Here is a 56,619-nt window from a genome sequence, read left to right as displayed (position 1 = left end):
GACCCGGCGTTCGCGGCACCGGCGGGAACCACCCTGGACGAGCCGCGGACCGCTCACACCCCTGCCCACCCGGATGAACCGGCGTTCGCGGCACCGGAGGGAACCACCGCGCCCGGGCCACAGGCCCCTCACACCCCCGCCCACCTGCACGAACCACAGCCCGGCCACCACCCCACCACCCCGGACAGGCCGTCGACCGGCTATGACCCCGCCGACCTGGAGTGGTGGCGCGGGTATCTCGACCCCCTGCCGCCCACCCCCGCCCTGCCCACGGACCGGCCGCGCGGGCGTCGGGTCGCCGGGCGGGGTGCGGCCGAGGAGGTCTCCTGGGACGCGCCCCGGGCGGGCCGGCTCCGGGAGTGGAGCGGGCGACAGGGGGTGACCCTGTTCGCGACGCTGCTCACCGCCTGGCAGCTGGTGCTGCGGGAGCGGTCCGGGCAGGACGAGTTCGTGGTCGGATCGACCTTCGGGAGGCGCCGCCCCGGCACCGAGCACACCGTCGGCTTCCACGTCGCCGTACTCCCGCTGAAGGCGTCGCTCACCGACGCGACCGGGCTGCGGGACGCCGTACGGGCCACCCGGGACGCGCTGTTCGCCGCCGACGCGCACCAACACGTGGATGTGGACGCCCTGTTGGCCGCCGTCAACCCCGACCCGGGCCACCCGCGCCCCCTGGTGACGGTGTCGGCGGACCTGGACGGCGCGCCCCTGTCCCGGCTCCGGCTCCCCGGACTCACCACGGAGCAGATCCCCGGCGGCACCGAATCCGCCCCGCTGGAACTGGCGTTGGCGGCCCTGGACACCCGCGACGGGCTACGGCTGCGGATCCGCTACGACGCCGATCTGTACGACGCGTCGACCGTACGGGGGCTGCTGGCGGACCTGGACCGGGTACTGGAGGCCATGGCGGGCGGACGGGCCGTGACGGTGGCGGACACCGGACCCGCCGCCACCCCGACAGTGAGCGACCCGGGCACGCCCACCGCGACGGCGAGCGATGTGCAGGCCGCCTCCGCGACGGCGAGCCATCCGGTGGCGCCCACCCCGCGGGAGGCCGAGACCCTGCGTGCCCTGTGGTCCTCCGTCCTCGGTACCGACGACGTCTCCGACACCGCCGACTTCTTCGACCTGGGCGGCAGTTCGATCGCCGCGATCCGGTTGCACAACCGGGTGCGGGACGCCCTCGGTGCCGAGTTCTCACTGGCGGACTTCTTCGCCGAACCGACGCTGGGCGCGCTGATCCGGTCGCTGACGGGGAGCGGGGCCGCCGGACTCACCGAAGTCACCGGAGTCACCGGAGTCACCGAGAACGTCGTGGACCGTGCCCCCGTCACCGACCAGCAGGCCCGGATGCTGGCCGCCCAGCCCGCCCTGCCCCGGCCGCAGGTCTACAACGTGCCGACGCGCATCCGCCTCACCGGACCCGTCGACACGGACGCCCTGCGCACGGCCCTGACCGAGCTGGTGCGGCGCCACCACTCACTGCGCACCCGATACGCCCAGGACGGCGGGGGCGCCTGGTGGCAGGAGGTCGTGGACGTCGCCCCGCCGCCCCTGCGGATCGTCGACTACAGCCGGCTCCCCGCCGAACGGGCCGCGCAGCGCGCGGACCAGGCCTGCCGGACGGCGGCCGACGAGCCCTTCGACCTGACGCGCCCGACCCTGCCCCGGCTGCGGCTGCTGCGGGTCGCGCCGGACGAGTGGGTGCTGATGTTCGTGGTGCACCACATCTGCACCGACGGCTGGTCCCACGGCGTACTCCTCGCCGAGCTGGCCGCCCTGTACACCGCCGCCGCGACCGGCACCTCCCCCGCCCTGTCCGCGCCCTCGGCCCAGCCCGCCGACCACGCCCGCCGTCAGCTCGAACGCCGGGGCGGGACCGAACGGACCCGGCGGGCCGCGCACTTCGTCGACCACCTCACCGGCGTACCCACCCGCCTCGAGGTGCCCACGGACCGGCCCCGCTCCGGACACCTCAGCGGCGACGGCGACACCGTCCGCGCCCACGCCCCGGCCGAACTGCGGGGCAGGGTCGAGAGGTTCGCCGCGGCCCACCGGGTGACGCCGTTCGCCGTGGCGGCCGCCGCGCTCGGCGTCACCGTGGCCCGGCTCTCGGGACAGCGGGACCTGCTGGTGGGGGTGCCGTACGCCAACCGGGACGGCAGCGACACCGAGACGCTGGTGTCGCTGGTCTCCACGAACATGCCGGTGCGGATACGGGTCGGGTCCGAGGAGACGTGCGCCGAACTGGTCGTCCGCACCGGGGCCGAGACGCTGGCCGCCATGGCGAACGTGCTGCCGACGGCCGAGGTGTGGCAGGCGCTGCGGGAGGCGGGCGTACGCGAGGTGCCCGAGGTGGTGTCGTGTCTGCTGGCCTTCCAGAACACCGACGACGTGGAGATCGAGATCCCCGGACTGGGGGTGGAGGTGGACGACGTGGCGCCACCGGCGGCGCGCACGGAGCTGACGTTCGGGCTGGCGCCGCGCCGCGATCCGGCGCTGGGCTACCGGGCCTATGTCGAATACTCGGCGGACCTGTGGGACAGGAAGTCGGCGGAGCGAATCCTCGACTCCTACCTGTCCGTCCTCGACGACCTGTGCACCGACCCCGGCCGCACGGTCGGCGAGTTGCTCGCCCCCACCACCTCCGGAGAGGCATAAGCGCATGACCAAGGCCATCGATCCCCTGCACAACGAAGACCTGCTCGCCTTCCTGGAAGCCGCCTCCTCGCCCTATCACGCGGTGGCGCAGACCGTGCAGCGCCTGGAGAAGGCCGGCTTCGAAGAGCTGCGGGAGACCGAGGAGTGGACCGGTCACAGCGGTGGCCGGTTCGTCGTCAGGGGCGGCGCGCTGCTCGCCTGGTACGTCCCCGAGGGGGCGCCCGCGCACACACCGTTCCGGATCATCGGCGCGCACACCGACTCCCCCAACCTGCGGGTGAAGCCGACCCCGGACACCGGCTCGGCCGGCTGGCGCCAGGTCGCCGTGGAGATCTACGGCGGGGTCCCGCTGAACACCTGGCTCGACCGCGACCTCGGTGTCTCCGGCCGGCTGACCCTGCGCGACGGCACGGCGAAGCTGGTCAAGATCGACGAACCTCTGTTGCGGGTACCGCAGTTGGCGATCCACCTCGACCGTACGGTGAACGAGGGCCTCGCCCTCGACCGGCAGCGCCAGCTCCAGCCCGTGTGGGCGCTGGGCCGGCCGGAGCCGGGTGCGCTGCTGAGCCGGATCGCGGCCGGCGCCGGGCTCGACCCGGGTGAGGTGCTCGGCTGGGACCTGATGCTGCACGATGTGCAGAAACCCGGACTGCTGGGCGCCGACCGGGAGTTCCTGGTCTCGGCGCGGCTGGACAACCTCGTCTCCGTCCACGCGGGCGCCGCCACGCTGGCCACCGTCGCACAGTCCTGGCCGGCGGCCGCCGAACGCATCCCGGTCCTCGCCGCGTTCGACCACGAGGAGGTCGGCTCCGGCTCCGAGACCGGGGCGCAGGGCCCGCTCCTGGAACGCGTCCTGGGCCGGGTGGTGACCGCGCGGGGCGGGGACGCCGAGGACTGGGCGCGGGCACTGGCGGGCACGATCTGTGCCTCGGCCGACATGTCGCACGCGGTGCACCCCAACTACAGCGAGCGGCACGACCCGGACAACCATCCGCTGCCCAACGGCGGCCCGGTGATCAAGGTCAACGTCAATCAGCGGTACGCCACCGACGGCACCGGCTTTGCCGCGTTCGCCGCCGCCGCGGACCGCGCCGAGGTGCCCTGGCAGCGGTTCGTGTCCAACAACGCCATGCCCTGCGGTACGTCGATCGGGCCGCTCACCGCGGCCCGGCTGGGCGTGACGACGGTGGACGTGGGCGTGCCCGGACTGTCCATGCACTCCTCGCGCGAGCTGTGCGGGGCGGACGACCCCGGGTATCTGACCCGGGCGCTGACGGAGTTCGTCTCGGCGGGCTGAGCCGACCGACAAGAGGGCGGGCAGAAGGTGTCATCGAGGAATGTGACCCTGGCGGGGGCCGACCCCGAGCGGGCCGTACTGCGGGTGCTGATCGTGCCGCACGCCGGGGCGGGCGGGGCGAGCGGGCAGCCGTTCGCCGCGCACGCGCCGGACGACTGGCTGGTGGCGACGGCCCGGCTGCCCGGGCGTGAGTCCCGCGTCCGGGAGACCGGGGGCGACCTCGACGCCCTCACCGCGGATGTCACCGCCACGATCCGGGACCTGCCGGGCTCGGCTCCCCTGCTCGTGCTCGGTGTCTGCTCGGGCGCCGTGATCGCGCTGGAGGCGCTGCGGCGTTCGGGGTCCGCCGGCGTCGCGGGCCTCGTCGTGGTGTCCCAGTGGGCGGTGAACGAGAAGCCCGACCCCGGCCGCCGTCCGCTGCGCGACGTCGACCCCGGCCGCGACCGTGCCGAAGTCCTGGACATCCTGCGGGACTTCGGCGGCGTCCCGGACACGCTGGCCGCGAACGAGGAGATGCTCGGCCTGCTGCTGCCGGCGATCGTGGCGGACATCAGGGCCGTAGAGGACTACGTCTGCGAACCCTTCGACCCCGGTGTCCCCCTCCTGACCGTCTTCGGCGACGAGGACGAGCTCTGCTCGGAGGAACGCACCGACGGCTGGTCCCTCTTCGGCCCCCACACCCGCACCGTCTGGCTACCGGGCCACCACCTACTACTCGTGGACGAGCCGCAGGCACTGGCCACGACGGTGGCGGAGAACCTCGACCACTGGGGTCTCGTATGACGCGTGTGACGAGTACGGCGGGTATGGCGGGCGCGACGGGTTCGGCGGGCGCGGCGGGCGCGGCCGTCGGCGTGGATGTCGCTGGTGGCGTGCACCGGGTTGATGCGTTGTTGTTGGAGCGTCTGGGGCGGGACCCGGGGCGGACCGCGCTGGTCTGTGCCGACGGCGCGGTGGTGAGTGCCGGGGAGTTGCGGGAGCGGGTGCTGGCGGTGGCGGCGGCGCTGGGGGCCCGGGGGCTGGGGCCCGGCGACCGGGTCGCGGTCTATCACGAGCGGTCGGTCGAGTTCGTGGCCGCGGTGCTGGGCGTGGCCTGCGCGGGGGCCGCGCACGCGGCGTTCGACGTGGCCGATCCGCCCGCCCGCACGCTCGGCATGCTGGAGGACTGCGCGCCGCGCGCGGTACTGACGAGCCGGGCCCTGCGCGACCGCCTCGACGGCTGCGGGGTCCCGATGCTCACGAGCGACGACCACCGCGAGGGTCGGGCGGCACCGGTGAGCGGGTCTCCGGACGACCCCGTCGCGCTGATCTTCACGTCCGGCTCGACCGGCCGCCCCAAGGCGTCCCTGATCAGCCACCGCGCCCTGGTCTCCCGCATGAACGCGCTGCAGACCACGCACCCCATGACCGAGGACGACCGGCTCGTCCACCACACCACGTGCACCTTCGACATGTATCTCGCGGAGATCTACTGGCCGTTGCTCTGCGGCGCCACGCTCGTGCTCTCCGCCCCCGGCGGACAGCGCGACGCCGACCACCTGGCGGCGCTGATCCGCGACCACCGCGTCACGACGATGTACTTCGGGGTGTCGCTGCTGGAACTGTTCCTGCTGGCCCGCGACGAGACCGAGCGCTACGACGGTCTGCGCCAGGTCCTGACCGGCGGCGAGCCGCTCCCCGCCGACCTGGTGCACCGCTTCCACGCCCGCTCCACCGCCTCCCTGACCAACCTCTACGGCCCCAGCGAGTGCACGATCCACTGCACCGCCTGGGTGTGCCCGCGCGACCCCGCCCTCGACAAGGTCCTCATCGGCTCCGCCGTCCCGGACACCGAGCTGTGGGTCCTCGACGACGACGGCCGCCCGGTGCCCGAGGGCGAACCCGGCGAGCTGTACATCGGCGGCGCGGGCCTGGCCCTCGGCTATCTCGACCGGCCCGAACTGACCGCGGAACGCTTCCTCCGGTCGCCCCCCGTGGCACCGGGCCGGCGGCTCTACCGCTCCGGCGACCTCGTACGGGCCCGGCCCGGCGGCGCGTTGGAGTTCCTCGGCCGGGTCGACCGGCAGGTGAAGGTCCGCGGTGTCCGTATCGAGCTGGGCGAGATCGAGTCGACGGCCCGGCGCTGCGCGGGGGTGCGTCAGGCGGTCGTGGTGGCGCACGGCACGGGCCTGGAGAAGGCGCTGGCCGCGTTCGTGGTGCCCGAGGTGCCGTCCGCGCCTGCCGCCGAACTGACGGCGTCGGTCCGCGAGTCCCTGCGCGGCTGGCTTCCGCCCACGATGGTCCCGGCGACGGTCGACCTCCTTGACGCCCTCCCGTTCACGCCGAACGGCAAGGTGGACCGCCTGCTGCTGGAGTCCCGGGCGGCCCGCACCACACCGTCGCGCCCGGCGCCCGCGGCGGACACGGGGATCGAGGAGCTGGGAGTCGAGGAGCTGGGAGTGGAGGACCTGGTGGCCGCTGTCTGGTGCGAGGCCCTCGGGCTGGACTCCGTGAAGCCCGACGACGACTTCTTCGACCTGGGCGGGAACTCGTACAAGGTGGTCGAGACCGTCACCCGGCTCAGGGAGCGGCTGGGCGCGGAGATCCCGCTGGCGGCCCTGCTGGAGGAGCCGACCGTACGGGGGTTCGCCGAGGAGATACGGCGGGTCACGGGGCGGGCGTGACGCTCGGGCTCAGGGTGTGGTCGGCCGTTCCCTGAGCCGGGTCGTCACCCACGCCCCGACCAGGGCCACCGCCGCCATCGGCAGGAACACCGCGGCGAACGCGGCCGGGTGGGAGCCGGTGGCCTCCGTCGCCGTATGACTCACCGTGCCACCGCCCAGGGCCGCGAACGCGGCACCGCCCGTCGCCAGCAGGACGACGTTGGACAGGGCGTCGGAGATCTGCAGGGAGGCGGAGTTGGTGCCCGCCTGGGACGGGGCGGAGAGCTGGAGCAGCAGCACACTCGTGGAGGCGATCACCAGGCCCATGCCGAAGCAGCCGAGCCCCCAGACCACGGCCAGCGTCCAGACGGGCACCGCGGCGATCAGCACGCTCGGTGCGGCGGCGATCGAGGCGGCGACCAGGACCATGCCCAGCATCATCAGGCGCTGGCGGTAGGGCTCGACCCGTGGCCGGGACTGCACCCACGAGCCCAGCGCCCAGGTGACGCCGCCCGCGGCGAGGGAGAACCCGGCGAGCGTCGGGGAGAGCCCTCGCTGGGTGACCAGCATCAGCGGTACGAAGGACTCGGCGGCGATGAAGGAGCCCGCGGCGACCCCGCGCAGCAGCACCACGGAGGGCAGTCCGCGCGCCGCTCGGTAGGTCCCGCGCGGGAGCAGCCCGAGCACGGCCGGCACCAGCAGCGCGGCGCCGGCGACGCCGGGGACGAGGGAGAGCCAGCGGAGGTCCTGGGCGGCGTACTGGAGGAGTCCGGCGCCGAGCGAGATGGCGAGGGCGAGCCGGATACGGCGGCGGTCGAAGGCGGCGCTCCCGTCGGATCCGGCCATGGGCCCGGAGGCTCTGCGCCGTATCTGCGGCAGGGCGAGCGCCAGCGGGAACACGACCAGCACCGGAATCCCGACGAACACCCAGCGCCAGCCGAGGTGTTCGGTCACCGCGCCCGAGGCGAGCGGCCCGACGATCGACGGCACGATCCAGCCCGCCGCGAAGGCCGCCATGATCGCCGGCCGCAGCCGCTCGGGATAGGCCCGCCCGACGACGACGTAGAGGGCGACGATCACCAGCCCTCCGCCCAGGCCCTGCACGGCCCGCCCGAGGATGAACAGCCACATGGCGCCCGCGGTCCCGGACAGCATCAGCCCCGCGGCGAACGCCCCGATCCCGCCGGTCAACGCCCCGAGCGGACCGCGCCGGTCGGACCACTGTCCGGCGAGCACCATCCCGAACAGGCTCGTCGTGAAGTACCCGGAGAACGCGAACGCGTAGAGCGAGACCCCGTCCAGCTCCCGCGCCGCGACCGGCATCGCCGTCCCCACGGCGGTCGCCTCGAACGCGATCAGCAGCACCACGGACACGATCCCGATGCTGAGCGCCCGATAGGACCGGCTCAGCACCCCCTCCTCGACGACAGGGGCCAGGTCGGGGGCGGTGTCCGCGGCATCGGTGCCGCGCGGTTCGAGGGCTGTCATGGTCGCCAGCGTAAGGGCCACGACCCGGTTTGACCCCTGTCGGGAGTCGCTCCGACCCCGGGACCTTGGTCGTACGACCACCGACGGACTGCCCCGTTCATGAACGGCGTGTGGCAGTCCCGTTGCAGCCCCCGTGATTCCCTTGAGCCCGCCCTCTCGCCCGCCATACGGTCTACTCATCGATCACGGCCGTGTGCCCGAGTGGTTCAGGGACTCGCCTGCACTGCATCCATCAGCGAGCGCCGCTCGCGGGGAGTCACGCGGGTTCGATTCCCGCCACGGCCTCCTCCCCGAGAGCACGTTTCCCCGCCGCGATCAGCCGCGCAATGCTGAGCGGCACACACAGCTCGGCATCCGACGGCATAGGCACCGCCCAATACGAGACGTGCGTCTGCGGGTCGAACTCCACGATGTCCACTCTTGGCACGCCCAGGTAGGTGCCGCGCCCCAGGCAGTCCACACCCAGCGGACGCCATTCCTCAGCCGCGTCCCTCCACGTCAAGGGCATGCTTTTGGGAACCAGCGCGTAGTACCGCGGTCCGCGCGGATCACAGATGACGGGTCCTCCGTCGAGAGCCTCATCGAGGAAGGCGTCCACGTCGGCCAACTCGCGGCAGCGGGCCGCAGCATGCACAAGGTGCGCCGGAAGTCGGACGGCCGAGTACAGAACGCCCAGAGGCAAGAGGGCCACCCTGCTCTCGGTCCACTCCTGACGAGCCTGGGCAGGCATCGGATGTGCCAGCAACAGCCAGTGGGCGATCACTTCACCCGCGGCTGCGTCAGCCAAGCGGGTATTCATCTGCATATTGGCGTCCACGCCTGCACCGTCCTCATTACGCTCGGATTCCAGGTGACTACTCGGACGGTACGCAGCTGCGACCACGGCTCGTAGTGACTGCCAGTACAGGTAGGAGCACCCCGTCGAGCGGAAATGGGGGGTACATGACGTCACGTTCAAAGCCTTCTCTGACCGGCGGTCGGGGTTCGCCTTCCAAACCCCGTGGCGGGGTCGTCTCCGGCTACGTCTTCAGGATCGTGCGCGAGCAGTTGGGGCTCACTCAGGAAGCCCTCGCCGAACAACTCCGCGTATCGCCGGACACCATCGCGGGCTGGGAATCGGGAAGACGCCCGCTGACTGCCGTACCCGTCGGACAGATGCTGGTGCATCGACACCTGCTGATGCAGCTCGGCGCCGCTCCCCCACTGCTGCAGGCTCTTGAGCGGGCGATGGAAGCCGACGTGCTCCTGCATAGCGCCCTGGACGAGGAAACCCCTGTGGAGGCAAGCCCGTTGGGCGCCTGGGTAATGCAACGCGACCTCGTCGAAGTCCTAGCGTGGCCGTTCAATGGCGTGGCGCCGCAGCCGATCCGTGCCCTTTCCCAACCACCGCGACCACGACGCGGCCCCGTGCCGGCAGCCCCGGAACTCTCGGTGGACGACCGCCGTCGATTCTTCACGCGGATGCGCCACACTGCCGAACAGGCCCACAGCGAGCAGCAGTTCCTGCTTCGCCGCCAGGCCCTGTACCTGGCGGGCTACGACCATCACTCGGACACCCCGGGATGGCTTGCCCACCAACAGAAAACCGAGCGGCCGACCAACTGGCTCACGAAATGGCTCAACGCCCGCTCCGTGGCGGCTGTCGCCGCCCGCCAAGGGGACCACGACCGGATGAGTCACTTCATCGACGTCGCACTGGCGGACGACGCAGGTGAGGTAGCGAATCTCAACTACTGGGCCTACTGGATCGGCGAGACCAACCACCTGGAACTCTCCGACGACTTCATTGCTGCCCCCGCACCCGGCCCCTGGCCGGGCGACAAGCTGCTCGCCCATCTCGTCCAGGGCCTGTCGCCGCAACATGGATTCGTCGACCTGACCATCCATTCACTGTGGTCCCTCCTCACCGCCCGCCCGCACCTGCTGCAGCGAGGAGCAGCCACTCGCGCTCTTCGCGAACGGCTCTCAGTGATGTTGGATGGCCGAGAGCTGACCACTCGCGCCCGCCGCGAGCTTGAGAGCATCAGCTATGCGATCCGCCTCGCCGAGGCGTGAGAGGAGTCCGAGCGTGGCAGACGAGCTGGCCCAGGTGGCACGCTTCCTGTATGAAGCGGGGACGCTCAAGCAGTCCAGGCGCACCGGCTGGTGGATGGCCGGCGTGCGGGACCCGGAGAGTGTGGCGGAGCACGCCTGGCGCACCTCGCTGATCGCGTCGATCATCGCCAAGCTGGAGGGCGCCGATCCGGCACGCGCCGCGTTCCTGGCGGTCTGGCACGACTCCCAGGAAACCAGGACAGGAGACGTCAACCACCTCGCCAAGAAGTACGCCGACAAGGCCGACGCTCGGGCAGTCACCGCCGACCAGGTGACGGGCATGCCCGAAAGTCTCGCCTCCACCGTGAGAGACCTGATCGCAGAGTACGAGGACCGCGAGTCCGCCGAAGCGATCTGCGCCAGCGATGCGGACAAGCTGGAGTGCATGCTCCAGGGCATCGAGTACAAGTCCCAGGGCTACGAGCTCGCCCAACGCTGGATCGACAACAGCCGCGCCCGCCTCGTCACGAAGACCGCCAACGAACTCGCCGACCAGCTACTGGACATGGACCCCCTGGACTGGCTCCGAACAGTCCTGGGCGAACAGCCCAGCTGAGCCACCCGCGAGCCCAACCGAGGGCCCGTTTCATGAACGGCGTGTGGCAGTCCCATTGCAGCTCCCGCGATTCCCTTGAGCCACCCCCTCCCACCGCCATACGGTCGTCTCACCCAGTCCGGGACGGAGTCCACGCCTCCGACCCGAACCCGGCCGTGTGCCCGAGTGGTTTAGGGACTCGCCTGCAAAGCGAGTTACGTGGGTTCGATTCCCGCCACGGCCTCCACCTGCCTGATCAGCTGAAACGTAAGGGCGGCACCCCTCAAAGGGGTGCCGCCCTTCGCCGCACGTCTCACTTTCCGTCTCAGTTGGCCAGGCCAGCCGCACCGACAGCGCGGAGAGGTCACTATGGCCCGCCTGTCTCGCTGACTGCATGCGTGGGTACTGCCCTGACTAGCAGAGACATCGCGCATTCCTCGGGGGGATCATGGACGTGCCATTGTCTGCCATCGTGAGTTCCGGGATCGGGGGTGCAGCGGTCGCGCTCATTACTCACCTCACGAATCGTCCGAGAGTACGGGCCGAAGCACGCAAACTTGATGCGGAAGCAGAACGAACCAAAGCTGAGACGGCGAAACTGCTTGCCGAAGTAACCACACCTCCTGATTCGAATGCCATAACAGACCGTCCCCAGGGCTGGCATGTCACAGGAAGCCATCCGGAGGATTACAGTTACGGCCTCGATACCCAGTTACATCAGTCAGGAACCGCCAGCGCGTTTATCCGCGCACAGGCGAGCCCGCGCGGGTTCGGAGCTTACGTGCAGACTGTTCGCGCCGCGAACTACGTCGGGAAACGCATTCGGCTATCAGCAGTGATGCGCACAAAGGATGTGGCCCAACACGCGGCTATTTGGTTGCGGGTCGACGCCCAAGGTAATCAACTCGCTTTCGAGAACACTCAATCTGATACCCGAATGCTAAGCGGAACCAGCGGATGGGTACGGCGGGAAATTGTGCTTGATGTACCTCTTGAAGGAGAGGACATTCTCTACGGCGCCTTCCTGACCGGCAGTGGATGCGTCTGGATCGACTCCTTCACCTTTGAGATCGTGGACACCGACATCCCCCTGACAGGAGAGGTAGACCCTCCCCTCACACGACCGATTAATCTTGACTTCAGTCAAGGACTGGCCTGATGCAATTCTCAGGCGACACCGGTTCAACTAGGGAAACGCGCGAGCGGCACTCCGTGGAGTGCCGCTCTACTTCAGGCGACCGTCTTATCTCGCCGGCAGCGCCACACTCGCCGCTCCTCCGTCGTCATCGTCCGGCTGTTCGACGTCGGGTCTCCAGATCAGGCCATCCACCTGCCGTGCGATGTCAGTCCGCACGGCGTCCACCATGTGCTGATAGCGAGCGGCCATGGCTGTGGTCGACCACCCCATGAGGCCCATGACAGCCCGCTCGGGGACACCGAGGATGAGTAGGACCGTGGCCGCCGTGTGACGTGCGTCGTGCAGTCGCCCGTCCCGCACCTTCGCCTCAGTCAGAAGTACCTTCCACTCGGCCCAATCTCGCCGGTGTGACGGGCTACGGCCCTGTTCGTCGGGGAACACCAGGCCGTTCTCCTCCCATCGCTTCCCGGCTGCTTCTCGCTCGGCTTCCTGCGCCTTCAAGTGCGCCCGGAGTAGGTCAACGAGCTGTTCGGGGAGTCCGACCGACCGACGGCCGGCGCGTGACTTGGTGACGGACACCTCCGGGTTGATCCGTCGCTTCTGTGGGCAGTACCCGGCGGCCTTGCGTCCGCAGGACTCAGAGCACCCGTGGGCGTACTGCGGGCGGTGGCGACTACGGCGGACTACGAGGAATCCGCCGTCAAGGTCCACGTCCTCCCACTGCAACCCCAGCACCTCCCCCTGACGCAGACCGAGCGCAAGGGCTACGGCCCACCGTGCGGAGTTGCGGTGCTGGCCAGCGGCCTTCAACAGCCGCTGCACCTCTTGGACGGTGTACGGCTCTACCTCGTGATCCCCCGTCTTCGGAGCCTTGGCCAACAGCACCGGGTTCTTGCCGAGATGGCCGCGGCGCACAGCCTCGTTGAGCGCGGCGCGGAACGTCCGGTGGACCTGGTGAGCGGTCGCGGGCTTGCTCCCGTTGACCTGCATCTTGGCGTAGAACACCTCGATGTGCTCGGGCTTCAGTCTGTCGAGACGGTGAGCGCCCAAGCCGGGAATGAGGTGCTTCCGGACGGCCACGCCGTACCCGACCATCGTGTTGTCGTTCACGGCGAGGGGCGCGACGTTCTCAATCCAGTGGGTCAGCCACGCCTTGACCGTCCATGCCTTGCCGGGCTTCCGCACGGTCTTGGCGTCTCGCTGCTTCTCCAGCTCTCGGACAGCCTCCGCTACCTCGGTCTTGGTCTTGCGTTCGACATGGCGGCGGTCCGGCGTGCCGTCGTCGCGGACGCCCACGGTGACGCGGCCGTGCCATTTGCCGTCCTTGCCGAAGTAGATCGAGCTTCGGCCGTTCGGCTGTCGGGTGCGCTTCTTGTTTTCTGCCACAGGCAAGCTCCTGTTTCTTGCGTGTCGGGATGGAGACCGGGGCGGCGGGCTGTCCTGTCCGGGAGTGCCGCCGCCCCGAGTCGTCGTCAAGCGGCGCGTGGGGCGTTTCGGAGGCTGGCCACGTAGGCGGCCGGTGCGTCGACGGGGACGCGGCGCAGACCACCGACCATGACGGATTCGAGTGCACCGGTACGGATGAGTGCGAAGCAGGTCGTGCGGCCGATGCGGAGTCGGCGGGCGGCCTCTTCGACCTTGAGGAGTACGAGAGTCGGGTCGTCGTCGGTGGGGACGGCGAGGGTGTCTTGTTCGTCCAAGGCTCACTCCGGTGGGGATGAGTGCATGGGTAGGTGCCGCCACAGAAACCACGAAATACACAGAAACCCGCGATCATGGGATTGACCTGCACTGATGCGGGGCGCCGCTGACTGCCACAGAATTCGACGAAGGTTCCACAGAAATAGGGGGGCCGGTCCGGCGCGGCGGGTCGGGCTTATTTCTGTGGCTTCTCTGCGAGATTCTGTGACGGAGCGCCCCGAGCCCCCTGAACGTACTGTCCTTGCAGGTCAGGGGACTTGCGTCGGGTATTTCTGTGATTCTGTGGTTTCTGTGGGCGGCTTCAGGTGGTGGGATCGGTCAGCCAGGGGTGGACCCAGTAGCGGGGCGAGGGCGGTCGTCCGCGTCCGCCGGTACGCACGATGGGTTGGGCTCGCACGTAGCCGTGGTCTTCCAGCAGGGTCAGCGTCGGATCCAGGTCCGCGGCGGTGGGGCACTCCGAGCGAGAGAGCTTGACCATCAGGTCGCGTTTGCTGACCTCGCTCCACCGGTGTGTGCGCAGAATTTCCAGGACGCTGTGAGCGCGGGCGGTGGTGTTGTCGGCTCCCATGGCGTCGAACGCCGCGAGGGCGTGGGCGGTGTAGTACTCCCCCAGTTGGATCGCCGCGTGCATGGTGTCGGCGGTGACGGGGTGGGCGTAGCCGCTGCCGCCGTGGCCGGCGAGGTGCAGCAGCGCGGCCATGCGGGCGGTCGCCCCGGCGAGCTTTCCGGCCCAGTTGGAGATGTGGCCCAGCGTGCCGCCGCGTGCCTTGAGCTTTGGTTCGATGCGCTTCTGATAGGCGATCAGGGCCGCGTCCGCCTCGGGAGAGAGCTGGATGACGGCCGGGTCGGTCCACTCCGCCAACGACAGCGTCAAGTCGATGACCTTCGCGGAGTAGGCGGCGGACGTCTCTTCCGGTACCGGGTCGGTGATGATCTCGCGGTCGCCGACCGTGGACACCGGCAGGGAGTACAGGAAGCGGGCCAGCAGTCCGCGTCCCTCAAACCCCTTCACCTTGCCGATGTCCCGCAGCACGTCCGGCTGGACGGCGAGGCCGATGGTCAGGGCGGGGGCGTCGATGTACTCGCGGCGGGTCTGCCGGTTCACCCTCAGCCGGTCCCCGGCATGCCCCTTGAGGAAGACCTCCATGTTGGGGGCGCCGGAGTAGCGGCCGGCGATGATGTCGAAGATGCCGCCCTCCGCGCTCATCACCGACAGCCGTCCACCCTGCTCGGCCATGAGCGAGGTGACCGTCTCGGGTGTCGAGTCGTCCGCCAACAGCACCGGTTCGGCGGGCACGGTGAGCGTGTCGGCGGTCTGCGCGAGGCCGACGGCGGTGGCCACGATCTCGTCGCGCTTGTCGCCGTCGGCGGACGCGGCCTTGGCGGCGGCTTTGTCGGCTGCTTCCTTGGCCAGCCGTGCGGTCAGCTCCGCTTCCACGATCACGGGCTTCATCGCGGCCTTGAGCTGCTTCTCGGCCTCGTAGAGGGGGTTGGTGAGCAGGGAGAAGACGGCTGACTTGCGGTTGGCGGGCGGGAGCGCGACCACGGTGAACAGGTTGGTGGGCTCTCGCCAGTTGCCGCGCACGTGGACCACCGAGCGGCCGCCGGCCGCCGTGGCGAGCACGGCGAGCGCGATCGATCCGGCGAGGTCGACCGGGGTCTGTGTCTCCTCCGCGACCGCGGCCACGAACTCCCCCAGCCAGGCGGGCAGGACGTGGGCGGGGAACGGTGGACGCTCGCGGCGGCCGGTGAGGGGAATGGGGTCCTCCCACGCCTCCGGGGCCGTGTCGTCCTCGCCGGGAGGGTCGTGCAGGGTGGGCAGTCCGGCCCACAGGTCGGGGCTGTCCACAGGCTGTGGAGTCATGAGGCGGCCCTCCCTTCGGCGGTGGTGTGGGGGCAAATGCCGTCGATGACGCGGGCGGTCAGCCGGATGACGGCGGCGTGGCCGCGGGCGCGTTCGTGGTGTCCGCAGGCACAGAGCCAGTCCGCGACCGGGATGCCCTCGCGCTGGATCTGAAGACCCGGGATGATGCCGGTGACGGTGACCGTCTGCGGGTCAGTACCAACGGCAGAAAGGACGCCCTTGCGGGCGGCGACCTTCGGTTCGCCCACGCGCGGCCGCGGCAGGCCCTGTCCGGCGCCCTGAGGATCGTTCGCGGGGGTTCGGGATGGTTTATTCATGCCGCGCGCTCCACAGCCGCCTCAAGGCCGTTGGTGACCGCGCGGCGAGCGTAGGCCTCCGGGACACCCACTAAGACGGCGGCCGTCACGATCTCCTCGCCGATCGCGGCGAGTCCGCACGGCCCCGGGCAGCCGGTGTGCTGCGCGGCGAGGAACCGGGCGACGCCGAACGCCTGTGATCCGGCGCCCGATTCGATGCGGGCCCGAACCATGGCGAGGCCGCGTTCCAGACCGGTGCGGACGTAGCGCTCGGTATGGCGGCACCCGGTGGCCACCTCTCGCGACCACGTGGCGCGCGCCGGGACAGAAGAGGCCACCTCCCCCGGGGCGGGGGTGGTGTCTTCCTTCACCACCAAGGTGCGCACGGCCTCCGGGAGAAGGGCCATGCGTCCGGTGCCGGGCCCGAGCCAACGGGCGTACTGCATGAGGGACTTGATGTCCACACCGGGCCGGACCGCGTTCGCCGACGGCATGGCGCCCCGGTAGAGCCAGTGTTCGCCCCGCGTCGTCGGCACGGTCCGGGTGGCGGGCAGAGTCACGCGGGCCCACGCGAGGGCCGCCGCGTTGTCCAGGTCGACGACGGTCAGCCCGGCCCCGCCCGGGTGGTAGGCGACCGCCACCGCCTCACGCCACACCGGCGCCCACGCCAGCGAGGTGAGAACGTGCGGGTTGGTGGTGGCGGCGGCCCACGCGTGGCACGGCGCCGGGCACCGGCAGGGTCCCGCCGTCTTCATGTTGGGCCGTCCGCCGCACGCGTTCGTCTTGCAGGTCCGACAGTTGCCGAACGGAACCTTGCCCGCCCGCAGGGGCAGGACCGGGAAGCCGGCCGCCGCGAGGGCGAGAGCAGCGTTCAGAGGTTCGGGCGTCGTGCTCATGCCGCCGCCCCCAAAGTCGTGATGGCTGCGAGATAGGCGTGACCGATGAACTCGGTGTAGGCGGGCGGGATGGCCTCCGTCAGTTCCTCACGGACGTCGGTCCACGTGATGCCCATGGCCGACTGGAGTTCCGGGACGGTCGGCTTGCCGCCGCCGTTGCCGTACGCGGCGACGTAGGGGCCGTCGTAGAAGCGGCCGTGGCGGTAGCCGCGTACGCGGCCCCGGTGTGGGACGTGTGGCGGTTGCGCGGCCGGCCATCCGCCCAGTTCGAAGTTGCGGTGGCGGATGACCCCAAGCTCGAACATCTCCCCACACAGGGTCAAGTCCTTGCGGATCTCTGCTTGCCCGTTGGGTTGCTCGATGACGTACGGAAGGCCCGTCGCATCGAGAAGTTCGCGGGTCGGTGCCACCAGGTCGACGTGGGCGCCGCCCCATCCCCGGGACTGGTTGGTGCCCACGGTCAACGTGCACTTGCCCTGGCACGGCGGGGAGGCGTGGACGAACGCGTACCGATGGATCTCGTCCGTGGCGATCAGGTGGGCGAGGTAGGTGAGGGCGTCGCCGTGGTGGTACGGGAAGGGGTAGTTGGGGCGGTGGGCGATGTCGCATCCGTCCACGTCGAATCCGGCGCGGTGGTAGCCCACGGCGGCGCCGCCGGCGCACGAGAAGAGGTCCAGCAGACGCGGCCGGAGGTGGGCTCGCAGGATGGGCATGGGTTGGGCCATGCTGTAGGTCTCCTGTTCTGCTTTGTCGGGATCTGGAGACCGTGGGCGGTGGGCTGTCCTTGTCCGGGAGGCCACCGCCCACGGGCGTTGCTACTGGTTCTTGGCCCAGTGGGCGTACTGCTGCCGGACGTAGTGGCGGGGGTCGCAGATGACTGCCGCCTCATCCATGCTCATCAGCCGCTCGGCCGCGTCGTCCGCCACTTCAGCCGCGTCGCCTCCCACGTCTTGGAGGGCGATGCGGTCCAGGAGCGCCGCCTTGCGGAGCCAGAATTCACGCGGCAATCGGGTCCCGAACGGCTTCTTGGCGGCTTGCTCGGCAGTCCAGCCGATCTCGCTAACGATGCTCGGGGCGAGCGCGTAGGCGGTCTCGGGCTCCGGCCATGGTCCGGCGTTGCTGCGATGGTCGGCGGTGACGTACAACCGCAGCCGCTTGGTGTCACGGGTGGGGAACTGGCGTACCGGACCGACGGTGAACGCCTCGGACAGGGCCTGTTGAACGCGGTCGCCGTCGTCGGGGTCGCACACGACGCGGATCTCGAACATGACTCAGTCCTCCTTGGTGAGAGCGGCGGAAGGCAGCGCGGGCAGTCCCGCGCGTTCCAGGGCGGCGGGGTCGAAGCCGGGCAGGGTGGCGCGGGTGACGAGTGCCTGTGCGAGGGATTCGGCGTAGGCGGCGCCACTACGGGCCACTTCGATCTGCGTGGTGGAACGGAGGGTTTCGACGCGCTCGATGTGGGCGTACTCCTCGCGCCGCTCACTGGTCTGCCGCTCGTATGCGACCGTCTCGCGGCGGTCGGTACGCCAGTAGCGGGCGGCCAGGCCGTAGGCGCCGGCGGTGGCCAACGACCACAGCAGTAGCGGCAGCGGCAGGCCGTCGGCGTATCCGGCCACGCCCGCGAAGGCGAGGGCGCCGGAGGCGGCGAACGCGGTGCCGACAAGGACGTTGTCGCCGGTGGTGTTGCCCGCGACCACGCCCGCGGCCGCGGCCCCGAGCGACAGGGCGGTCATGAGGACGGCGTTGCCGAGAGAGTGTTCGGCGCCGTGGGCGTTCCAGATGCGGGCCAGGATCAGCACGGTGGAGGTGGCGAGCGCGGGCACGGCCTTGGGCAGCGCGGCGGCCACCCGGTGGGTGGCAACGGTGGTGTCGTGCATGGGAGTTCCCTTCTCAGCCGAGTTGGGACAGGAAGCGGACGAAGGAGGCCACGAGGTCGCGGATGGGGCCGTAGGCGCCGGTCCCGGCGGTGAAGAAGCCGAACAGGAACAGCAGCACCGCGCCGCCCGCGTTGGCGGCCCGGGTCTTGACGGCGACGACGGAGGCGATGCCGAACAGCAGCACGGCGGAAATGGTCAGAGTCATCGCGAACCCTCCGGACGCGGGGTGTCGGTGCCGGCGCGGTAGATGCGGGCGAAGCGGTTGTAGAGCCGGCGGCCGACGCGTATGCGCTTGCCGGTGGCGTGGCAGCGGCGGCAGTCCTTGCCGCGCTTGAGCCGTCCCTTGCGGTCGGCCTTGAGCTTGTGGCCCATGCCGTGGCACTTGCGGCAGTCGCCGAACGGCGAGGCCGCACACACCGCGACATAACAGAGCGTGACGCCGATGAGCAGGGTGATAGCGAGCAGGACAAGGGGCATGGAGGGCCCTCCGGGCGGGTTTTCGGGGGTTTCCGCAGGTGGGCCGCTATCCGCTAGCGGCCTGATCAGAGCGGGTTTGGGGCGCTAGCGGGGCCGCTAACGTTAGCGGGGTGTGCCGCTAGCGCTAGCGGCCCCGAAGGGTCAGCCCGCGTCCCGATTTCCGTCACGCTCCGCAATCGCCGCGACGATGTGGGAGCGGTCGATACCACGCCGGTTGACGACCTTGCCCTTAACCCGGCGCCCCACCTGGATCGTGGACACGCCATGCGGCTTCAACGCTGCGGCCAGACCCTCGGGGTCCCAGCCGTCGTAGACCTCGGGCCGCAGTTCGGCGAGCCGGGCGACGACGGTCTCGGACCACACCTTGGGCTCGTCGGCCGGGACGACGGCGAGGATGTCGCGCAGCAGGTCATACGCGCTGGACGTGTCCGGCTCCGGCTCTTCGCCGAGCGCGTAGCCGGACAGCGTGCCGGCCATCTCGCGCGCCTTGCGGGCACGGGCACCGATGGCCTCGGCAGCCGGAGCGTCCACGTAGACCGAGCCGACGATCCGGGCGTCGGAGCCTTCACCCACGAAGTAGTGAATGCCCTTGTCTCCCCAGCTGAACATGGTGGCGCGCACGCCCCGCTTGTAGGCGGACGTACCCAGCACCATGTCGTTCTCCAGCTGGCCCATGACCTTCAGGCAGAACCGGGCCGACGCGTTCGCACTGATGCCGGTGGGCAGCGCCTTGGCGTCCGGCCGCTGCGTGGCGAGCAGCAGCACGATCCCGGTGGCCGGGCCGCGCTTGACCAGGTCGGTGCAGATCTCTTCGAGCTCCTTGCCGTACTTGTCATGCTCGAACCAAACCTGGCACTCATCCACCCCGACCACGATCGGATGCAGACCCAGCGACGCCTTGTTCGCCAGCTCGGACGTCACCTTCGACTCCGGGCAGACATCCCGAGGCAGCGAGCGGATCATCTTCGCCCGGCGCCGCAGTTCCTCACGCAGCGCGCGCAGGTCCCGCACCGCATACTCGATGTCCTCCTCCTCATCCCCCGCACGGTGGCAGTGGGAGACGGCGCTGCCGACCGGGTCCAGGTCGCCGGTGCCCTTGAGGTCGTAGGTGTGCAGCTCAGCCCGCGGGTCCAACGCGGCAATGAGCAGCAGCAGACGCAGCAAAAACGTCTTGCCCATGCGCGGGATCGCACCGATCACGGCCGCGATGTACATGAGCGTGATCTCAACCCAGCGTCCGCGCTGGTCAGTGCCGAACGCGACCGGCTTGAACAGGTCCACGCTGCCCGACTTCAGCAGCGGCCACGCGGGCTTCTTAGCCTTGGACATGTCCTGATCCCCGACCCACAGCACGAGGTGCCCGGTGTGCTCGTTCGGTACCGCCTCCGGCCACACACAGCCCAGCGGACGGCGCAGACCAGACGCGAGCCGCTCGCGCCGCTCGATGATGTCCGTGACCGTCACGCCGAAGGGCAAGTCGCCCTCCGCGCGCCAGCCGGGGCCGTCGCGGGTGATCGGGGCCGTGAACTCGAACCCGTCCCGGCCCTTGGACTGTGCCTGGTTGATGGCGGGGATGCCGAGCGAGCCGAGCGCACGCAGCACGATGTCACTGGTGAGCTTGACCGCCGTGGGCAGTTCCACCGCGCGGTGGATGACCGGGGCGTCCGCCTTGCGGCCGGCGGCCCCCAGCGCCATCACGACCGCGCCGACCGACAGGGCCTGAAGCCAGTCGGGGGCGAGGACATAGATGGCCAGTGCGGAGCCGAGTCCGATGAACAGGGCGAGCACGGCGACCAGGGTGCGCAGGCGGACCCGTCCGTCGCGCTGCCTTGAGAGCTTCAGGTACTCGGCAGCGTCCTCGCGCCGCACCGCGGCGAGGCGGACCGGCTCGCCCTCGCGATCGGCCACCCACCGCACGGTGCCCCCGACGAACCGGGCGGCCCCGGTCGGCGCCTGAAGCGTCAGGCGGGCGGCATAGACCGGGGAGCGCAGCGCGTGATAGCCGAGCGAGTGCGCGTAGTGCCGGGCCACCCACGCCGCAGCGGTCCGCAGCTCCGCGGTGGAGCGCAGCCACTCGGGGACCACCGCGCGGCGCCGGGCGGACGCCAGCCGACCGAGATAGCCCGGACCGGTCGCGGCCGGGGCCGACTGGTCGACCATCACGCGCGCGGTCGGGTCGCCCGACTCGGCACCCGACCGACCGGGGCCGGAGTCGGCCGACCGGTCGGCGTCGGGTCGGGCACTCGGGTCGGCCGACTCGCTGCGGGCTGAGCGTGCCTTGTCGAGGTCGACCACCTCGCCCCCGGAATCGGGGCGAGAGTCGGCGGCCAACTCGGCTTCCAGCCGGTCGAAGAGTTCGTTGTCGTCGTCGGGGTGCTTCACTGAAGGTTCCTTCCGAACAGTTGGCGGGAGGGTGGGCCCGGTCGTCGCTGTAGGAGGTGGGCGGCCGGGCCCGTCGGCTTACATGCCGGGCGCGAGTGCGCTGCCGGCGGGGAATTCGAAGACCGTGACCAGGACGTCAAGGCCGGGGTCGTCGACGTAGGCGACGCGGGTGTAGATGACGGTGAGCGGGGTGCCGTCGCGGCCGAAGGTCGGATAGGCGCGGACGTCGTGTCCCCACGCCCGGCGTCGGCTGACCGTGAAGCGGGCATGCGACGCCGGGATCACGCCGTGCACGCCGAAGTTGCGGCCCGACAGGCACACGAACCGCGCCGAGTCGTCCGGGAGCGGCCGATCGAGCGAGCCAGCCGACCTGCGGAACAGATGAGTGATCCGTTTCAGGCGCATCGCCGAACGCCTCCTTCCAGGGGAGCTCACCACCAGCGCGACTTCGGCTTGGGCACGATGTAGGGGTGGCCGTTGCGCATGTGGTCAACACACTGCGCGCAGTCCTCGCGCGGCTTCAGGTGGCGGTGTGCGCGCCGGTCGTGGGCGTGCTGCCAGCACTGCGGGCACTCGCCCGGAGGTGTCTCCGTGCCGGCCATGGTCACCACCAACTCGACGACTTCTTGGCGGCCTTGGCGGTGGCGAAGTCGTTCGCGATGCGCTGCCGCTCGTTCTGCAGCGCGGTCAGTTCCGCGGTGAGTCGGTTCATGACCGACTGCGTCAGCATTTCCAGCTTGCGTTCCGCCCGGGCGGGGCTCTTGCCCCGCGCCACCTTCAGCGAGCCTCCGGCGAGGGCGGCCATGATCTGACGGCGCTCCGAGCCGGTCAGCGGCCACCACTCCTGCCGGCGAACGGCCTCGATCTTGCGCTGTACGAGCAGGATTTCGCGGTCCACGCGGCGGGTGTTGGGCTTGCCCATGGTCAGCCCCTCCTCGGGTAGGTGTGGCCGGCGGGCGGGTAGACGGGCACGGCCTTGTCGGTGAGCAGGCCTTCCATGACGACGGACTCGAAGTCCGCGTGCAGCTCGGTGGGCGGGTCGCAGTCGAAGGCGACGTCCGCGCGGTCGAGCAGGCGTTCCGTGCGGGCGGCGTCGTCGTTGTGGGACTCGTGTCGGATACGCATCAGGCCCCCTTGCTCGGCATGCCGTGATCGGCGGGGTGGGTGGTGTCGGGGTAGGCGCACAGCAGGCAGCAGCCGAGCGAGGTCGGCAGGCAGTAGCTGTAGACGACCCGGCACTTGGGGCAGGTGCGGCGGGCCAGCATCGCCAGCGCGAGTGCTCCGCAGCGCCGCGAGGTCATCGGGCGGACCGGCTTGGCCAACTCGATGCGGTACAGGTAGGCGACCTGCACCCCGCCCTTGCGGCCCCGGTGATGGCGCATCACCTGCGCGGCGACCGGCTGACCGCCCGGCCGCAGGCCGCGGGCGCGCAGCTGACGGCGGGTGGCGTAGCCGTCCGGGGCGAACTTCCAGGGGAACGTGGGCACTCCGAACCGGGCGCCGGAGGGGTCGTAGCACTTGGCGTAGGCGGCCATCACGCGGCCACCCCCTCGGTCTCGTCACCGGACGCGGTGGCGTCGGGGACGTTGACGGGGTGCAAGGCGCGGCCGTCGGCCCGCTCAGCGAGCAGGGCATCCCGCACCTGCCGGGCCGGAGCCGCCCCGCAGTGCAGAGCCTTGCGCAGCGCTTCGGCGTTGATCTGACTGTCCGGCCAGTCGGCCGTGACCGTGCGCGCCTCCGCCAGCAATTCGGCCGGCGTGCGCTGCGCCGGGGCCGCCTTCTTCTTGACCGGCCGCTTGCGTGCGGGCCTGGCCACCTCGGGCTTCGACTCCTCCGGGTCACTCGGGGCTTGCGGTTCGGGGGTAACCGGCACCGTGACGGGGGCGAGCTCGCCCATGCGCAACATCACGCGCTCACGCCGCGGGGTCTCACGCCGCCACCTGCGGCCGTAGCGCTCGCGCAACTCCGCGCGGGCCAACTGCCGTTCCTTCTCCCGCGCCAGCGCCTCCGCGTAGGAGGTGATCTCCCACAGCGTCATGCGCCGCCACAACGCGAAGGTGGAGGGGAAGGCGAGCAGCCAGCGCGAGAACCGGATCTTCTCCATCCGGCGGCCAGTCACCGCGCCGATACGCACGGCGTAGACGTGCGCGCCGATCTCGGAGAACACCACCCACAACAGCGGCATCGTGCCGTGCGCCACCTTCGCCCACACACCATGTCCGGCGGCGACGTTCAGCCCGCACGTGATCAGGGTCAGTGCCCACGGCACGAACCGCACCCACGCCAGCGCCATATCCATGCGGATCAACAGCAGGTTGGCCACGGTGAACACCGGGATAGCCACGTCGATACCGACCGGCAGCATCCACGGCGAGGCGAAACCCCAGCGCAGCGCGGCAGCCGACACAGCGTCGAAGGAAGAGATCAGACCGAGCGCGCCGACGCCGGCCGCAGCGAGTGCGCCGATACCGGCAATCCCCATCTCCGGGCGGGTCAGCGGCGGCACGGCCGGATGTTCCACGGCGGCGACGGTGTCGGCGGTGGCCATCACTGCTCACCTGCCTCGGACGCCCGCAACTGCGCGTCCATCAGCTCTGCCTGCACGTCGGTGACCTGGCCGTCGAGGATGCGCTGATAGACAGCCTCGCTCTCCAGGAACATACGGTCCTCGAAGTTCGTGCCCTCACTCATGCCGCCGCCCCCCTCCGGGAAGCCCGGCGCCCGGCCGGGCGGGCGAGGGGAACGACGTTGACCAACTCCGGCTTCAGTTCGATGAGTTCGGCCGCGATGCGGGAGACGTCGTCGGCGAGGTGCGGGGTGTCGGCGAGGATGTCGCGGGCCGCGTCGAGACGGGCCGCGCGCTCCTCCTCGCTCTCCCCCTCAACCCCGAGCCACAGCTCAACCGGGGTACCGAGCGCCAGTTCCACGAACTCATCGGTGGACACGGCCTGGTGATGGCCGATGTAGGTACGCATGGTGGATCTCTCCTCTTGCTGGTGTCGGGAATGGGAGGCGGGGCGGTCGGCTGTCCTTGTCCGGGAGGGCGACCGCCCCGTCACGAGGGCCAACCGCACAGAAAGCGGCAGGCCAAGCACCCCGGGCGAGATCCGATCTCGCGCCCTCACGGCGAAATGCCGGGGCTACCGGCGGTCATCACCCGGCCGCCGCGGGGACGGGGTCAAGCCCCGTCAATCTCAAAGCACTCTGTTGAGTTCTCAAGGAACTGGCGCTTCCTTCGTACTGACCCCTGCGGGCTTTCCTCCGGGCGCTGCAACTCGGCATACACACCTCGATGCGTGGTGTGTATTACCTACCACTCACGTTGGCAGAAGGATTCCGCGCCGTCAACCCCGTCGCTATCGACTCGGGCCGCCGGCTCTTCCCGTGCGGTGGTGGTTCAACTGTCCCCAAACAGCGGGCACTTCGGGAGCGTGTACTTGGGGGTGCACTCGTGCACTCCTACGTAACTCCCTCTACACCCCGGCCCTGACCTGCGTAGAGTGACGATGGGTCAAGCTGGCACTACGGCTCTTCTCTGGGGGTTTGATGGCAGACCAGAACGCAAGACTGGCTGCACTCATGCAGGAAGCCGACCTCTCCCACAAGTCGCTTGCTCGCGCGGTGGTTGTTGCCGCCGCACGGTCGGGCGAGGCCATCACCTGTGACCACACGTATGTCACCAGGTGGCTCAAGGGCTCCATACCGCGCGGCAACATGCCCCAGTTCATCGCTGAGGCCATCGGGCGCAAGCTGGGACGTCAGCTCACCATTGACGACATCGGGATGGGCAGCGCGGCGGTGTCCGCCGTACAGCCGGACCTTGGCCTTGAGTTCCCGGACAAGCCAGAGACGGTAGCCAAGACCGTGTCCGACCTATGGCGGGCCGATCTGGCTGACGCTCAGGCGTTGGTGCGGGCGCAGCCGGACTCCGCAGCCTGGAACGCCGCTTCCCTGCGCTGGATCGTCGCCCCTCCAGACGGCGACCTCGCGCGGACAGGCAATCGCGCGGTTGGCTCCGTGGACGTGGACATGATTCGCTCGACAGCCGACGCGTTCAGCATGCTCGACGGCAAGTTCGGCGGTGGCCACGCCCGGCGTGCGCTGATTCAGTACCTGCACACGGATGTCCGTCCGATGCTTGACGGGAAGTACTCCGACGCGGTGGGCAAGGAATTGCACTCGGCCGTCGCCGAAGCGCTCCTACTCGCCGGCTGGATGTCGTATGACAGCGGCCTGCACGGCATCGCTCAGCGGTACCTCATTCAGGCCCTGCGCATGACTCAAGCATCCGGTGACAGGCTTCTCGGCGGCAGCATCCTGTCGGCTATGAGCCATCAGGCCACGTTCCTCGGGCGGTACCAGGACGCCGCGACGCTCGCCCGTGCGGCATACACAGGTCCCGCCAGCGCCCTCGGGCCGACGATGGCGGCACAGTTCCGCGCCATGGAGGCGCGTGCACTCGCCCGCCTCGGGGATGAGCGAGGGTGTGACCTCGCCCTCGCGGAGGCGGAACGCATGCTGGGTCTGCGAACCCCAGACAGTGATCCGCCGTACATCGCGTACTTCGACGAAATCGAGCTTGCAGCCGAGATAGGCCATTGCTTCCGTGACCTGGGGCGCTCCGTCGAAGCTACGGCGCGAGGCGCCGGTTCCATATTCGGAGACGGCCTGAACAACCGAAGCGACTTCTTCGCGACGATGGTTCAGGCTGAGGCGTACATCAATCAGGGCGAGATCGGTCAAGGATTCAGCATCGCGTTGAACGCAATGCAACTTGGCGAGGGTCTGAAATCCGCACGTTGTGTTCAGTACGTGCGGGAGTTCCAGGGCCGGGTGACGCCAGGAATGAAGCGAGCTACGGACTTCCTTGAGTTCGAGGAACAGGCCCGTGGATTCCGCCTCTGGCAACAGGTCGGTTGACGCACCTAGAAAGGTGCCCAATCCCGACGAGAGCCACCCGAGCGAAGACTTTCCACCCGCTTCTCAACTTCCTCCGCCGCGCGCGGGTCGGTACCGGCGTTCTGCGAAAGCCACGTGACCATCAAGAGTTCCCGCACGCTCCGCAGCACGGAGTATCCAGACCATTTCCGCACATCGAATCCGTACCCGGAAATGAAATCAGCGTACTCGGCTTCCGTGTGCCAACCGAAGCTGTCGTAGTACATGGCGGTCTGCATCAGGTCCCACTCTCGCGGACCTGTAACGAACCCGTCTAGATCGATGACCTTCGGGTGCCCGACCCCATCATGTAGGACGTTACCCACGTTGTAGTCACCATGTAGGTGCCCGGCTGGAAGCGCGAACCGGAGACGGCCATATTCGCCCGCCAAATCATCTGCCATGGCCAAAAGGAAAGCACGGGTCCTGTCCGGGATAGTGGCACGGTTCAGACGCTGCATGACCTTATCGAATGGCCGAAGGGGCGGCAGAGAGAATGTCGGCGACTCCAGTTCGTGAAGCCGCCGCAGCAGTTCACCCATCTCGCCTGTACTCGCGTACGTTTCCCCGTCAGCGAGGCCTTCCCAGAACGTCACTGGATGCCCCTCGATGACGACTGGCTGTTCTGCCTCTGTCACGAGACGTGCCGCCGGGTATTCCGCAGCAGCAAGCCATTCCGCTACGGCCACTTCCCTTTGAACCGAGGGGAGGCGATCAGGGCTACGGCCCACCCTTGAGACGATCCGGCCGCCGTCGATTCGAAATACCGCGTGGTCCCCGAATCGCAGCATCTCGATTCCGTCCGGGTCCACGCCGCCGACCTCGCACGCCTTCCGCAGGATGGCCTCTGCCGCGTCTGCGTCGAACTCGGTGCGCTCGGTCGTCGTCATGCCGTCTGAGTCCCCCGTCCGGCCGGCAATGCACGCACTTCCCGCCCTCGCACGGCACCCTTGCCGATGAACCCTTGCCCCTCCATCTGCGCGATGGCAGAACGGACGGCAGTCCGCGACGCCCCGAACCGCTCGCACAGCTCCTTCTCGGTGGGGAAGCGGTCGCCGACGCTGACGCCGTCTGCCCGCAACAGGTCGGTCACCTTCTCAACCAGCGGCCGGCGGTCACCGCTCCCGGAGACGTACCACCCGGCACCCTGTACCGACTCGATGACGCCTTCAGCCTTGAGCGCGGCAAGGGCCCGCTCGATGGTGCTGCGGCTCACGCTGTACTCGCTCACGAGGGCCGACTGAGACGGCAGTGCGTCAGTGATCTCGCCGTTTCTGATCTTCTCACTGAGAGATTCCGAGACCCCCAGGTACGTACCTCGCGGACTGCCCTGCGGCACGTGTGCTCCTCTTCTTCGACCATGCCGGCATCTTCCGGTGTCGCCCTGGCCCCTACCATCCCACGACGGGACGGCTCCGCGCTGCCCCGAGAAACCGATCCCGCCGGAGAGTCCTCTTATCCCATAGCACGACCCAGGGCGCGGAGCAGGTAATCATCGTCTTCCCGGCCGTTCCATTGGATCACCTCGGCAGAGGGCGCAGCACCAGAGCGAACTCGATTAAGCTCTTCAACATCAGGCTTCAATGCAGAATTGGTGATAATGAGAACAGGGACATCCCCTCCCACCTTCAATCGCACCTTCTCCCGCACTCTATCGATTCTTTGCTCTGCCTCCCTCGCACGAAGTGGCTGACGAATTCGATAGGTAGTTTCGATCGCGACGATTTTACCGCTGGCGAGCGTAACCAAGGAGTCCCACCCCGCGTTACCGCCAAAGGGTCGCTCAATCGAATCAATCGAATCTCCAGCCAAGGAATGCAGGGCCCAATATACCCTTTCCTCATACTTCACGGCCCGGTAACCAGGAGACTCTGTTAGCGCCAAAGCATCAATTACATTCGTAGCTGCTTTCTGATAAGACTCCGCTTCTGCTGCCGTAATCACTACTCCGGCTCCATGAACTACCTGATTCCGCAATTCGAACAGATCATTCACCAACGATATTACCTGAGAAGACAGGAGTCGCTGGTTCGCTACGGCATCAATCAGATGGCCACTCGGAGCATTTTCTCCGACGTCACCTCGTAGCGACTTCGCCATGGCTTGCTCAACGGCACGCCACGAGTTCAGCACGGTGGAAGTGGGATCAGAACCTTCTCTGGAAATAAGGGACCTGATGCGGACTTCTACATCGTTGTCAATATCCAGATGCTCGCGGTGAGAATCTCCTGATGCCTCACCACCTTCAGGCTTTTCACCGTCATCACTGTCACTAGGCTCCACGCTAGCCAACTGCGAGGAAATTTCATCTCCGATTTCAGCAGCAACCTGCCCCACGGCATCAGCCTTCTCTCCAAAATTGGCTGAGCCGACAGGCGTTTCTACAGAGTTCAATCTGCCAATCAGACTCCCCACTTGCTTTTTGAAGGTCAGAATTAGGGTTAGGACGATGATGGGCCAGATAAAGGACCTAATGTATTCGAGCGCAAGCTCCCACGACATGGACGCATCGTCGCACAGCCTTCAGTGCGGCGTAGGGCGTTTCTGATGCCGCGCACGACTAGAGCGCCCCCTGAGCTCCAGACGCCCCGGCCCCACATCTGAGCCGCTCGCTGCCCCGGCCCATGTTCACTGCGCTGACGGCCGCCACTATTTGTTGGAACGGTCGCCTCAACAGACACACCTCGGGCAAGATTGCCTTTCGTGGACAGTGGGGTGATAGCCGCGTTGATCGGCGTACCGGGAGCGCTCGTCACGGCTCTCGCCGGGTATGCCGCAGGGCAGAGGCAGGCTAGAGGGGCCGTCGACGCTGTGAAGCGCCAGCATCAGCACGACACTTACGTAAGGCTCATCACCGAGGCCAACTCGTGGGCCAACAGCATGCTTCGGGTCCCCGTCGCCACGCGTGTGGATCGTACCCACCCGGAACTATCTGCACCTACGCGAGAGACTGAGCTGGTGCAGACTCTTTCGAGTACTGCGATCGAGGGGGCAGAGGACAGAGGCCGGTTCGACGATGCCTTGGCCGTAGTCGCAATAGAGGGGTCGATCGACGTTCTGGAGGGGGCAGCCGCAGTTAGCGAGGCCTTGGGCGACATCACGGCACGGGTCTTTAGCGATGCAAGGGCGGCCCGTGCTGGCGAGATGACCGCCCTCGAATGGCTGTCAAACGACCAGGACTTGACTCGGGCCTACCGTCAGGCGATGCACCGATTCCAACTGGCGGCCAACGTTCACCTAAATGGACGTCCGTAGGACGCAGGCCCCGCATGCGCCCTGTTCAACGCCGCCTCGTTGTTCCGGTTTTTGTCCAATGCACCGACGGCCGCCACCGTTCACAGCTGTACGCGCACCCCTCTGACCTGCCCCATGAACCCCTATGAACGGTCCTGTATGGCCGCGCAGACAGTTGGAAAGCGTGTTGAGGGCCCTGCCTAACGAACTCGTCCCACCAGACGTGCGCCATCCACACGGGCATGAATCTCGACGAACGCGTCCCGATCGCACCCTGACCAGCACGGACAGTTCTAGAGGCGGTGTTCCCGAATGCTGATCTTCCTGCCACCGTGGGAGTATGACGGACGACTTACCGGTTCGCATGATCGATGGACGCGTAGTTACCAAGCCCGGCGTAGGGCCTGTTGCGATGGTTTGGCTACCGGTAGACGGGCAGGTCATCGCCAAGATTCCGCCCCGGAAGGGCAACCGTCGTTGGCTACACGAGACGGTCGGTATCCGTTCCCCCGAGTTCAACGGCGACCGCTGGAACTTGCCGCGTAGCAGTCTCGTACGGCTGATCACGGCTGCGGTGGACCGTTACGGGTTCATCGTGCTCTATCGAGACATGTCGAGACTGTCAAAGTGCACGAGGGCGTGCTTGGAGGCGACAGGGGTTGAATGCCACTGCTCGTGCCTCGGGGCACACCATGGCCAGGATGCCGCCAGCTGGTTCAAGCGGGCCGGGAATGCCGTGGTTGCCGACCGGGGCGAGTGGACCCGCACCGCGGTTGTCTATGGCGCGAGGGGCAGCGACGCAAACGCCACGGTGTATGACGGCCAACTGGCAGGTGAGCGCTACCGCGTCGACCGCGAGGGCCGACGGAACTGGCCAACTGCTGCGGACTTCATGTGTGCAAGCTGCGCCACTGTGCGCGCGAGCGTGTGGGACCACTGCCACACGCACGGCTTTGTACGCGCTCCGCTGTGCAATCGCTGCAACACCCGCTACTGGCTCGGATGGCGCCCCCGGCATGGACGGACGACGCACAGCCGCAACCTTGATGAGAGCTACTACCGCTGGTGTCCCAAGCACATCGACACTAGGAGGCGGTGCAGCGCGTAGCCCGTTTCAGTGCCCACCGGGCCGGCTATCCCGGTCAGACATCGTCCAGGTCAAGGCCTAGCTCCGTCTCAGTTTCCGTCTCGTTCGTGGCCGTACACGGCCGTTCAAAGCAGTATGCCGAGCCCCTTCGGGCCCAACATCCGTACGGGTCTGAACACCGCCGAACGAACCCAGATCATGGCCTGGCCAGCCCGGACAAACCTGCAAAGCGAGTTACGCGGGTTCGATTCCCGCCACGGCCTCCACCTGCCTGACCAGGCAGAACCCAAGGGCGGCACTCCGGAAGGGGTGTCGCCCTTCTGGACGGTCCCCGTCTTCCCGGTGCTTCAGTCGGCGCTGAGCACCCCGCTCGCCTCGTCCTGGAACGACTCCGTCCAGTAGTGCCAGTCGGCGTCCGTGGTGGTGCCGGTCGGGTCCACGGCCGACAGGACCTGGACCATGGTGGCCGCCAGCTGGGCATACGGCACCTCGGACAGCCCGTATTCCAGGTCCTCGTCGATCGCGCGCTCGCGGTGCAGCAGCCAGAGGGTGAACGCGAGCGTGGAGACGTCGGTGTTGAGCGGGTAGAGCCTGGCCTCGGGCTCGCTCCAGTGCAGGACCGCGCCCGTTCTGCCGTCGAGGACCAGGCTGTTGTCCTCGACGAGATAGCCGAGGCGGATCAAGTGGTCGGCCCCGTCGGGGAGTTCCGCTCCGGGGGCGTCGGCGTGGTGCTCGGTGAGGGTCGGCAGCGGGACGTCCGTGTCCAGCTGGAAGAGGATGGTGTCCTCCGGCAGGCCGGTGTCGCGCAGGAAACGGCGGGTCGGTTCGTGGGTGAGCGTGGCGGGGAAGTCGACGTCCTCGAAGCGCCAGACCCCGCCCTGCCCGAACTCCTGGTCCAGGAGACGGGCGGGAAGGTCCAGGACCGACCCGGACGGCGTGCCCGGGCCCGCGACGAGGGACAGCGGGCGGATCAGCGCCGCCATCCGCCAGTACGGCGGCACCTCACCGTCCGCGTCCTCCTCGAAGACCGCGAGCAGCTGACGCGAGGCCTCCGCCGCCACCTGCGGTCCGAAGCGGCCGGCGTAGGAGGCGAACTGTCCGCGCAGCTCGGCCAGTTCCTCCGCCGCCGTCGCGAAACGCACCAGCTTCTCCAGCGAGGGGGCCAGCGGGCGGCGCTCCATGAGTTCCGGGGTGTCGTACCAGAAGTCGGTCGTGGACACCTCGCCCGTGGCGCCGTCGAGCAGGACCGGTTCCGTCTCCTGGCCCTCGATGTCGAGCAGCCCGCCTATGACCAGCTGGTCCCGCAGCTCTTCGGCCAGCCGCCCCTCGGGGTCGCCGGTCGCGTCGGTCACCGTCCGCAGGCCCTCACGCTCCAGCTCCGTGAAGCTCAACAGGCCGATCTCGGAAGGCAGTCCGGTCCCCGCCAGCAAGCGGCGCGTCGAGGCATGCGTGACGAGGCGTTCCAGGTCGTCGTCGGTCAGTGTGATCACCGCGGTGGCGGTCGTGCTCATCGTTCCCCCGTGCGTGCAAGTTCGCAGTCCCAGGCAGTCCCGGGGCAGTTCGCAGGCAGTTCCCCGAGCAGGGCAGGACGGGCCGAGCAGTGCAGGTCTCGCCGCCGTTCCCCACTGACAGGAACACTACGCGGCACCACTGACAACGCCCCTTGGCTCAGAAGACGTCAGACGACCCTCGCGCGTTGCCTCCCCGCCAGAATCGCCTCCGCCATCTCTCCCGCCGACAGCTCCGAGGTGTCCAGCCGCAGACCGATCCGCGGGGTCTCGGCCCGCAGCACCCGGTCCAGCTCCGTGACCGATCAGTGCGCCCCGTACCCCGTCTTGCCCCGCCCCGCCTCCCGGGCGGCCACAGCCTCGGGGCTCGGCGCCAGGACGACGACGTACAGCGGGCGGGTGCGGACCAGGCGTACGTACGCGGCCAGTTCCTCCCCCAGCACCACGTCCTGCACCACCGCCGTGAACCCGGCTTCGGCGTACGCGTCCGCCGTCTCCGCCGACAGCCGGTACCGCAACCGGAGCTGGGACTCGCCTTCGCCGCCGGCGCCGCCGTCGTAGTCCTGGCGTCCGGAGACGATCGTCCGCCGCAAGAGGTCCCCGCGGACGTGCGCGGCACGCGGCAGCCGTTCGGCAAGTACCTGCGCGACAGTCGACTTGCCGGACGCCATCACGCCGGTCACGAGGACCACCCCGGGCATCACGTCAGATACACGCCGCCCAGCACGACCACGATCGCCGCCAGCGCGAACACCAGGATCCACACCAGCAGCTTCCCCACGCTGGGCGGAGGTTCGTAGCGCTGTGGATCCTGCTGACTCACTGTCCCGTCACCACCGCGGCCTGCGGCCGGATCGGCAGCCGGTTCACCGGGCGCCCGGTGGCGGCCCGTACGGCGGAGGCGATGGCCGCCGGCGATGTCACTACCGGGACCGCGCTGACCGCCTTCGCGCCGAAGGGGGCGACCACGTCCCGCTCCTCGACCAGCTTCACGATCCGGATGTCCGGCGCGTCCAGGGCCGTCGGCAGCGCGTAGCCCGTGAGGTCGGGGTGGCGGATCAGGCCGCGCGCGGTGCGCAGGTTCTCCGTCAGCGCTATGCCCACGCCCTGGGTGACGCCCGCCTCGATGCGCGCGGCGAGCTGGGCCGGGTTCAGGATCCGTCCCACGTCCTGGGCGACGGCGAGTTCGACGACCCGGACGGAGCCGAGCTCGATGTCGACGTCCACCACCGCGCGGATCGCGCAGAAGGCCATGCCCACGAAGGCGTCACCCTGGCCGGACTCGTTCAGGGGTTCCGTGGGGTGGGGGCGGCACTGTGCCGTCGCCCACAGCTCCTTGCCGTCCATCGCCTCGGTGACGGTGGTCGACAGGACGCCGTCGTACGAGGTGATCTTGCCGTCGGTGATCTGGAGCAGTTCGGTGGACATCCCGAACTTGTGCGCCAGCGGCTGGAGCAGTTGCGTACGGACCATCTTCGCGGCCCGTTCCACCGCGCCGCCCGAGACCCAGGTGTGGCGGCCTCGGCAGCCCGGGCCCGCAGGGGGCTGGTCGGTGTCCACGGGCGCGACGTGCACCTCGTCGATACCGAGGGTCTCCTGGACGATCTGGCGGGCCAGCGTCGTGAAGCCCTGGCCGGACTCGACGGCCGCGCACAGGACCGTGGCCACACCGTCGTGGACCTTCACGGTGGCGGTGGAGACCTCGTCGGCGCCCTCCGCGCCGAGCATGTGCACCATGCCGAGGCCGTAGCCCACGCCGCGGCGGATCGCGCCCGGCTCGCCCGCGCCCTCGGGGCCGCCGGGCAGCAGCCACTCGTCCTCGGGGGTGTCCTTGGGCAGCGCGGGCAGCGGGAAGTCCCGTACGGCCTGCAGGAGTTCGGCGACGGGTGCGGGGCAGGTCACCGTCTGGCCGGTCGGGAGCACGTCGCCGGTGGCGAGCGCGTTGCGCAGGCGCAGTTCCGCCGGGTCGACGCCGAGCTTCTTGGCCAGCTTGTCCATCTGCGCCTCGTAGGCGGCGCAGACCTGCATGGCGCCCTCGCCGCGGACATGGCCGGAGGGCGGGTTGTTGGTGCGTACGGCCCAGCCCTCGATGAAGGCGTTCGGGACGACGTACGGGCCGCAGGCGAAGCCCACGGCGGCGGCGAGGGCCTCGGCGGAGGTGTCGGCGTAGGCGCCCGCGTCCAGCAGGATCTGTGCCTCGACCTTGACCAGCCTGCCCTCGGCGTCCGCGTGGTGGCGGTATCTGAGGAGCGTGGGGTGGCGGTGCGCGTGGCCGAGGAAGGACTCCTCGCGCGTGGCGGTGAGTTTGACCGGGCAGCCGGTCTTGAGCGCCAGCAGGCCGAGCGGGAGCTGGACGCCCTGGTCCTCGCGGTCGGCGGTGGCGCCGGGGACACCGGTGACGACGATCTTGACGCGCTCGGGTTCCAGGCCGTAGCAGGCGGCGGCGGTGTCCCGGTCGGTGTGCGGGTCGGTGGAGGCCAGGTACAGCTCGACGCCGCCGTCGGGACGCGGCACGGCGAGGCCGGCCTCGGCGCCGATGGGGGCCGGGTCCTGGCGGCCGATGCGGTACTGGCCCTCGACGACGATCTCGCCGCTCACGGACGGGTCGCCGTGGTGCAGTGGGATGTGCCGGATCAGGTTGCCGTCGGCGTGCAGGGGCTCGGCCTCGAAGGCCTGCTCCGGGTCGGTCACCGGGTCGAGCACTTCGTACTCGACGATGACGGCCGCGGCGGCCATCCGCGCGGTGTCGGGGTGGTCGGCGGCGACGGCAGCGATGGGCTCGCCGTGGTGGCGTACGACCTCGGAGGCGAAGACCGGGCGATCGGCCTTGCCACGGCCGTGGACCGGACTGCCGGGCACGTCCTCGTGCGTGACGACGGCGCGTACACCGGGCATCTCGCGCGCGTGGGACGTGTCGATGGACACGATGCGCGCGTGTGCGTGCGGTGAGCGCAGCACGGCCGCCCACAGCAGGCCCTCGGCCCACAGGTCGGCCGCGTACGGGAAGGTGCCCTCGGTCTTGGCACGGGCGTCGGCGGCCGGCAGGGAGACGCCGATGCCGTGCGGGACCGGCTCGGGGGCGGGGGCTGCCTCCGCGGGGGTGGCCGCGGTGGCGGCTTCGTTGCTCACGCCTGGCCTCCGTCCTGTCCGTACGCCTGGTCATGGCGCGGCTCGAAGGCCGACGGGTTGACGCCGCCGGCTCCGGGGCCCGCCTGATGCGGGATACGTGCCTCGTCCGTGTTCGACTCAGATTGCGCCGCGGCGTGCGCCTCGCGTTCCGCGACGACCGCCTGGACGGCGTCCACGACGCCCCGGTAGCCGGAGCAGCGGCACAGGTTGCCGCACAGCGCCTGGCGGGTCTCCAGCTCGGACGGCGCCGGGTTGCCCTCCAGGAGATCGTGCACGGTCATCGCCATGCCGGGCACGCAGAACCCGCACTGCACCGCGCCGCACTTGGCGAGTGCGCGCTGCACGTCGGAGGGCCGACCGTCCTCGGCGAGGCCCTCGACGGTACGGACCTCGCTGCCGGCGGCGGTGACGCCGGGCACCAGGCAGGAGGCGACGAGGCGTCCGTCGACCTGGACGTTGCACGCCCCGCACTCGCCCTGCGAGCAGCCGTCCTTGGCGCCCGCGAGGCCGAGGCGCTCGCGCAGCACGTAGAGCAGCGACTCACCGATCCAGGCGTCGGCGACGGGGCGTTCTACGCCGTTGACGCGCAGGACGTAGGAGGCGAGGGGGTGTTCCTCGCCGGAGGGCGCGGGGGCGTGCTCGTCCGGGGTGGCGGCCTCGTCGGCGGGCTCGGGGTCGGCCTCGGGGCCGGCGGCGTGCTCTTCCGCGGTCCGCGTCCCGGCTTCGTCGTCGCCGTCGGCCGGGGTGTGCCCCGCGTGCGGCTCGGCGGCCGCTTCAGCGGTCTCCACGGCCCCTCGGTCGCCTTGGGGCACATCGGCTGCCGCCGCGGCCTCACCGGGGCCTTGAGCGGGCTGTGAGGCGTCGGGGGCGGGGGCGTCCACGGAGGGCTTGGCGGGGGCGTGTGCGGCGGACGTCTCCACGCGTGCGTGGGCGTCCGGCACGGCGTGGTCCGGAGCGTCGGCGACCGCGTGGCCGCCGGTGTGCGCGGCGGGCGGCACGTGCGCGTGCTCGTCGCCCGGCGGCTCGGAGTCCCACGGCTGCCCCGTCGGCGTCGCCCACGGCGCGGACGCGCCGCCGGGCAGTGTGGCCGGCGGTGTGCCGCCCCACTGCTCGACCAGGGACGAGGTGGTGAACTCGCCCGATTCGTCCGGAAGGTCGCCACCGGCGACGGGGATCGACCACTGCCCGGTCACATCGTGACCCGGCGCGGGAGCGATCTCCCCGACCTGTGTGGCCTCCGTGTGCTCCTGGAAGTTCCACTGCCCGGTCGCGCCCGGGTTGTACGTGAACCGGTCGTCCACGCCGCCCTGCGGCACGGCGTTCGGGTCGGGCCACTGGGTGCCGTCGGCGGGTACGGCCCAGGCGCCGGTGGCCGCCGGGTCGGTGCCGGCGGCGCCGTCGGGGGCCACCGTTATCTGCGGCGGCACATAGCCGTGACCGGGCGCGGCGAGCGGAGTGTCGGAGGCCAGCAGGGCCTCGATGCCGCCCTCGGGGAGCTTCACGAAGGCGGTCGCGCCGTCGTCGTAGTCGCCCTGGGGCAGCGGGTCCCAGCGGCCGCCGCCCTGGGGCGTGGCCTCTCCGTGCCGGTCGTCGGTCACGACAGTGCCCTCCCCAGTGCTCGTCGGGCCAGCGCGGCGACGGTGCGCCGCAGATGCAGTACGCCGGGCGGAAGCTGTGGCACGGAGCCGTCCCCCTCCGGGGCCGGGTCGGGGATGCAGGCCGCGGCGACGTACTCGCCGAAGGCCTGCAGCGCCTCCGGGACGAGCGCGCGGTTGTTGTCCCAGTCGATCAGCCGGCCGACCCACAGCTCGGCGTCCAGGGGCCGCAGCGGCATCGGCGCTATGGCTCCGACGGCGCACCGCACTCCGCGCCGGGCGGGGTCGAGGACGAGCGCGACGGAGGCCATCGCGCGTCCGGGGCCGGTGCGGCCGGTGGCCTTGAGGAAGACCTGCGGCGCGTGCAGCAGCGGCACGCGCACGAAGCCGATGAGTTCGCCGGCGCGCAGCATCTCCATGCCGGCCAGCAGATGCGACACCGGGATCTCCCGGCGGGCTCCGCCCGGGCCCGCGATGATCAGCGTCGCTTCGAGGGCGGCGAGGACCGGGAGCGCGTCACCGGTCGGGGACGCCGTGGCGATGTTGCCGCCCAGGGTGCCCGCGTTGCGGATCTGCGGCGGGCCCGCCGCGCGTGCCGAGGCGGCGAGCGCGGGGATGAGGGCGGCGAAGTCGGGTCGGCCCATCCGCGCATGGGTGAGTCCGGCGCCGAGCAGGGCGTGTCCGTCCTGGTACTGCCAGCCGCGGATCTCGCTGATGCGGCCGAGGCCCACCAGGGCGGCGGGCCTGAGCTGGCCGGAGTTGACGGCGGCCATGAGGTCGGTGCCGCCCGCGACGGGCACGGCTGCGGGCATGGCGGTGAGGGCCGTCACTGCCTCGTCCAGCGTCGTGGGCAGCGTGACGGCCTGCGCCGCCTGCGGTGCGTGCGTGGTCAAACCGGCTGCCCCTTCCCGCTGCCCCACCTGGTCCCACCTGTTGCTGCCGTACGGTACGTGCTGACAGGGCGGACGTGGCAACTCTGGCACATCTTCGCTGGGGCCGAAGACAGGGGTCCGCTAGGAGGCATTCGCCCACGTCGTCGGGGAGATGGTCCGTTTTCGTACGGCATCACCGGTGCGTACGGATTGACACTCTTCGGTGATGCTTGCGGAATTTATCCGTAACCTGTTCGGGAGACCTACCTGTTCGGGGGCGGCCCCTCGATCGGGCGGCCGAGCACTCCCGGGCGCCGCTGCCAGGGCAGCGGTCCGGCGGGCGGCCGGTAGGAGACGCCCAGGGCGTCAAGTCGCTCGTAGTGCTGGACCATTCGCCGCTCGAAGCCGTCGAAGTCGCGCTCGGCCGGGGCGGGCAGATCGCTCCAGGCGACCTCGGCGAAGGCCGAAAGCCTGGGGAACGCCTGGTAGTCCACGCGCGCCTGGCCCTCCATCACCTCGGTCCACAGGTTGGCCTGCGTGCCGAGGACATGTGCCGCCTCCGCCGAGGTCAGCGCGGGTGGAACGGGTTCGAAGCGATACACGTCCTCCAGCGTGCGGACGTAACCGATGGGCACCGGCTCGTCCGCGCCCTCGTGCTGACGGTGGTCCAAGTACACCTGCTGTTCAGGACACATGACGACATCGTGGCCCGCGCGCGCGGCCGTGATGCCGCCCTCGTACCCGCGCCACGAGGACACGGCCGCGCCCCGGGCGAGACCGCCCTCCAGGATCTCGTCCCAGCCGATGAGCCGACGGCCGCGCGCGGTGAGCCACTTGTCGAAGTGACCGATGAACCACGACTGCAGCCCGTCCTCGTCGCCGACCCCGAGTTCCTTGATCCGGGCCTGTGCGGTGGGTGAGGCCCGCCACTGGTCCTTGAGGCATTCGTCGCCGCCGACGTGAACGAACTCACTCGGGAACAGTTCCAGGAGTTCCTCGAAGACGCCCTCGTAGAAGCGCAGGGTGTTGTCAGTGGGGGCGAGTACGTTCGGGGAGATGCCCCAGGTGTCCCACACGGAGAGGTCGGTGGTGTCGATGACATCGGTGTTGCCGAGTTCCGGGTACGCGGCGATGGCGGCCTGCGAGTGCCCGGGTACGTCGATTTCGGGGACGACGGTGATATGCCGCTCGGCGGCGTAGGCCACGATCTCCCGGATGTCGTCCTGCGTGTAGTAACCACCGTGCGGCTTCTCCTCCCACAACGGCGAGGCCCGATGGCCGAATTTGGTACGCGCCCGCCATGAGCCGACCTCGGTCAGCCGGGGGTACCTCTCGATCTCGATCCGCCAGCCCTGGTCGTCCGTCAAGTGGAAGTGGAAGACGTTGAGTTTGTGGGCGGCCATCAGGTCGAGGTAGCGCAGGACACCGTCCTTGGGCATGAAGTGCCGGGAGACGTCGAGCATGAGGCCGCGCCAGCGGAAGCGGGGCGAGTCCTGGACGTGGACCAGGGGCAGTCTCCATTGCCGTCCGGGCAGCGGTGCGCGCCGGAAGGCGTCCGGGCCGAGCAGTTGCCGCAGCGTCTGGGCGCCCCAGAAGAGACCGGCGGGGCCGCCGCCGACCACATGGGCCCCTCGGGGCGTGACGGCGAGTTGGTAGCTCTCCGCGGCGAGACCCTGGGTCGGCCTCGGTTGGACGGAGAGGCGGATGACGTCGTCGCCGCCCGCGCTCGCGGGAGCCAACGGCAGTCCGGTGGCGGCGCCCAGCGTGGAGCGCAGCCACCGTGCGGCCGGCTCCGCCCCCTCCTCCACCGCCAACCCGGTGTTCGGGCCCAGTTCCCAGAAGTCGGTCCCGTGGCGCCGCACATAGGCGGGCTCGGGAATCAGGTCCGTCGGAGAAGTCATGTCAGTCCTTAACCGCTCCGCCCAGCCCCGAGACCAGCCGTCGCTGTACGAGTACGAAGAACACCAGCACCGGAACCGTCATCACCGTCGACGCCGCCATCACGCCACCCCAGTCCGGCTCGTCCGGCTTGTAGAAGACCAGCAGGGCCATCGGCAACGTCGACTGGGACGTGTCGCTGATGATGAACGACTTGGCGAACAGGAAGTCGTTCCAGGCCGAGATGAAGGAGAACACGCTCGTGGCCACCAACCCGGGGAACACGAGCGGGAAAAGGATCTGCCACAGGAATCGCGCCCGGCTCGCCCCGTCGATGTACGCGGCCTCCTCCAGCGCCTCCGGCACCGCTTTCACGAACCCCCGCAGCATCCAGATCGCGAAGGGCAGCGAGAAGGCGATGTGCGGCAGGATCAGCGAACCCAGGGAGTTCAGCAGACCGAAGTCCCGCATCTGGAAGAACAAGGGGATCGTCAGGGCCTCCACCGGCACCATCTGCGCCACCAGAAACATGATCAGCAGCGTGGTCCGGAAGCGGAAACGGAAACGTGTCACCGCGGTCGCCGCGAGAAACGCGATCAGCGCGGAGGCGATCACCACCGTGCAAGCCACGACAAGGCTGTTGACGAAATACCGACCGAAATCCTGCTGGCCGAACACGCGCCGGAAGGAATCCAGGGAGGGCGAAAGCGTCCAGGGCCGCGGCTCGGTCGACTCGATCTCCCCGGCCGGTTTGAAGGCGCTCAGCGCCATCCAGTAGAGGGGGAAGGCGACGACCACCGCGATCAGCAGCGCGGACACCTCGGCGGCCAACCGCCACGGACGCCGCACAAAAGGCCGCGCCTGGGCTCGTACAAGATTCACAGTTCCTCCCCCTGCCTCCGGAGCAGTCGCAGATACCCCAGCGTCACGGCGAGCAGGATCAGCAGCATCACGATCCCGATCGCCGAGCCGAGGCCGTACTGCGAGGAAGCGAACGCCTGCTGGTAGGCGTAGACGTTCAGGACGAGGTTCTGGCCCGCGATGCCGCCGCCGTTCGTCATGACATAGATCTGCGTGAAGACCTTGAAGTCCCAGATGACCGACTGGATGGTGACGACCACCAGGATCGGCCGCAGCATCGGCGCCAGCACGGACCGCCAGATCCGCCAGTGCGAGGCACCGTCGAGGGCCGCGGCCTCCAGCACCTCGCCCGGGACGGCGCGGATACCGGCATAGACCGTGACCATCACGAACGGGAAGGAGCACCACACCACTTCGAACAGTACGAGGAAGAAGGCGCTGAACCGTCCGTACGTCCAGGAGTGGTCGCCGAGGCCGAGGATCCGGTTCACCGGCCCGAAGTCCGCGTCGAACAGGAACAGCCACACCGTCGACCCCGTGACCGCCGGGGTCGCCCAGGCCCCCAGCGCGGCCAGCATCAACGCCAGCCGCGGCACGGCCCGCACGCGGGTGAGCAGTACGGCGAGGGCACAGCCGACGGCGAGGGTGGACACGACACAGGCCGCCGCGAAGACGACGGTGGCGAGCAGTACTTGCCAGAACTGATCGTCCGAGAAGACCTCCGCGTAGTTCCCGAACCCTTCGAAGGTGGTGGGTTCACCACCGCTCACCTGGGCTTGGGTGTACTTGAAGAGGGAGATCAGCCCGAGCTGGTAGATGGGATAGACGAGCAGCCCACCGAGAACGACGAGAGCGGGGGCAAGGTAGAGCCACGGTGCCTTCTGACGCCGCTCAGGTCGACGCCCCAAGGGGCGCGGGGCTGTGTTGAATTTGCGGCTACCGCCGCGTGGGCGCGACAAGCCACTGACGGCCCGCACCCGCGAACGCTCCGAAGCCCCCACCCCAGTAGGCGCGCTCACCCCGCGGAGCCAAACGCCTCATCCATCTTCTTCGCCGCGTCCGCCGAAGCCGCAGCCACGTCCTCCTTGCCGCTGATGACCTCCTGCAACATCGTCGGCAGGACGAGCGAGGAGTCGATCTGCGACCACCCCGGCGACGCCGGCACGAACTTCGTCCCCGCAGCCAGCGTCCGCGCGAACGGCTTCACATACGGCTCCTCCGCCGCCACCTGCTGCCGCACATCGGTGAACGTCGGCAGAAAGCCCATCGCGTCGAACATCGAGGCCTGCGTCTTCTTCGACGACAGCCGCTCCATCAGCTCGACGGCCAGCGTCCGATGCGACGTGCTCTTCAGTACGCCGATGTTGTTGCCGCCCGCGAAGGCGGGAGCGATCGAGCCGGACGCGACCCCCGGCAGCGGGACGACCGCGTACTTGCCCTTGACCTTCCCCGCCTCGACCGCCGTGTGGCTGAAGTCGCCGCCGATCGCCATGCCCGCCTTGCCGGCCGCGAACGCGGTGATCGTGTCGTTGCCGCCGAAGCCCGCGCACTTGGCGGCGGGACAGTTGTCGTCCGAGAAGAGGGATGTGTACGCCTTGATGCCCTTCCGGGCCGCCGCGCTGTCGATCGCGGAGGTGTACGAGCCCGCCGTGCCGGTGGCGAGTTCGCCGCCGTTGGCCCACACGAACGGCATCGCGCCGTAGGTGTAGGCGCCGCCGACGACCAGGCCGTACAACTCGGGCTCGGCGGCACGGATCCTGCGGGCCGTGGAAGCCAGCTCGGTCATCGACTCCGGCACATCGAGGCCGAGCTCCTGGAACACGTCCGTGCGGTAGTACAGGGCGCGCACGCCGACGTAGAACGGCGCCCCGTACACCTTGGCGTCCACAGTGACCGACTGCTTCGCCGTCGGGTCGGTGTCCTTCGCCTCGCTCCAGGCGCCGAACTCCTTCGTGACGTCGAGGAGTCCGCCGTCCTTCACGTAGCCGGCGGTGTCGGTGTTGCCGTACTCCATGACGTCGGGCGCGGACTTCGGGTCGTTGAAGGCGGCCTTGACGCGCTGGGCGCGGGTCTCGATCGGGATGTACTCGACGTCGACCTTCGTGTCCTTGTGGGCCTTCTGGAAGGCGGTCACGACCGAGTCGACGACCTTCTCCTTGGGCTTGTTGCCGACCTCCTGGAAGAGCCAGACGCGCAGGGTGCCGGTCTTCTCGTCCTTGTCGGAGGAGGAGTTGGTGGAGGTCTGCGGGGCGCAGGCGGTGACGACGAGGGCCGTGAGCAGGACGGCCAGGCGGGGAGATCGGGGGGAGCGCTTCATGGAGTGGGGCCTCCGAGCATGCGTTGCAACATATGCAATGACAGTTTCGCTCTGCACAACGGAGGCTAGGGACTACATGAACATGCCCACAAGAGGTCTCAACCACTTCGTGACATGCGAAGGCCCCCGGAGCGCGCCGAAACGCACCCCGGGGGCCTCGCGAAGCTCAGTCAGGCAGCGGGCCCGACAGCGGGCCTACTTGTCGCCGCCGCCCTTGCCGTCGCCGTCCCCGCCGGCACCCATGGACTCGTAGATCTCCTTGCACATGGGACACACGGGGTACTTCTTCGGGTCGCGGCCCGGCACCCAGACCTTGCCGCACAGCGCCACGACGGGGGTCCCGTCGAGGGCGCTCGCCATGATCTTGTCCTTCTGGACATAGTGGGCGAAGCGCTCGTGGTCACCGTCACCGTGGGACACCTGCGGCGTCGGCTCTACGAGGGTCCCCGTACCAGTCCCGCGCTGCGGCTGGGTCTCAGGCTCAAGAGTGCTCATAAAGGCAAGCGTACTGAAGCTCACACGCATCAGTTGAGCGAAGGGTCGTCCGGATACGTGGCCACCATCGCGAGCTCGTTGCGCTGGCGGCGCAGGACCTCGCGCCAGAGTCTTTCCGGGGACGGGGAGGAGACGTCGCCGGGTTCGGACTCGACGACGTACCAGGCACCCTCGACCAGCTCGTCCTCCAGCTGGCCGGGCCCCCAGCCGGCGTATCCGGCGAAGATCCTCAGCGACCCCAGGGCGGAGGCGAGAAGTTCCGGTGGTGCCTCCAGGTCGACCAGACCGATCGCGCCATGCACCCGGCGCCAGCCCAGCGGGGCGCGCTCGCCGGACGCGCCGCCCGGGATGACGGCCACGCCGAGCGCGGAGTCGAGAGAGACCGGGCCGCCCTGGAAAACGACGCCGGGCTCACCGGTGAGGTCCGCCCAGCCCTCCAGGATGTCGCCCACGTCCACCGGGGTGGGCCGGTTGAGGACGACACCGAGGGAGCCCTCCTCGTCGTGGTCGAGAAGGAGCACCACCGCACGGTCGAAGTTCGGGTCCGCCAGGGCGGGCGTTGCCACGAGCAACCGCCCTGTGAGCGAGGACACCTCGGTCATGCCAGACATGATCCCGCATCTTCCCCGCGAGCGGGGAGGCAATGCCGGTACGGCCGTGAATGCAGCTCAGAGCGCAACCACGCGCCCCACGCGCACAACTGGCCCCGTGACCCCATGTGCCCGATGGCCAACGGTTCGTGTTGTGACACAGCTATGACGTGGCTGGGCGGCATTTGGGCTTACGGAAGGGGGGTGGGCGGCGATTACCCTTTCCCTTCTGGCCACCTGCCCCACCAACCGGAACGCGAGATACATGACCGTCAACGGCTCTGACGATGTACTGCTTGTCCACGGCGGCACCCCGCTGGAGGGCGAGATCCGTGTTCGCGGTGCGAAGAACCTCGTACCGAAGGCCATGGTCGCTGCCCTGCTGGGCAGCGGGCCGAGTCGACTGCGCAACGTTCCGGACATCCGTGACGTGCGAGTCGTACGCGGTCTGCTGCAACTGCACGGGGTGACGGTCCGTCCGGGTGAGGAGCCGGGCGAGCTGGTGATGGACCCCACGCACGTCGAGAGCGCCAATGTCGCTGACATCGATGCCCACGCGGGTTCCAGCCGTATCCCGATCCTGCTGTGCGGCCCGCTGCTGCACCGCCTCGGGCACGCCTTCATCCCCGGTCTCGGCGGCTGCGACATCGGCGGCCGGCCCATCGACTTCCACTTCGAGGTGCTGCGGCAGTTCGGCGCGACGATCGAGAAGCGGGCGGACGGGCAGTTCCTGGAGGCGCCGCGGCGGCTGCGCGGTACGAAGATCCGGCTGCCGTACCCGTCCGTGGGCGCGACCGAGCAGGTGCTGCTCACCGCGGTCCTCGCCGAAGGTGTCACCGAGCTCTCCAACGCCGCGGTGGAGCCGGAGATCGAGGACCTCATCTGCGTCCTGCAGAAGATGGGCGCCATCATCGCGATGGACACCGACCGCACGATCCGTGTGACCGGTGTGGACCAGCTCGGCGGCTACAACCACGCCGCCCTCCCGGACCGCCTGGAGGCCGCCTCGTGGGCTTCCGCGGCGCTGGCGACCGAAGGCAACATCTACGTCCGCGGCGCCCAGCAGCGCTCGATGATGACGTTCCTGAACACCTACCGGAAGGTGGGCGGCGCCTTCGAGATCGACGACGAGGGCATCCGCTTCTGGCACCCCGGCGGCCAGTTGAAGTCCATCGCGCTCGAAACCGACGTGCACCCGGGCTTCCAGACGGACTGGCAGCAGCCGCTGGTCGTGGCGCTCACCCAGGCCACGGGCCTGTCGATCATCCACGAGACTGTCTACGAGTCCCGCCTCGGATTCACCTCCGCGCTCAACCAGATGGGTGCTCACATCCAGCTGTACCGCGAGTGCCTGGGCGGCAGCGACTGCCGCTTCGGCCAGCGCAACTTCCTCCACTCGGCCGTCGTGTCGGGCCCGACGAAGCTCCAGGGCGCCGACCTGGTCATCCCCGACCTCCGCGGCGGCTTCTCCTACCTGATCGCCGCCCTCGCGGCCCAGGGGACCTCGCGGGTCCACGGCATCGACCTCATCAACCGCGGCTACGAGAACTTCATGGAGAAGCTCGTGGAACTCGGCGCGAAGGTCGAACTGCCGGGCAAGGCGCTCGGATAGCCCGGTCCCTGAGTACGACGATGGGGCGGCCCCTGGAAAAGGGGGCCGCCCCATTGGCGTTACTGCCTCGTACGTCGTACCGGACGTACCGTCAGGCCTTACTTGCCCTTGGCGGCTTCCTTGAGCTTGCTGCCCGCGGAGACCTTGACGCTGTAACCGGCGGGGATCTGGATCGGGTCGCCGGTCTGCGGGTTGCGCGCGGTGCGAGCGGCACGGTGGGTGCGCTCGAAGGTCAGGAAGCCGGGGATGGTGACCTTCTCGTCGCCCTTGGCGACGATCTCGCCGACGGTCTCGGCGAACGCGGCCAGCACGGCGTCGGCGTCCTTGCGGGTCACCTCGGCGCGGTCGGCCAGGGCGGCCACCAGCTCACTGCGGTTCATGTTGTTACTCCCGTGTTCTTTTGCCGTTGGGGCGTGCCACGCGGCGTAGCCGCACATTCGGCACAGCGATGCCGATGCTGCCAGGGTTCTCGGTAAGGCCCCGGACCCGGGTCCGTCGTCAGACCCTCGCGCCCAGAGACGCATCCTGCCCCCACCTGCGGCGCGAAAGCCAATCCGGCACCCGTAGGAATCGTGAGAACACCCTTGGGTGTCACACGAAGAGAGGCCCCGAGCCTGGCCGACACGATAAACGGCGGCCAGGAGCCCCGGGTTCCACGACGCGCCGATGCAAGGCCTTGCCGTGGTGATCCTCACAGCCCGCGCACATCCTCCTACGAGGACGCCGCCGCCTTCGCCGCCTCGCGCACCGCTCCGGCGACCGCGCCCGCGACCTTGTCGTTGAAGACGCTGGGGATGATGTAGTTCGGGTTCAGCTCGTCCTCGGTCACCACGTCCGACAGGGCGGTCGCGGCGGCCAGCATCATGTCCGTGTTCACCGTGCGGGACTGCGCGTCCAGCAGACCGCGGAAGACGCCCGGGAAGACCAGCACGTTGTTGATCTGGTTCGGGAAGTCGGAGCGGCCGGTGGCCACGACCGCCGCCGTCTGGCGGGCGATCGCCGGGTCCACCTCGGGGTCGGGGTTCGCGAGCGCGAACACGATGGCGCCCTCCGCCATGGCGGCCACGTCGTCGCCGTCCAGGACGTTCGGGGCGGAGACGCCGATGAAGACGTCCGCGCCGCGCACGGCCTCCTTCAGCGTGCCCGTCAGGCCCTCGGGGTTGGTGTTGTCGGCGATCCAGCGCAGCGGCGAGTCCGCGGCGGCGGACACCAGGTCCTCGCGGCCCGCGTGCACGACACCGTGGATGTCGGCGACGACGGCGTTCTTGACGCCCGCGGCGATCAGCAGCTTGAGGATGGCCGTACCGGCCGCGCCCGCACCGGACATGACGACGCGAATGTTCTCGATCGCCTTGCCGGTGACCCGCAGGGCGTTCTTCAGCGCGGCGAGCACGACGATCGCGGTGCCGTGCTGGTCGTCGTGGAAGACGGGGATGTCGAGGGCCTCGCGCAGCCGGGCCTCGATCTCGAAGCAGCGGGGCGCGGAGATGTCCTCGAGGTTGATGCCGGCGAAGCCCGGGGCGATCGCCTTGACGATCGCGACGATCTCGTCGGTGTCCTGGGTGTCCAGGCACAGCGGCCAGGCGTCGATGTCGGCGAAGCGCTTGAACAGGGCCGCCTTGCCCTCCATGACCGGCATGGCGGCCATCGGGCCGATGTTGCCGAGCCCCAGGACCGCCGAGCCGTCCGTGACGACCGCGACGGTGTTGCGCTTGATGGTGAGGCGGCGCGCGTCCTCGGGGTTCTCGGCGATCGCCATGCACACGCGGGCGACGCCCGGGGTGTAGATCATGGACAGGTCGTCACGGTTGCGGATGGGATGCTTGGACTGCATCTCGATCTTGCCGCCGAGGTGCATCAGGAACGTACGGTCGGAGACCTTGCCGAGCGTGACGTCCTCGATGCCGCGCAGCTGCTCGACGATCTCCTCGGCGTGGGCCGTGGAGGTCGCCGCGATGGTGACGTCGATGCGGAGCTTCTCGTGGCCGGAAGCGGTCACGTCGAGGCCGGTCACCGAGCCTCCGTGGGACTCCACGGCCGTGGTGATCTGGGAGACCGCGGTTCCGCTCGCGGGCACCTCCAGACGGACCGTGATCGAGTAGGAGACGCTGGGCGCCGTTGCCATGGCCGACTTCCTCTGCTTTCACCTTGTGACGCTGTATGCCGTCCGATCGTCGCACCTACCCCTGAGTACGCGGTAGCCGGCTTGGATTGCGGACGTTTTGTTCACAGGGTGCCGCGAGATTCGGAAAACGGTTTCCACCATACGAGAGATGCCCAGGCAAAGAAAAGAGGCTCACGCCACCAGGGTGACGTGAGCCTCTTCCGCGTTCAGTGACACCGACCCGCCATGCTCGCCTCGCGGCAAGTGGTCCCTCTGAGGGACGAAGGTTGGGCCCGGGGGCTTGGATCGGGCCGGTGTCACACCCAGGCTAACAAACGGATCCCGTAAGGCCATTCCCGTCTCGACAGTTCCTGTCGATCAATCTCTGAGAAGGTCGGGCACCCCGGTCGCGTCGGGCTGGTCGCGCTCCCCCGACACGACCGTCAGCTGCTGGGTCGCCCGGGTGAGGGCCACGTACAGCACCCGCAGGCCGGCCGGGGACTCGTCGGCGATCTCGGCCGGGGAGACGACGACCGTCGCGTCGTACTCCAGACCCTTGGCCTCCAGGCTGCCCAGGGCCACCACCCGGTCGCCGAGCCCGGCGAGCCAGCGGGCGGCCTCCTCGCGGCGCTGCATGGCGACGACCACGCCGATCGTGCCGTCGACGCGGTCGAGGAGGCGGGCGGCCTCCTCGCGGACGGTGCTCGCGAGGGAGTCCCCTACGACGGCGAAGCGGGGTTCGACGCCGGTGGACCGTACGGCCCTCGGGGACTCGGAGCCGGGCATCGCGAGGGCCAGCACCCTGGAGGCGAGCTCGGCGATCTCCGAGGGGTTGCGGTAGTTCACGGTGAGCTGGAAGCGCCGGCGCGGACGTGAGCCCAGGGCCTCGTCCCTCGCCTCGGCGGCCTCGTCGGGGTCGGACCAGGAGGACTGGGCCGGGTCGCCGACGACCGTCCAGGTGGCGTGCCGGCCGCGGCGGCCGACCATGCGCCACTGCATCGGCGTGAGGTCCTGGGCCTCGTCGACGATGACGTGGGCGTACTCGGTGCGCTCCTCGGCGAGCCGCTCGGCGCGTTCGCGCTGGGTCTCCTCGCGGACCGGCATCAGCTCCTCCAGGCCGGTCAGCTGGTCGAGCGGATCCAGGTCGCGCCTCTTCCTGGGGCGGGCCGGGGTGCCGAGGATCGCCTGGAGTTCGTCGAGCATGGCGATGTCGTGCACGGAGTACCCCTCCCGCCGCAGCGAACGGGCGACCTTGCGGACCTCGCCGGGGTTGAGGATCCGGCGGGCCCAGCGGCCCAGGCGGCGCTCGTCGGCCATGGCGGTGAGGACGGCCTTCGGGGTGAGCTCGGGCCACCAGGCGTCAAGGAAGCCGATGAAGCTGTCCTCGGTGCTGACGTCCTCGTCGAAGGAGGAACGCAGCTCGGCGGCGAGCTCCGGGTCGCTGTGCCGGCCGGCGGCGCCGGAGCGGGCCCACAGGGCGTCCAGGAGGAGCCTGCGGGCCCGGGGGCGCAGCAGGTTCACGGGGGCGGTGCCGCTGAGCGCGGAGTGGCGGATACGTTCCAGCTCGGGCGCCTCCAGCTCCAGGCGGCGCCCGAAGGCCACCACGCGCAGACGGGAGGCCGGGCCCGCGGGGACCTGGGCGGGGGTGTCGTCGTCACCGAAGGCGAGCTGGTCCGCGTCGCCGGCGCCGAAGGCGAGCTGACCGGCCGCCTCGCCGCGACGGCGCCGCCTCCCGGAGCCGCCCGCGCCACCGGGGCCGCCCCCGGACGCGCTGTTGCCCGAGTTCGCCTCCAGCGCCCCTCGTGCCGCCTTCCGCAGCACCTTGAGCATCCGGTACGAGCCCTTGGCGCGGGCCGTGGACGGAGAGTCGTACAGCGTGGCCTCCACGCCGTCGACGAGCGAGCCGATCGCCCGGATGGCGACCTGCCCCTCCTCGCCCAGCGAGGGGAGCACGCCCTCGGTGTACGCCACCAGGAGCGGGGTCGGGGAGACGATGAGGATGCCGCCGGAGTAGCGGCGCCGGTCCTGGTAGAGCAGGTAGGCGGCGCGGTGCAGGGCCACGGCCGTCTTGCCCGTCCCCGGGCCCCCCTCGACGTAGGTCACCGAGGCCGCGGGCGCCCGGATGACCAGGTCCTGCTCGGCCTGGATGGAGGCGACGATGTCCCGCATGGTGTGGCTGCGGGCCTGGCCGAGGGCGGCCATCAGGGCGCCGTCGCCGATGACGGCCAGCTCGTGGCCGTCGAGGAAGGCCTTGAGCTCGGGGCGCATGAGGTCGTCCTCGACGCCGAGGACGCGGCGGCCCTTGGAGCGGATGACCCGTCGGCGCACCACCCGGCCGGGGTCGACCGGGGTGGAGCGGTAGAAGGGCGCCGCGGCCGGGGCCCTCCAGTCGATGACGAGCGGCGCGTACTCGGAGTCCAGGACCCCGATCCGGCCGATGTGCAGGGTCTCGGCGATGTCGGCGGTGTTGTCGTCCCGCACGGCGCCTTCGGCGGGTTCCACGGCGGTGTAGGCGCCGTCGGGCCCCTTCTTGCCGTCCTTGCCGAGGAGCAGGTCGACCCGGCCGAAGAGGAAGTCCTCGAACTCGTTGTTGAGCCGGTTGAGGTGCACCCCCGCCCGGAAAACCTGCGCGTCCCGCTCGGCGAGTGCGCCGGGGGTGCCGACCTGGCCACGCTTGGCCGCGTCGTTCATCAGGAACTCCGCCTCGTGGATCTTCTCCTCGAGACGCCGGTACACCCGGTCAAGGTGTTCCTGTTCGACGCTGATCTCTCGATCCCGAACCGAGTCGTGAACCGAGTCGACCGCGGTTGGTTGAGCCTGAGCGGCCACCGGGCCCCCTTCTGACGTGCTGGGCAGCCGTCAACCGTACGCGAAGGGGACCCGATGCAGCTACGTCGGCTACGCGTCGACTTCGACGAGTCGCTTCCCGCCGAAGGTCATGACCTCGAAGTGATCGATGTCGTTCAGGTCGAAGGCGGCGCCGCCGTGGACGTAGAGCGGCTCCTTGGCCTGCTCGGTCTTCGCGTTGGCGATGCCATAACCCCAGGTCGGGACGGACCAGGAGGTGACCGTCTCACGCTCGCCGTTCTTGCCGACGGCGATGAGGGAGCACTTCTCCGGGCCCTTGACGTTCTTCAGCTGGAGGACGGCGTGGGTGCCCCAGGCCTTCTCCTCCACGGCGACGGTCGCACTGACGTCCGTGCTGGGGTCGGTCGCCGTGAGCTTGTCGGCCATGTGCTCGAAGGCGTCCTTGGCGGGGCTGCTGCTCTTCGGCTGCGCGGAGACGTTTCCGCCGGAGTCGTCGCCGGTCGCCCCTACGGCTACCAGGGGACCGCCGATGATCAGGGCGGCCGCCGCGGCCACCATGTAGAAGGCGCGCCGGCGCTTCTGGGCGCGGCGTTCGGCGACCTCGTCGACGAGCTTGTTCACCAGCCGCGGACTGGGCTTGGCGGACAGGGACTCGCCGATCGCGGGGGTGCCGGAGCCGGGCAGGTCCGCGAGCGCGGCCAGCATCGGTTCCATCCCGGCGAGCTCGTCGAGCTGCTGGGCGCACCACTCGCAGGTCGCGAGGTGCATCTCGAAAGCGGTTGCCTCGGCGTCGTCGAGGATCCCGAGGGCGTAGGCGCCGACGGTCTCGTGCTCGTTCGGCACCGGAGAACCCTGCATGGAGCCAGACATACCCGAACCACCACTACCGAATCCCTGGTTTCCCCCGTAAACACTCATCACGCCGTCACCCCCCGCTCCTCCAGTGCCAGCTTCATCGACCGCAGGGCATAGAAGACCCTTGAGCGCACGGTGCCGCTGGGTATCCCGAGCGTCTCGGCCGCCTCATTGACGGTACGCCCCTTGAAGTACGTCTCGACGAGCACCTCCCGGTGTGCGGGAGTCAGGTCGTCGAGCGCGTCCGACAGCGTCATCAACCACAGCGCCTTGTCGATCTCGTCCTCCGCGGGGATGACCTCCAGCGGCGACGGATCGACCTCCTGCGGCCGGGCCTGCCGGCTTCGGTGGCCGTCGATGACGATGCGCCGGGCAACCGTCACCAGCCAGGGGCGTACAGATCCGGTCGCTCGATTGAGCTGACCGGCGTTCTTCCAGGCACGGATCAGCGTCTCCTGCACGACGTCCTCTGCTCTTTGGCGGTCTCCGGCGACCAGCCGCAGCACATAGGCGAGCAGGGGTCCTGCGTGCTCTCTGTACAGAGCACGCATGAGCTCCTCATCAGGTTCCGAGGGCTGGGACATGCGATGTCGGGCCCTCGATCCACGTTCATTGGCCACGACGGAATCCTTGCGCACGCCCACCTCCGATGTCCGGGGGTTCCCCCAGCCGGTCGCTCAACACGGGGTACGGACGCGGGCCGTTGAGTGTTCAAAGTGACATGACAGTTTTCTTCTGGATGCCGAGACTAGGGGGACATGGGTGCACATACCCACCCCTCGATCTTTACATTTCCGCCACACTGGCTCGAACGCCGTGATTGCCCGTACGACGCCGCGAGTAAACGGCATGTAATCGAAATCACTTCGACGCCCGTTCCACAGAAGGGACATAACGCCCCCTCAGGCACGTGCGAGCGCGGCCCGACGCCGGTGCCGGGCCACCCTTTCCCGGTTCCCGCAGACCTCACTGGAGCACCAGCGCCTCCTGCGCCCCCGGGACGTATCGAGATAAACGATCGGGCAGTTGTCGCCGGCGCACTGCCGCAGACACGCCCGTGCGACGGGGTCGGTGAGCAGTTCGACGGCGTCCCGGGCGATCGCGCCGAGCAGCGCGGCGAGTTCGGGAGGGCTCGCCAACTCCCTGACGAGCGTGCCGTCCTCGCCCTGCACGGCACGCGGTGCCGGGGGTGCGGTGCGGGCCAGGTCGTTGACGCGGGCGAGCGCGAGGTCGTACGACGGCCGGGGCTCGGGGACGAGTCTTGCGCGTACCAATTGGCTTGTCTGCCCACGAAGTTCGCGAAACCCGACGAGCCAGGACGCATCGGCGTGCGCCAAGCGGGTGTCCGGTGGTACGAGCCCGGCTCCGGTGACCCAGGCCAACAGTGCCTCGGTCGAGTCGAGCCGTTCGACGGGGTGGGTGGTCGCGAGGAGATCGAGACAGATCCGCCCCGCATCGAACCGCAGCTCGTACGGGGCCGTGGCCGTACCCAGTGCCATGTGCCTGTCACCGCCTAGAGGTGCCCTGCGCGTGAGGGGCCGGTGAGAAGGGGCTGGGAGAAAAAGCTCCCTCTCACAGTGCCTTCCCGCTCGCGCCGTCGGAACCCCTCGTACCGGTGAGGCGTGGACGTGTGCGTATGGGGATGCGCCTTTGGACCATGTTCCGGTGGATGTGCCGGCCGTTGACTGGAGGGCATGACGACGAAGAAGAGCGCGGGAACCGTACTGGGGGCGGCCACGGTCGCGATGGGCCTGATCGCCGGGGCCTTCTACGTCTTCGCCTGCGCGGTGATGCCGGGGCTGGCGCGCAGCGACGACGAGGTCTACGTCGAGGTGATGCGGAACATCAACGACGTGATCCAGAATCCGGTGTTCATGCTGAGCTTCCTCGGGGCGCTGGTGCTCACGGGGGTGGCGGCGTGGCAGGCGCGGGGCGCGGGGTACCGCCGGTGGGTGTGGGCGGGGCTGATCGCCTACGCCCTCGGTTTCCTGGTGACGGTCGTCTTCAACATCCCGCTGAACGACGCCCTCGACCGCGCGACCGACTCCGCTGCGGCGCGGGAGGAGTTCGAGGACGCGTGGGTGGCCTGGAACGTGGTGCGGGCGGTGCTGTCGACGGTGGCACTGGGGTGCCTGGCCCGGGGCCTGGTCCTGTACGGCCGGCTGACGAGGAATTGATCTCGCCTCCGCCGCCCTTACCCGTCCCATCCCTGGGGGCTGCGCCCCCAGACCCCCGCTTCGGCAAATTCAGCCCCTCCGGCGTTTGAGGAGCGGGGGTCCGGGGGGCAGCGCCCCCTGGGAGCGGGGTCGAAGGGGCAGCATGCCCCTGGGGATGGGAACGGGCAAGGGCGGCGGGGGCGAGGAAAGCCCGCGGGTCACGTGTCCGAGTACTTCGCGTCTGCCGCCGGGTCCAGGGCCAGGCGGTAGCCGCGTTTCACAACCGTCTGGATGAGCTTCGGCGCCCCCAGAGCCGTGCGCAACCGAGCCATCGCCGTCTCCACGGCGTGCTCGTCGCGACCGGCACCCGGCAACGCTCGCAGCAACTCCGCCCGCGCCACCACCCAGCCCGGCCGGCGGGACAGCGCACGCAACAACGACATACCGGCCGGCGGCACCGGGCGCAGGACGCCGTCGACGAGGACCGCGTGGCCGCGGATCTCGACGCGGTGACCGGCGATCGGGAGGGAACGGGCCCTGGCCGGGAGCTCCTGGCAGAGGAGCTGGACCAGGGGGCCGAGGCGGAAGCGGTCGGGCGAGACGGTGTCGACGCCACGGGCCTGAAGGGGCAGCGAGGTGACCGGGCCCACGCAGGCCGGCAGGACGTCATGGTTCAGGGCGGCAAGCAGCTCCGGCAGCAGGCCGCGCTCCTCCGCCCGGTTCAGCAAGGACGCCGCGGCGGGCGCGCTCGTGAAGGTCAGCGCGTCCAGGCCACGGGAGACCGTCGCGTCGAGAAGCCGGTCCACCGGACCGATGTCCTCCGGCGGCATCCACCGGTAGACAGGGATCCCGAGCACCTCCGCTCCCCCGGCCCGCAGCGCCTCCACGAACCCGGGCAGCGGCTCACCGTGCAGCTGGATGGCGATACGGCGGCCCTCGACACCCTCCTCCAGCAGCCGGTCGAGCACCTCGGCCATGGACTCGGACTCCGGCGACCAGTTCTCGGTCAGCCCGGCGGCCCGCACCGCGCCCTTGACCTTCGGTCCGCGTGCGAGCAGCTCGATCCCGCGCAGCCGATCCAGCAGGTCCTCACCCAGACCCCACCCGTCGGCGGCCTCGACCCAGCCCCGGAAGCCGATGGCCGTCGTGGCGATCACGACATCCGGTACCTCGTCGATGACCTTCTTGGTCGCGGCGAGCAGCTCGCTGTCGTCGGCGAGCTGCACGATCCGCAGGGCAGGTGCGTGCAGGACGGCGGCTCCCCGTCGCTGCAGCAGTGCGCCCAGCTCGTCGGCCCGGCGCGCGGCTGTCACGCCTACCGTGAAACCGGCCAGGGGGCCGTGTTGTCCTGGTCGCTGCTGTTCGTCGTACATATAACTCTCGTCCCGCACTCGAGTCGTTTGCACCTACACGGGGTGTGATGGCACCTGCATGCCGAGCGAGCCTGTCAACGGTGCGTGACAGGCTCGGTTCGACTTGATGTCGCCAGTGTTACGTCACACCTCGGCGTAGCTGAGCTGCGACTTCGCCTCGGAGGTGGCCGAGGAGGCCTGAATCCGCGAGGCGGGGCGGCGAAGGTATACGGCCCAGGTGACCACGAAGCAGGCAGCGTAGAAGGCGAGGAAGACGATGAAGGCACCGGTGCCGGAGCCGTTGGAGATGAAGGACTGGCGGAAGGCCAGGTTGATGCCGACACCGCCGAGCGCGCCCACCGCTCCGATCAGTCCCATGGAGGCACCGGAGAGGCGACGGCCGTAGGCGGCGGCCTCTTCTCCCTGCAGCCCCTTGGCGAGGGCCTTGGCCTGGAAGATGCCGGGGATCATCTTGAACGTCGACCCGTTGCCCAGACCGGTCAGGACGAAGAGGATCACGAACGCGGTGACGAACAGCGGCAGCGACTTCTCCATGCTGGCGAAGATCAGGACCGCGGTCGCCGCACCCATGGCGACGTAGTTGTAGAGGCTGATCCGGGCGCCGCCGTACTTGTCGGCGAGCCAGCCACCCAGCGGGCGGATGAGGGAGCCGAGCAGCGGGCCGATGAAGGTGACGTACGCGGCCTCCAGCGGGGTACGGCCGAACTGGACCTGGAGGACCTGGCCGAAGGCGAAGGCGTAGCCGATGAAGGAGCCGAACGTGCCGATGTAGAGGAAGGACATGATCCAGGTGTGGGCGTCCCTCGCGGCGTCCTTGGCGGCACCGGTGTCGTTCTTCACGGAGGCGAGGTTGTCCATGAAGAGGGCGGCGAGGACCGCGGCGATCACGATCAGCGGGATGTAGATGCCCAGCAGCACACGCGGGCCGCCGCTGGCGCCGATGATGGCGAGCGCGATCAGCTGGATGACCGGCACCCCGATGTTGCCGCCGCCGGCGTTGAGCCCGAGGGCCCACCCCTTCTTCCGCAGCGGGAAGAAGGCGTTGATGTTGGTCATGGAGGAGGCGAAGTTACCGCCGCCGATACCGGCCAGCAGGCCGACCAGGAGGAAGGTGTTGAACGAGGTCCCGGGCTCCATCACCGTGAACGCGGCGACGGTCGGGATGAGGAGGAGGCCGGCCGAGACGATCGTCCAGTTCCGGCCGCCGAAGATGGCCACGGCGAAGGTGTAGGGAACCCGGACGACGGCGCCGACCAGCGTGACCATCGAGGTCAGCAGGAACTTGTCCGCCGGGGTCAGCCCGTACTCCGGGCCCATGAAAAGGACGAGCACGGACCACAGGGTCCAGATCGAGAAGCCGATGTGCTCGGAGAGGACGGAGAAGAGAAGGTTGCGGCGGGCGATCTTCTCTCCGCCCTCGTTCCAGAAGGTCTCGTCCTCAGGATCCCACTGCTGGATCCAGCGACTGCCCCTGCTCGGGGGTGCGGGGACGGTGCTAGGGGCTGACATTGCGCCTCCACGGGGCTCCGGGGCTCGGTGGTGCATTCGTGCTGAGCGGTGATGTCCCGAAGGTAGGGAGGGCGCGTTTCCTGGCTGTGGCACCCGGTGACCGGAAAGGAACTTTGCTCTCACCCCGCGCGAACGCGGGATGAGAGGTTCTGTCGCCTTACGTTACGAACAGCTCCCACCGGGCCGTTCACCGGTCGCGGAAGCCTTGCCCCGGGGGTCAGTGCTGAGGGGACTGCCAGTTCGGGTTCTGCTGGGGGTAGGGCTGCTGCGGCGGGTACGGCTGCTGCTGCTGGGGGTACGGCGGCTGGGCGGCGTACGGGCCGGGGGCCGGGGGTTGCTGGGGGTACGGC

General features: G+C 69.5%; 54 protein-coding genes, 2 tRNA genes and 1 pseudogene (1 of these 57 only partly in view). 13 read left to right on the top strand and 44 right to left on the bottom strand.

The features are described from left to right. The 4 genes in view from TN53_RS45080 to TN53_RS15015 are tightly spaced (at most 42 nt apart) and all read left to right on the top strand, a layout consistent with a single transcriptional unit that may run on beyond the window. On the top strand, window positions 1-2,661 hold the final stretch of the coding sequence (locus TN53_RS45080; protein ID WP_052745205.1) for a MupA/Atu3671 family FMN-dependent luciferase-like monooxygenase. 3,255 nt of this gene lie to the left of the window's left edge; 2,661 of the gene's 5,916 nt are visible here — the last part of the coding sequence; its start codon lies off the left edge, out of view; it ends in the stop codon at window positions 2,659-2,661. Window positions 2,662-2,665: 4 nt separating this feature from the next. After that, window positions 2,666-3,958, top strand: coding sequence for a M18 family aminopeptidase (locus tag TN53_RS15025; RefSeq protein WP_046258961.1), 1,293 nt, complete (start codon window positions 2,666-2,668; stop codon window positions 3,956-3,958). Between the two features lie 42 nt (window positions 3,959-4,000). Then, on the top strand, window positions 4,001-4,741 hold the full coding sequence (locus TN53_RS15020) for a thioesterase II family protein (RefSeq protein WP_046258960.1): 741 nt from the start codon (window positions 4,001-4,003) through the stop codon (window positions 4,739-4,741). Then, entirely contained in the window at window positions 4,738-6,621 is a 1,884-nt protein-coding gene (locus TN53_RS15015) for a non-ribosomal peptide synthetase (RefSeq protein ID WP_095046495.1), read from the top strand. The genes TN53_RS15020 and TN53_RS15015 overlap by 4 nt, the downstream gene beginning before the upstream one ends. A 9-nt stretch (window positions 6,622-6,630) precedes the next feature. Here TN53_RS15015 and TN53_RS15010 read toward each other — a convergent pair whose 3' ends face one another. Continuing rightward, window positions 6,631-8,088, bottom strand: a complete 1,458-nt coding sequence (locus TN53_RS15010) for an MFS transporter (RefSeq protein ID WP_046259012.1) — start codon at window positions 8,086-8,088, stop codon at window positions 6,631-6,633. Window positions 8,089-8,275: 187 nt separating this feature from the next. On the opposite strand from TN53_RS15010, the gene TN53_RS47290 reads away from it, so the two are divergent. Next, window positions 8,276-8,373 (top strand) — tRNA-OTHER (locus TN53_RS47290). Here the strand turns inward: TN53_RS47290 and TN53_RS47285 are convergent. Continuing rightward, window positions 8,345-8,905 carry a hypothetical protein gene (locus TN53_RS47285; RefSeq protein WP_052745203.1) on the bottom strand — a complete coding sequence of 187 codons (561 nt, stop codon included), beginning with the start codon at window positions 8,903-8,905 and terminating at the stop codon, window positions 8,345-8,347. The two genes, TN53_RS47290 and TN53_RS47285, sit on opposite strands and share 29 nt — an antisense overlap. A gap of 125 nt (window positions 8,906-9,030) precedes the next feature. On the opposite strand from TN53_RS47285, the gene TN53_RS15000 reads away from it, so the two are divergent. The 4 genes from TN53_RS15000 (at window position 9,031) to TN53_RS47280 (ending at window position 11,876) form a co-directional block, all read left to right on the top strand. Further along, complete coding sequence (locus TN53_RS15000) at window positions 9,031-10,143, top strand: helix-turn-helix domain-containing protein (RefSeq protein ID WP_046258959.1); 1,113 nt, start codon at window positions 9,031-9,033, stop codon at window positions 10,141-10,143. 13 nt (window positions 10,144-10,156) lie between these two features. Then, the gene (locus tag TN53_RS14995; protein WP_046258958.1) at window positions 10,157-10,738 is read left to right on the top strand and encodes an HD domain-containing protein; all 582 of its coding nucleotides are present in this window, start codon (window positions 10,157-10,159) and stop codon (window positions 10,736-10,738) included. A gap of 151 nt (window positions 10,739-10,889) precedes the next feature. Then, window positions 10,890-10,964 (top strand) — tRNA-Cys (locus TN53_RS14990). A gap of 201 nt (window positions 10,965-11,165) precedes the next feature. Further along, entirely contained in the window at window positions 11,166-11,876 is a 711-nt protein-coding gene (locus TN53_RS47280; protein WP_046258957.1) for a hypothetical protein, read from the top strand. Window positions 11,877-11,960: 84 nt separating this feature from the next. Here the strand turns inward: TN53_RS47280 and TN53_RS14980 are convergent, their stop codons facing one another. From TN53_RS14980 to TN53_RS14895, 19 genes are all read right to left on the bottom strand, one after another. Next, the gene (locus TN53_RS14980) at window positions 11,961-13,241 is read right to left on the bottom strand and encodes a tyrosine-type recombinase/integrase (protein WP_046258956.1); all 1,281 of its coding nucleotides are present in this window, start codon (window positions 13,239-13,241) and stop codon (window positions 11,961-11,963) included. An 86-nt stretch (window positions 13,242-13,327) separates the two neighbouring features. Continuing rightward, entirely contained in the window at window positions 13,328-13,555 is a 228-nt protein-coding gene (locus tag TN53_RS14975; protein ID WP_046258955.1) for an excisionase family DNA-binding protein, read from the bottom strand. Window positions 13,556-13,857: 302 nt separating this feature from the next. After that, window positions 13,858-15,420: a YfjI family protein gene (locus TN53_RS14970; protein ID WP_420719100.1), complete on the bottom strand. Its 1,563-nt coding sequence runs from the start codon at window positions 15,418-15,420 to the stop codon at window positions 13,858-13,860. Beyond that, window positions 15,417-15,737, bottom strand: coding sequence for a hypothetical protein (locus TN53_RS14965; RefSeq protein ID WP_234441595.1), 321 nt, complete (start codon window positions 15,735-15,737; stop codon window positions 15,417-15,419). The genes TN53_RS14970 and TN53_RS14965 overlap by 4 nt, the downstream gene beginning before the upstream one ends. After that, complete coding sequence (locus TN53_RS14960; protein WP_046258952.1) at window positions 15,734-16,612, bottom strand: bifunctional DNA primase/polymerase; 879 nt, start codon at window positions 16,610-16,612, stop codon at window positions 15,734-15,736. Before TN53_RS14960 ends, TN53_RS14965 begins: the two co-directional genes overlap by 4 nt. Next, window positions 16,609-17,337, bottom strand: coding sequence for a DNA cytosine methyltransferase (locus TN53_RS14955; protein WP_046258951.1), 729 nt, complete (start codon window positions 17,335-17,337; stop codon window positions 16,609-16,611). The genes TN53_RS14960 and TN53_RS14955 overlap by 4 nt, the downstream gene beginning before the upstream one ends. A 90-nt stretch (window positions 17,338-17,427) precedes the next feature. Then, window positions 17,428-17,880 (bottom strand): hypothetical protein, encoded by a 453-nt coding sequence (locus TN53_RS14950; RefSeq protein WP_046258950.1) that lies wholly within the window; start codon window positions 17,878-17,880, stop codon window positions 17,428-17,430. Window positions 17,881-17,883: 3 nt separating this feature from the next. After that, window positions 17,884-18,489, bottom strand: coding sequence for a hypothetical protein (locus tag TN53_RS14945; RefSeq protein ID WP_046258949.1), 606 nt, complete (start codon window positions 18,487-18,489; stop codon window positions 17,884-17,886). A gap of 13 nt (window positions 18,490-18,502) precedes the next feature. Next, on the bottom strand, window positions 18,503-18,694 hold the full coding sequence (locus TN53_RS14940) for a hypothetical protein (protein ID WP_046258948.1): 192 nt from the start codon (window positions 18,692-18,694) through the stop codon (window positions 18,503-18,505). Further along, window positions 18,691-18,966 carry a hypothetical protein gene (locus TN53_RS14935; RefSeq protein ID WP_046258947.1) on the bottom strand — a complete coding sequence of 92 codons (276 nt, stop codon included), beginning with the start codon at window positions 18,964-18,966 and terminating at the stop codon, window positions 18,691-18,693. The genes TN53_RS14940 and TN53_RS14935 overlap by 4 nt, the downstream gene beginning before the upstream one ends. Window positions 18,967-19,107: 141 nt before the next feature. Then, window positions 19,108-21,348, bottom strand: a complete 2,241-nt coding sequence (locus TN53_RS14930; protein ID WP_046258946.1) for a cell division protein FtsK — start codon at window positions 21,346-21,348, stop codon at window positions 19,108-19,110. 78 nt (window positions 21,349-21,426) lie between these two features. Then, window positions 21,427-21,753, bottom strand: a complete 327-nt coding sequence (locus TN53_RS14925) for a hypothetical protein (RefSeq protein ID WP_046258945.1) — start codon at window positions 21,751-21,753, stop codon at window positions 21,427-21,429. A 26-nt stretch (window positions 21,754-21,779) separates the two neighbouring features. Beyond that, a complete protein-coding gene (locus TN53_RS14920) occupies window positions 21,780-21,950 on the bottom strand; it encodes a pRL2-8 (protein ID WP_199924575.1) in 171 nt (56 codons plus the stop codon). A 2-nt stretch (window positions 21,951-21,952) separates the two neighbouring features. Further along, on the bottom strand, window positions 21,953-22,270 hold the full coding sequence (locus tag TN53_RS14915) for a hypothetical protein (RefSeq protein WP_046258944.1): 318 nt from the start codon (window positions 22,268-22,270) through the stop codon (window positions 21,953-21,955). A gap of 2 nt (window positions 22,271-22,272) precedes the next feature. Further along, a complete protein-coding gene (locus TN53_RS14910; RefSeq protein ID WP_046258943.1) occupies window positions 22,273-22,473 on the bottom strand; it encodes a hypothetical protein in 201 nt (66 codons plus the stop codon). Beyond that, window positions 22,473-22,883 (bottom strand): RRQRL motif-containing zinc-binding protein, encoded by a 411-nt coding sequence (locus tag TN53_RS14905; protein WP_046258942.1) that lies wholly within the window; start codon window positions 22,881-22,883, stop codon window positions 22,473-22,475. The genes TN53_RS14910 and TN53_RS14905 overlap by 1 nt, the downstream gene beginning before the upstream one ends. Next, on the bottom strand, window positions 22,883-23,896 hold the full coding sequence (locus TN53_RS14900) for a DUF2637 domain-containing protein (RefSeq protein ID WP_046258941.1): 1,014 nt from the start codon (window positions 23,894-23,896) through the stop codon (window positions 22,883-22,885). The genes TN53_RS14905 and TN53_RS14900 overlap by 1 nt, the downstream gene beginning before the upstream one ends. Then, window positions 23,896-24,039 (bottom strand): hypothetical protein, encoded by a 144-nt coding sequence (locus TN53_RS47275; RefSeq protein ID WP_159038130.1) that lies wholly within the window; start codon window positions 24,037-24,039, stop codon window positions 23,896-23,898. Before TN53_RS47275 ends, TN53_RS14900 begins: the two co-directional genes overlap by 1 nt. Beyond that, a complete protein-coding gene (locus tag TN53_RS14895) occupies window positions 24,036-24,323 on the bottom strand; it encodes a hypothetical protein (RefSeq protein WP_046258940.1) in 288 nt (95 codons plus the stop codon). The genes TN53_RS47275 and TN53_RS14895 overlap by 4 nt, the downstream gene beginning before the upstream one ends. Window positions 24,324-24,894: 571 nt before the next feature. Here TN53_RS14895 and TN53_RS14890 point away from each other — a divergent pair. After that, the gene (locus TN53_RS14890; RefSeq protein ID WP_046258939.1) at window positions 24,895-26,268 is read left to right on the top strand and encodes a hypothetical protein; all 1,374 of its coding nucleotides are present in this window, start codon (window positions 24,895-24,897) and stop codon (window positions 26,266-26,268) included. A 5-nt stretch (window positions 26,269-26,273) separates the two neighbouring features. Here TN53_RS14890 and TN53_RS14885 read toward each other — a convergent pair whose 3' ends face one another. From TN53_RS14885 to TN53_RS47270, 3 genes are all read right to left on the bottom strand, one after another. After that, entirely contained in the window at window positions 26,274-27,176 is a 903-nt protein-coding gene (locus tag TN53_RS14885) for a phosphotransferase enzyme family protein (RefSeq protein ID WP_046258938.1), read from the bottom strand. Next, window positions 27,173-27,625 (bottom strand): GntR family transcriptional regulator, encoded by a 453-nt coding sequence (locus tag TN53_RS14880; RefSeq protein WP_046258937.1) that lies wholly within the window; start codon window positions 27,623-27,625, stop codon window positions 27,173-27,175. Before TN53_RS14880 ends, TN53_RS14885 begins: the two co-directional genes overlap by 4 nt. 116 nt (window positions 27,626-27,741) lie before the next feature. Beyond that, window positions 27,742-28,788: a hypothetical protein gene (locus TN53_RS47270; RefSeq protein WP_159038129.1), complete on the bottom strand. Its 1,047-nt coding sequence runs from the start codon at window positions 28,786-28,788 to the stop codon at window positions 27,742-27,744. A gap of 1,072 nt (window positions 28,789-29,860) precedes the next feature. Here TN53_RS47270 and TN53_RS49305 point away from each other — a divergent pair. Then, entirely contained in the window at window positions 29,861-30,628 is a 768-nt protein-coding gene (locus TN53_RS49305; RefSeq protein ID WP_095046494.1) for an endonuclease domain-containing protein, read from the top strand. 326 nt (window positions 30,629-30,954) lie between these two features. Here TN53_RS49305 and TN53_RS14870 read toward each other — a convergent pair whose 3' ends face one another. From TN53_RS14870 to TN53_RS14820, 12 genes and pseudogenes are all read right to left on the bottom strand, one after another. After that, window positions 30,955-32,118: an SUKH-4 family immunity protein gene (locus TN53_RS14870; RefSeq protein WP_046258935.1), complete on the bottom strand. Its 1,164-nt coding sequence runs from the start codon at window positions 32,116-32,118 to the stop codon at window positions 30,955-30,957. 167 nt (window positions 32,119-32,285) lie between these two features. Continuing rightward, a pseudogene (locus TN53_RS14865) lies at window positions 32,286-32,816 on the bottom strand (AAA family ATPase). Next, window positions 32,816-32,938, bottom strand: a complete 123-nt coding sequence (locus TN53_RS49140; protein WP_267886540.1) for a hypothetical protein — start codon at window positions 32,936-32,938, stop codon at window positions 32,816-32,818. Before TN53_RS49140 ends, TN53_RS14865 begins: the two are co-directional and overlap by 1 nt. Next, on the bottom strand, window positions 32,935-35,244 hold the full coding sequence (locus TN53_RS14860; RefSeq protein ID WP_046258934.1) for a xanthine dehydrogenase family protein molybdopterin-binding subunit: 2,310 nt from the start codon (window positions 35,242-35,244) through the stop codon (window positions 32,935-32,937). The genes TN53_RS49140 and TN53_RS14860 overlap by 4 nt, the downstream gene beginning before the upstream one ends. After that, the gene (locus tag TN53_RS14855; protein ID WP_046258933.1) at window positions 35,241-36,842 is read right to left on the bottom strand and encodes a 2Fe-2S iron-sulfur cluster-binding protein; all 1,602 of its coding nucleotides are present in this window, start codon (window positions 36,840-36,842) and stop codon (window positions 35,241-35,243) included. Before TN53_RS14855 ends, TN53_RS14860 begins: the two co-directional genes overlap by 4 nt. After that, a complete protein-coding gene (locus TN53_RS14850; RefSeq protein WP_046258932.1) occupies window positions 36,839-37,732 on the bottom strand; it encodes an FAD binding domain-containing protein in 894 nt (297 codons plus the stop codon). The genes TN53_RS14855 and TN53_RS14850 overlap by 4 nt, the downstream gene beginning before the upstream one ends. 242 nt (window positions 37,733-37,974) lie before the next feature. Further along, the gene (locus TN53_RS14845; protein ID WP_046258931.1) at window positions 37,975-39,612 is read right to left on the bottom strand and encodes a beta-N-acetylhexosaminidase; all 1,638 of its coding nucleotides are present in this window, start codon (window positions 39,610-39,612) and stop codon (window positions 37,975-37,977) included. A 1-nt stretch (window position 39,613) separates the two neighbouring features. Beyond that, window positions 39,614-40,471 carry a carbohydrate ABC transporter permease gene (locus TN53_RS14840; RefSeq protein WP_046258930.1) on the bottom strand — a complete coding sequence of 286 codons (858 nt, stop codon included), beginning with the start codon at window positions 40,469-40,471 and terminating at the stop codon, window positions 39,614-39,616. Then, window positions 40,468-41,427 (bottom strand): carbohydrate ABC transporter permease, encoded by a 960-nt coding sequence (locus TN53_RS14835; protein ID WP_095046493.1) that lies wholly within the window; start codon window positions 41,425-41,427, stop codon window positions 40,468-40,470. The genes TN53_RS14840 and TN53_RS14835 overlap by 4 nt, the downstream gene beginning before the upstream one ends. A 38-nt stretch (window positions 41,428-41,465) precedes the next feature. Beyond that, window positions 41,466-42,767, bottom strand: coding sequence for an extracellular solute-binding protein (locus TN53_RS14830; RefSeq protein ID WP_046258928.1), 1,302 nt, complete (start codon window positions 42,765-42,767; stop codon window positions 41,466-41,468). Between the two features lie 195 nt (window positions 42,768-42,962). Next, window positions 42,963-43,262: a DUF3039 domain-containing protein gene (locus TN53_RS14825; RefSeq protein ID WP_046259009.1), complete on the bottom strand. Its 300-nt coding sequence runs from the start codon at window positions 43,260-43,262 to the stop codon at window positions 42,963-42,965. Window positions 43,263-43,291: 29 nt separating this feature from the next. Next, the gene (locus TN53_RS14820) at window positions 43,292-43,864 is read right to left on the bottom strand and encodes a YqgE/AlgH family protein (protein ID WP_046258927.1); all 573 of its coding nucleotides are present in this window, start codon (window positions 43,862-43,864) and stop codon (window positions 43,292-43,294) included. A 253-nt stretch (window positions 43,865-44,117) separates the two neighbouring features. Here TN53_RS14820 and murA point away from each other — a divergent pair, with 253 nt between their 5' ends. Next, window positions 44,118-45,464, top strand: a complete 1,347-nt coding sequence (gene murA / locus TN53_RS14815) for a UDP-N-acetylglucosamine 1-carboxyvinyltransferase (protein WP_046258926.1) — start codon at window positions 44,118-44,120, stop codon at window positions 45,462-45,464. 98 nt (window positions 45,465-45,562) lie between these two features. Here the strand turns inward: murA and TN53_RS14810 are convergent, their stop codons facing one another. The 6 genes from TN53_RS14810 to TN53_RS14785 all read right to left on the bottom strand — a co-directional run bounded on the left by TN53_RS14810 (window position 45,563) and on the right by TN53_RS14785 (window position 52,730). Continuing rightward, window positions 45,563-45,844, bottom strand: a complete 282-nt coding sequence (locus tag TN53_RS14810; RefSeq protein ID WP_007382399.1) for an HU family DNA-binding protein — start codon at window positions 45,842-45,844, stop codon at window positions 45,563-45,565. A 332-nt stretch (window positions 45,845-46,176) separates the two neighbouring features. Further along, on the bottom strand, window positions 46,177-47,589 hold the full coding sequence (locus TN53_RS14805) for an NAD-dependent malic enzyme (protein ID WP_046258925.1): 1,413 nt from the start codon (window positions 47,587-47,589) through the stop codon (window positions 46,177-46,179). 357 nt (window positions 47,590-47,946) lie between these two features. Continuing rightward, window positions 47,947-50,397 carry a HelD family protein gene (locus TN53_RS14800; RefSeq protein WP_046258924.1) on the bottom strand — a complete coding sequence of 817 codons (2,451 nt, stop codon included), beginning with the start codon at window positions 50,395-50,397 and terminating at the stop codon, window positions 47,947-47,949. Window positions 50,398-50,466: 69 nt separating this feature from the next. After that, the gene (locus TN53_RS14795) at window positions 50,467-51,294 is read right to left on the bottom strand and encodes a zf-HC2 domain-containing protein (RefSeq protein WP_095046491.1); all 828 of its coding nucleotides are present in this window, start codon (window positions 51,292-51,294) and stop codon (window positions 50,467-50,469) included. Beyond that, window positions 51,294-51,815 (bottom strand): sigma-70 family RNA polymerase sigma factor, encoded by a 522-nt coding sequence (locus TN53_RS14790; protein ID WP_010039908.1) that lies wholly within the window; start codon window positions 51,813-51,815, stop codon window positions 51,294-51,296. The genes TN53_RS14795 and TN53_RS14790 overlap by 1 nt, the downstream gene beginning before the upstream one ends. A 318-nt stretch (window positions 51,816-52,133) precedes the next feature. Continuing rightward, on the bottom strand, window positions 52,134-52,730 hold the full coding sequence (locus TN53_RS14785) for a CGNR zinc finger domain-containing protein (RefSeq protein ID WP_046258922.1): 597 nt from the start codon (window positions 52,728-52,730) through the stop codon (window positions 52,134-52,136). 195 nt (window positions 52,731-52,925) lie between these two features. Between TN53_RS14785 and TN53_RS14780 the strand changes: the two genes are divergently transcribed. Further along, window positions 52,926-53,408 carry a DUF1772 domain-containing protein gene (locus TN53_RS14780; protein WP_046258921.1) on the top strand — a complete coding sequence of 161 codons (483 nt, stop codon included), beginning with the start codon at window positions 52,926-52,928 and terminating at the stop codon, window positions 53,406-53,408. Between the two features lie 197 nt (window positions 53,409-53,605). Here TN53_RS14780 and TN53_RS14775 read toward each other — a convergent pair whose 3' ends face one another. Both TN53_RS14775 and TN53_RS14770 read right to left on the bottom strand, forming a co-directional pair. Further along, window positions 53,606-54,760, bottom strand: a complete 1,155-nt coding sequence (locus TN53_RS14775; RefSeq protein ID WP_046258920.1) for a uroporphyrinogen-III synthase — start codon at window positions 54,758-54,760, stop codon at window positions 53,606-53,608. A gap of 123 nt (window positions 54,761-54,883) precedes the next feature. Continuing rightward, complete coding sequence (locus tag TN53_RS14770) at window positions 54,884-56,269, bottom strand: nitrate/nitrite transporter (protein ID WP_046258919.1); 1,386 nt, start codon at window positions 56,267-56,269, stop codon at window positions 54,884-54,886. Window positions 56,270-56,619 lie beyond the last annotated feature (350 nt).

Source organism: Streptomyces sp. WM6386 (genome assembly GCF_000972385.1).
Taxonomy (GTDB): Bacteria; Actinomycetota; Actinomycetes; order Streptomycetales; family Streptomycetaceae; genus Streptomyces.
This window is presented reverse-complemented; position numbering and strand designations above follow the sequence as displayed.

Coding starts and splice junctions, on each gene's coding strand:
- TN53_RS14960 (WP_046258952.1), bottom strand. CDS start 16,612: ATGAGCACGACGCCCGAACCTCTGAACGCTGCTCTCGCCCTCGCGGCG.
- TN53_RS14870 (WP_046258935.1), bottom strand. CDS start 32,118: ATGAGCACGACCGCCACCGCGGTGATCACACTGACCGACGACGACCTG.
- TN53_RS14910 (WP_046258943.1), bottom strand. CDS start 22,473: ATGCGTATCCGACACGAGTCCCACAACGACGACGCCGCCCGCACGGAA.
- TN53_RS14820 (WP_046258927.1), bottom strand. CDS start 43,864: ATGACCGAGGTGTCCTCGCTCACAGGGCGGTTGCTCGTGGCAACGCCC.
- TN53_RS14775 (WP_046258920.1), bottom strand. CDS start 54,760: ATGTACGACGAACAGCAGCGACCAGGACAACACGGCCCCCTGGCCGGT.
- TN53_RS14845 (WP_046258931.1), bottom strand. CDS start 39,612: ATGACTTCTCCGACGGACCTGATTCCCGAGCCCGCCTATGTGCGGCGC.
- TN53_RS15015 (WP_095046495.1), top strand. CDS start 4,738: ATGACGCGTGTGACGAGTACGGCGGGTATGGCGGGCGCGACGGGTTCG.
- TN53_RS14790 (WP_010039908.1), bottom strand. CDS start 51,815: ATGTCCCAGCCCTCGGAACCTGATGAGGAGCTCATGCGTGCTCTGTAC.
- TN53_RS14965 (WP_234441595.1), bottom strand. CDS start 15,737: ATGAATAAACCATCCCGAACCCCCGCGAACGATCCTCAGGGCGCCGGA.
- TN53_RS14940 (WP_046258948.1), bottom strand. CDS start 18,694: ATGACTCTGACCATTTCCGCCGTGCTGCTGTTCGGCATCGCCTCCGTC.
- TN53_RS14825 (WP_046259009.1), bottom strand. CDS start 43,262: ATGAGCACTCTTGAGCCTGAGACCCAGCCGCAGCGCGGGACTGGTACG.
- TN53_RS47275 (WP_159038130.1), bottom strand. CDS start 24,039: ATGAGTGAGGGCACGAACTTCGAGGACCGTATGTTCCTGGAGAGCGAG.
- TN53_RS14920 (WP_199924575.1), bottom strand. CDS start 21,950: ATGGCCGGCACGGAGACACCTCCGGGCGAGTGCCCGCAGTGCTGGCAG.
- TN53_RS14795 (WP_095046491.1), bottom strand. CDS start 51,294: ATGAGTGTTTACGGGGGAAACCAGGGATTCGGTAGTGGTGGTTCGGGT.
- TN53_RS14900 (WP_046258941.1), bottom strand. CDS start 23,896: ATGGCCACCGCCGACACCGTCGCCGCCGTGGAACATCCGGCCGTGCCG.
- TN53_RS14970 (WP_420719100.1), bottom strand. CDS start 15,420: ATGACTCCACAGCCTGTGGACAGCCCCGACCTGTGGGCCGGACTGCCC.
- TN53_RS14905 (WP_046258942.1), bottom strand. CDS start 22,883: ATGGCCGCCTACGCCAAGTGCTACGACCCCTCCGGCGCCCGGTTCGGA.
- TN53_RS47280 (WP_046258957.1), top strand. CDS start 11,166: ATGGACGTGCCATTGTCTGCCATCGTGAGTTCCGGGATCGGGGGTGCA.
- TN53_RS14935 (WP_046258947.1), bottom strand. CDS start 18,966: ATGCCCCTTGTCCTGCTCGCTATCACCCTGCTCATCGGCGTCACGCTC.
- TN53_RS15025 (WP_046258961.1), top strand. CDS start 2,666: ATGACCAAGGCCATCGATCCCCTGCACAACGAAGACCTGCTCGCCTTC.
- TN53_RS14915 (WP_046258944.1), bottom strand. CDS start 22,270: ATGGGCAAGCCCAACACCCGCCGCGTGGACCGCGAAATCCTGCTCGTA.
- TN53_RS14955 (WP_046258951.1), bottom strand. CDS start 17,337: ATGGCCCAACCCATGCCCATCCTGCGAGCCCACCTCCGGCCGCGTCTG.
- murA (WP_046258926.1), top strand. CDS start 44,118: ATGACCGTCAACGGCTCTGACGATGTACTGCTTGTCCACGGCGGCACC.
- TN53_RS14950 (WP_046258950.1), bottom strand. CDS start 17,880: ATGTTCGAGATCCGCGTCGTGTGCGACCCCGACGACGGCGACCGCGTT.
- TN53_RS14810 (WP_007382399.1), bottom strand. CDS start 45,844: ATGAACCGCAGTGAGCTGGTGGCCGCCCTGGCCGACCGCGCCGAGGTG.
- TN53_RS14885 (WP_046258938.1), bottom strand. CDS start 27,176: ATGACGACGACCGAGCGCACCGAGTTCGACGCAGACGCGGCAGAGGCC.
- TN53_RS14785 (WP_046258922.1), bottom strand. CDS start 52,730: ATGGCACTGGGTACGGCCACGGCCCCGTACGAGCTGCGGTTCGATGCG.
- TN53_RS14895 (WP_046258940.1), bottom strand. CDS start 24,323: ATGCGTACCTACATCGGCCATCACCAGGCCGTGTCCACCGATGAGTTC.
- TN53_RS47270 (WP_159038129.1), bottom strand. CDS start 28,788: ATGTCGTGGGAGCTTGCGCTCGAATACATTAGGTCCTTTATCTGGCCC.
- TN53_RS14780 (WP_046258921.1), top strand. CDS start 52,926: ATGACGACGAAGAAGAGCGCGGGAACCGTACTGGGGGCGGCCACGGTC.
- TN53_RS49305 (WP_095046494.1), top strand. CDS start 29,861: ATGACGGACGACTTACCGGTTCGCATGATCGATGGACGCGTAGTTACC.
- TN53_RS15010 (WP_046259012.1), bottom strand. CDS start 8,088: ATGACAGCCCTCGAACCGCGCGGCACCGATGCCGCGGACACCGCCCCC.
- TN53_RS14805 (WP_046258925.1), bottom strand. CDS start 47,589: ATGGCAACGGCGCCCAGCGTCTCCTACTCGATCACGGTCCGTCTGGAG.
- TN53_RS14830 (WP_046258928.1), bottom strand. CDS start 42,767: ATGAAGCGCTCCCCCCGATCTCCCCGCCTGGCCGTCCTGCTCACGGCC.
- TN53_RS15000 (WP_046258959.1), top strand. CDS start 9,031: ATGACGTCACGTTCAAAGCCTTCTCTGACCGGCGGTCGGGGTTCGCCT.
- TN53_RS14770 (WP_046258919.1), bottom strand. CDS start 56,269: ATGTCAGCCCCTAGCACCGTCCCCGCACCCCCGAGCAGGGGCAGTCGC.
- TN53_RS14945 (WP_046258949.1), bottom strand. CDS start 18,489: ATGCACGACACCACCGTTGCCACCCACCGGGTGGCCGCCGCGCTGCCC.
- TN53_RS14890 (WP_046258939.1), top strand. CDS start 24,895: ATGGCAGACCAGAACGCAAGACTGGCTGCACTCATGCAGGAAGCCGAC.
- TN53_RS14925 (WP_046258945.1), bottom strand. CDS start 21,753: ATGCGCCTGAAACGGATCACTCATCTGTTCCGCAGGTCGGCTGGCTCG.